Annotated in this window: 51 protein-coding genes and 1 pseudogene (1 of these 52 running past the window's edge); 20 read left to right on the plus strand and 32 right to left on the minus strand. The window is 55.7% G+C overall.

What is annotated here, in order from left to right; all coding sequences use genetic code 11:
- The 3 genes from ABY734_RS06510 to ABY734_RS06520 all read left to right on the plus strand — a co-directional run.
- On the plus strand, positions 1-274 hold a 274-nt coding region (locus tag ABY734_RS06510), incomplete at its 5' end, for a helix-turn-helix domain-containing protein (protein WP_372778201.1).
- A 76-nt stretch (positions 275-350) separates the two neighbouring features.
- The gene (locus ABY734_RS06515; protein ID WP_372778202.1) at positions 351-1,205 is read left to right on the plus strand and encodes a sterol desaturase family protein; all 855 of its coding nucleotides are present in this window, start codon (positions 351-353) and stop codon (positions 1,203-1,205) included.
- Positions 1,206-1,272: 67 nt separating this feature from the next.
- On the plus strand, positions 1,273-2,106 hold the full coding sequence (locus tag ABY734_RS06520; protein WP_372778203.1) for a cation transporter: 834 nt from the start codon (positions 1,273-1,275) through the stop codon (positions 2,104-2,106).
- A gap of 82 nt (positions 2,107-2,188) precedes the next feature.
- Here the strand turns inward: ABY734_RS06520 and ABY734_RS06525 are convergent, their stop codons facing one another.
- The 4 genes from ABY734_RS06525 to ABY734_RS06540 form a co-directional block, all read right to left on the minus strand.
- The gene (locus ABY734_RS06525) at positions 2,189-5,290 is read right to left on the minus strand and encodes an efflux RND transporter permease subunit (RefSeq protein ID WP_372778204.1); all 3,102 of its coding nucleotides are present in this window, start codon (positions 5,288-5,290) and stop codon (positions 2,189-2,191) included.
- A gap of 11 nt (positions 5,291-5,301) precedes the next feature.
- The gene (locus ABY734_RS06530) at positions 5,302-6,291 is read right to left on the minus strand and encodes an efflux RND transporter periplasmic adaptor subunit (protein WP_372778205.1); all 990 of its coding nucleotides are present in this window, start codon (positions 6,289-6,291) and stop codon (positions 5,302-5,304) included.
- Positions 6,281-7,492 (minus strand): TolC family protein, encoded by a 1,212-nt coding sequence (locus ABY734_RS06535; RefSeq protein ID WP_372778206.1) that lies wholly within the window; start codon positions 7,490-7,492, stop codon positions 6,281-6,283. Before ABY734_RS06535 ends, ABY734_RS06530 begins: the two co-directional genes overlap by 11 nt.
- A gap of 99 nt (positions 7,493-7,591) precedes the next feature.
- The gene (locus ABY734_RS06540; RefSeq protein WP_372778207.1) at positions 7,592-7,930 is read right to left on the minus strand and encodes a hypothetical protein; all 339 of its coding nucleotides are present in this window, start codon (positions 7,928-7,930) and stop codon (positions 7,592-7,594) included.
- Positions 7,931-8,093: 163 nt separating this feature from the next.
- On the opposite strand from ABY734_RS06540, the gene merC reads away from it, so the two are divergent.
- Both merC and ABY734_RS06550 read left to right on the plus strand, forming a co-directional pair.
- A complete protein-coding gene (gene merC, locus ABY734_RS06545) occupies positions 8,094-8,477 on the plus strand; it encodes an organomercurial transporter MerC (protein WP_372764703.1) in 384 nt (127 codons plus the stop codon).
- Positions 8,465-8,674: a GDCCVxC domain-containing (seleno)protein gene (locus ABY734_RS06550; RefSeq protein WP_372778208.1), complete on the plus strand. Its 210-nt coding sequence runs from the start codon at positions 8,465-8,467 to the stop codon at positions 8,672-8,674. The genes merC and ABY734_RS06550 overlap by 13 nt, the downstream gene beginning before the upstream one ends.
- Here the strand turns inward: ABY734_RS06550 and ABY734_RS06555 are convergent.
- From ABY734_RS06555 to ABY734_RS06570, 4 genes are read right to left on the minus strand one after another with little or no spacing between them, the layout of a single operon-like run.
- Complete coding sequence (locus ABY734_RS06555; protein WP_372778209.1) at positions 8,650-10,740, minus strand: TniQ family protein; 2,091 nt, start codon at positions 10,738-10,740, stop codon at positions 8,650-8,652. The two genes, ABY734_RS06550 and ABY734_RS06555, sit on opposite strands and share 25 nt — an antisense overlap.
- Positions 10,737-11,711, minus strand: coding sequence for a TniB family NTP-binding protein (locus ABY734_RS06560; protein WP_372778210.1), 975 nt, complete (start codon positions 11,709-11,711; stop codon positions 10,737-10,739). The genes ABY734_RS06555 and ABY734_RS06560 overlap by 4 nt, the downstream gene beginning before the upstream one ends.
- A gap of 9 nt (positions 11,712-11,720) precedes the next feature.
- The gene (locus tag ABY734_RS06565) at positions 11,721-13,673 is read right to left on the minus strand and encodes a DDE-type integrase/transposase/recombinase (RefSeq protein ID WP_372778211.1); all 1,953 of its coding nucleotides are present in this window, start codon (positions 13,671-13,673) and stop codon (positions 11,721-11,723) included.
- Positions 13,666-14,514, minus strand: a complete 849-nt coding sequence (locus ABY734_RS06570; protein ID WP_372778212.1) for a hypothetical protein — start codon at positions 14,512-14,514, stop codon at positions 13,666-13,668. Before ABY734_RS06570 ends, ABY734_RS06565 begins: the two co-directional genes overlap by 8 nt.
- 1,016 nt (positions 14,515-15,530) lie before the next feature.
- Here ABY734_RS06570 and ABY734_RS06575 point away from each other — a divergent pair.
- Entirely contained in the window at positions 15,531-16,058 is a 528-nt protein-coding gene (locus ABY734_RS06575; protein ID WP_372778213.1) for a hypothetical protein, read from the plus strand.
- Positions 16,059-16,344: 286 nt separating this feature from the next.
- Here ABY734_RS06575 and ABY734_RS06580 read toward each other — a convergent pair whose 3' ends face one another.
- From ABY734_RS06580 to ABY734_RS06590, 3 genes are all read right to left on the minus strand, one after another.
- The gene (locus ABY734_RS06580; RefSeq protein WP_372778214.1) at positions 16,345-16,596 is read right to left on the minus strand and encodes a hypothetical protein; all 252 of its coding nucleotides are present in this window, start codon (positions 16,594-16,596) and stop codon (positions 16,345-16,347) included.
- A 92-nt stretch (positions 16,597-16,688) separates the two neighbouring features.
- Positions 16,689-17,501 carry a hypothetical protein gene (locus ABY734_RS06585; protein ID WP_372778215.1) on the minus strand — a complete coding sequence of 271 codons (813 nt, stop codon included), beginning with the start codon at positions 17,499-17,501 and terminating at the stop codon, positions 16,689-16,691.
- Between the two features lie 156 nt (positions 17,502-17,657).
- The gene (locus ABY734_RS06590) at positions 17,658-18,527 is read right to left on the minus strand and encodes a hypothetical protein (protein ID WP_372778216.1); all 870 of its coding nucleotides are present in this window, start codon (positions 18,525-18,527) and stop codon (positions 17,658-17,660) included.
- Positions 18,528-19,658: 1,131 nt separating this feature from the next.
- On the opposite strand from ABY734_RS06590, the gene ABY734_RS06595 reads away from it, so the two are divergent.
- A complete protein-coding gene (locus tag ABY734_RS06595) occupies positions 19,659-20,906 on the plus strand; it encodes an IS256 family transposase (RefSeq protein ID WP_372778217.1) in 1,248 nt (415 codons plus the stop codon).
- Between the two features lie 92 nt (positions 20,907-20,998).
- Here ABY734_RS06595 and ABY734_RS06600 read toward each other — a convergent pair whose 3' ends face one another.
- From ABY734_RS06600 to ABY734_RS06635, 8 genes and pseudogenes are all read right to left on the minus strand, one after another.
- On the minus strand, positions 20,999-22,357 hold the full coding sequence (locus ABY734_RS06600) for a hypothetical protein (protein ID WP_372778354.1): 1,359 nt from the start codon (positions 22,355-22,357) through the stop codon (positions 20,999-21,001).
- A 216-nt stretch (positions 22,358-22,573) separates the two neighbouring features.
- Positions 22,574-22,642: pseudogene (locus tag ABY734_RS06605) on the minus strand (SEC-C metal-binding domain-containing protein); the annotation flags it as partial.
- A 152-nt stretch (positions 22,643-22,794) separates the two neighbouring features.
- Complete coding sequence (locus ABY734_RS06610; protein WP_372778218.1) at positions 22,795-24,126, minus strand: ribonucleotide-diphosphate reductase subunit beta; 1,332 nt, start codon at positions 24,124-24,126, stop codon at positions 22,795-22,797.
- Between the two features lie 158 nt (positions 24,127-24,284).
- On the minus strand, positions 24,285-27,149 hold the full coding sequence (locus ABY734_RS06615; protein WP_372778219.1) for a ribonucleoside-diphosphate reductase subunit alpha: 2,865 nt from the start codon (positions 27,147-27,149) through the stop codon (positions 24,285-24,287).
- A gap of 425 nt (positions 27,150-27,574) precedes the next feature.
- Complete coding sequence (locus ABY734_RS06620) at positions 27,575-28,639, minus strand: ABC transporter ATP-binding protein (protein WP_372778220.1); 1,065 nt, start codon at positions 28,637-28,639, stop codon at positions 27,575-27,577.
- 139 nt (positions 28,640-28,778) lie between these two features.
- Complete coding sequence (gene argF / locus ABY734_RS06625; protein WP_372778221.1) at positions 28,779-29,693, minus strand: ornithine carbamoyltransferase; 915 nt, start codon at positions 29,691-29,693, stop codon at positions 28,779-28,781.
- A gap of 28 nt (positions 29,694-29,721) precedes the next feature.
- Positions 29,722-30,933: an aspartate aminotransferase family protein gene (locus ABY734_RS06630; protein WP_372778222.1), complete on the minus strand. Its 1,212-nt coding sequence runs from the start codon at positions 30,931-30,933 to the stop codon at positions 29,722-29,724.
- Between the two features lie 165 nt (positions 30,934-31,098).
- Positions 31,099-33,219 (minus strand): AsmA family protein, encoded by a 2,121-nt coding sequence (locus tag ABY734_RS06635; RefSeq protein ID WP_372778223.1) that lies wholly within the window; start codon positions 33,217-33,219, stop codon positions 31,099-31,101.
- A 177-nt stretch (positions 33,220-33,396) separates the two neighbouring features.
- On the opposite strand from ABY734_RS06635, the gene ABY734_RS06640 reads away from it, so the two are divergent.
- Entirely contained in the window at positions 33,397-34,914 is a 1,518-nt protein-coding gene (locus ABY734_RS06640; RefSeq protein ID WP_372778224.1) for a flavin-containing monooxygenase, read from the plus strand.
- A gap of 31 nt (positions 34,915-34,945) precedes the next feature.
- On the opposite strand, the gene ABY734_RS06645 is transcribed toward ABY734_RS06640, so the two are convergent.
- The 4 genes from ABY734_RS06645 to groES all read right to left on the minus strand — a co-directional run bounded on the left by ABY734_RS06645 (position 34,946) and on the right by groES (position 40,328).
- Complete coding sequence (locus tag ABY734_RS06645) at positions 34,946-36,517, minus strand: DUF3369 domain-containing protein (protein ID WP_372778225.1); 1,572 nt, start codon at positions 36,515-36,517, stop codon at positions 34,946-34,948.
- Positions 36,510-38,162 (minus strand): PAS domain S-box protein, encoded by a 1,653-nt coding sequence (locus ABY734_RS06650; protein WP_372778226.1) that lies wholly within the window; start codon positions 38,160-38,162, stop codon positions 36,510-36,512. Before ABY734_RS06650 ends, ABY734_RS06645 begins: the two co-directional genes overlap by 8 nt.
- Before the next feature lie 223 nt (positions 38,163-38,385).
- Complete coding sequence (gene groL, locus ABY734_RS06655; protein WP_372778227.1) at positions 38,386-40,017, minus strand: chaperonin GroEL; 1,632 nt, start codon at positions 40,015-40,017, stop codon at positions 38,386-38,388.
- Complete coding sequence (gene groES / locus ABY734_RS06660) at positions 40,014-40,328, minus strand: co-chaperone GroES (RefSeq protein WP_372778228.1); 315 nt, start codon at positions 40,326-40,328, stop codon at positions 40,014-40,016. The genes groL and groES overlap by 4 nt, the downstream gene beginning before the upstream one ends.
- 303 nt (positions 40,329-40,631) lie before the next feature.
- Between groES and ABY734_RS06665 the strand changes: the two genes are divergently transcribed.
- Positions 40,632-41,225 (plus strand): hypothetical protein, encoded by a 594-nt coding sequence (locus ABY734_RS06665; protein WP_372778229.1) that lies wholly within the window; start codon positions 40,632-40,634, stop codon positions 41,223-41,225.
- 33 nt (positions 41,226-41,258) lie between these two features.
- Here ABY734_RS06665 and ABY734_RS06670 read toward each other — a convergent pair whose 3' ends face one another.
- Positions 41,259-41,927 (minus strand): fumarylacetoacetate hydrolase family protein, encoded by a 669-nt coding sequence (locus ABY734_RS06670; RefSeq protein WP_372778230.1) that lies wholly within the window; start codon positions 41,925-41,927, stop codon positions 41,259-41,261.
- 17 nt (positions 41,928-41,944) lie between these two features.
- On the minus strand, positions 41,945-43,447 hold the full coding sequence (locus ABY734_RS06675; RefSeq protein ID WP_372778231.1) for an amidase: 1,503 nt from the start codon (positions 43,445-43,447) through the stop codon (positions 41,945-41,947).
- A gap of 181 nt (positions 43,448-43,628) precedes the next feature.
- Here ABY734_RS06675 and ABY734_RS06680 point away from each other — a divergent pair, with 181 nt between their 5' ends.
- The gene (locus tag ABY734_RS06680) at positions 43,629-43,997 is read left to right on the plus strand and encodes a PH domain-containing protein (protein WP_372778232.1); all 369 of its coding nucleotides are present in this window, start codon (positions 43,629-43,631) and stop codon (positions 43,995-43,997) included.
- Positions 43,994-44,296 (plus strand): hypothetical protein, encoded by a 303-nt coding sequence (locus ABY734_RS06685; RefSeq protein ID WP_372778233.1) that lies wholly within the window; start codon positions 43,994-43,996, stop codon positions 44,294-44,296. The genes ABY734_RS06680 and ABY734_RS06685 overlap by 4 nt, the downstream gene beginning before the upstream one ends.
- 20 nt (positions 44,297-44,316) lie before the next feature.
- Here ABY734_RS06685 and ABY734_RS06690 read toward each other — a convergent pair whose 3' ends face one another.
- A complete protein-coding gene (locus tag ABY734_RS06690) occupies positions 44,317-45,033 on the minus strand; it encodes a YdiY family protein (protein ID WP_372778234.1) in 717 nt (238 codons plus the stop codon).
- 96 nt (positions 45,034-45,129) lie between these two features.
- Complete coding sequence (locus ABY734_RS06695) at positions 45,130-45,945, minus strand: mechanosensitive ion channel family protein (protein ID WP_372778235.1); 816 nt, start codon at positions 45,943-45,945, stop codon at positions 45,130-45,132.
- Positions 45,946-46,129: 184 nt separating this feature from the next.
- On the opposite strand from ABY734_RS06695, the gene ABY734_RS06700 reads away from it, so the two are divergent.
- From ABY734_RS06700 to ABY734_RS06715, 4 genes are all read left to right on the plus strand, one after another.
- Positions 46,130-47,902, plus strand: a complete 1,773-nt coding sequence (locus tag ABY734_RS06700) for a PQQ-binding-like beta-propeller repeat protein (protein ID WP_372778236.1) — start codon at positions 46,130-46,132, stop codon at positions 47,900-47,902.
- A 30-nt stretch (positions 47,903-47,932) separates the two neighbouring features.
- Entirely contained in the window at positions 47,933-48,985 is a 1,053-nt protein-coding gene (locus tag ABY734_RS06705; RefSeq protein WP_372778237.1) for an AraC family transcriptional regulator ligand-binding domain-containing protein, read from the plus strand.
- A gap of 83 nt (positions 48,986-49,068) precedes the next feature.
- On the plus strand, positions 49,069-49,338 hold the full coding sequence (locus ABY734_RS06710) for a DUF4404 family protein (protein WP_372778238.1): 270 nt from the start codon (positions 49,069-49,071) through the stop codon (positions 49,336-49,338).
- Between the two features lie 14 nt (positions 49,339-49,352).
- Entirely contained in the window at positions 49,353-49,859 is a 507-nt protein-coding gene (locus ABY734_RS06715; protein WP_372778239.1) for an O-acetyl-ADP-ribose deacetylase, read from the plus strand.
- Between the two features lie 17 nt (positions 49,860-49,876).
- Here ABY734_RS06715 and ABY734_RS06720 read toward each other — a convergent pair whose 3' ends face one another.
- The 3 genes from ABY734_RS06720 to ABY734_RS06730 all read right to left on the minus strand — a co-directional run bounded on the left by ABY734_RS06720 (position 49,877) and on the right by ABY734_RS06730 (position 52,027).
- The gene (locus ABY734_RS06720; protein WP_372778240.1) at positions 49,877-51,022 is read right to left on the minus strand and encodes a TonB family protein; all 1,146 of its coding nucleotides are present in this window, start codon (positions 51,020-51,022) and stop codon (positions 49,877-49,879) included.
- Between the two features lie 289 nt (positions 51,023-51,311).
- Positions 51,312-51,581, minus strand: a complete 270-nt coding sequence (locus ABY734_RS06725) for an acylphosphatase (protein ID WP_372778241.1) — start codon at positions 51,579-51,581, stop codon at positions 51,312-51,314.
- Entirely contained in the window at positions 51,578-52,027 is a 450-nt protein-coding gene (locus ABY734_RS06730) for a TlpA family protein disulfide reductase (protein WP_372778242.1), read from the minus strand. The genes ABY734_RS06725 and ABY734_RS06730 overlap by 4 nt, the downstream gene beginning before the upstream one ends.
- A 98-nt stretch (positions 52,028-52,125) precedes the next feature.
- Between ABY734_RS06730 and arsC the strand changes: the two genes are divergently transcribed.
- The 4 genes from arsC to sppA are packed head-to-tail and all read left to right on the plus strand — an operon-like array spanning position 52,126 to position 55,276.
- On the plus strand, positions 52,126-52,476 hold the full coding sequence (gene arsC / locus ABY734_RS06735; RefSeq protein ID WP_372778243.1) for an arsenate reductase (glutaredoxin): 351 nt from the start codon (positions 52,126-52,128) through the stop codon (positions 52,474-52,476).
- Complete coding sequence (wrbA, locus tag ABY734_RS06740) at positions 52,473-53,069, plus strand: NAD(P)H:quinone oxidoreductase (protein ID WP_372778244.1); 597 nt, start codon at positions 52,473-52,475, stop codon at positions 53,067-53,069. The genes arsC and wrbA overlap by 4 nt, the downstream gene beginning before the upstream one ends.
- Entirely contained in the window at positions 53,059-53,490 is a 432-nt protein-coding gene (locus tag ABY734_RS06745) for a DUF2069 domain-containing protein (RefSeq protein ID WP_372778245.1), read from the plus strand. Before wrbA ends, ABY734_RS06745 begins: the two co-directional genes overlap by 11 nt.
- On the plus strand, positions 53,483-55,276 hold the full coding sequence (gene sppA / locus ABY734_RS06750; protein WP_372778246.1) for a signal peptide peptidase SppA: 1,794 nt from the start codon (positions 53,483-53,485) through the stop codon (positions 55,274-55,276). The genes ABY734_RS06745 and sppA overlap by 8 nt, the downstream gene beginning before the upstream one ends.
- Positions 55,277-55,312: 36 nt before the next feature.
- Here sppA and glpE read toward each other — a convergent pair whose 3' ends face one another.
- Complete coding sequence (gene glpE / locus ABY734_RS06755) at positions 55,313-55,624, minus strand: thiosulfate sulfurtransferase GlpE (RefSeq protein ID WP_372778247.1); 312 nt, start codon at positions 55,622-55,624, stop codon at positions 55,313-55,315.
- 78 nt (positions 55,625-55,702) lie between these two features.
- Between glpE and ABY734_RS06760 the strand changes: the two genes are divergently transcribed.
- On the plus strand, positions 55,703-56,110 hold the full coding sequence (locus ABY734_RS06760) for a diacylglycerol kinase family protein (protein ID WP_372778248.1): 408 nt from the start codon (positions 55,703-55,705) through the stop codon (positions 56,108-56,110).
- Here ABY734_RS06760 and ABY734_RS06765 read toward each other — a convergent pair.
- Positions 56,107-57,671, minus strand: the end of a protein-coding gene (locus ABY734_RS06765; protein ID WP_372778249.1) for an efflux RND transporter permease subunit. It continues 1,573 nt past the right edge of the window; 1,565 of the gene's 3,138 nt are visible here — the last part of the coding sequence; its start codon lies beyond the right edge, outside the window; the stop codon is at positions 56,107-56,109. The genes ABY734_RS06760 and ABY734_RS06765 overlap by 4 nt on opposite strands.

Below are 57,671 nucleotides of genomic sequence, written 5' to 3' on the forward strand. Positions count from 1 at the left end.
CAGTCGCGATCAGCTAGCCGCGCGTGTAAATCTGTCTCCTAGCCGTTTTTCTCATTGGTTTACCGAGCAAACGGGCTTGCCCCTTCGCAGCTACCGCAAATGGCTGCGGCTGATCTTGGCACTCCAGACAGCCGTGGTAACTGGTAATCTTAGTCTTGCTGCCAGTCAGGCCGGTTTTGCCGATCAGGCGCATTTTTCCAGAGCGGTAGGTGACGCCTTTGGCATTACCGCCTCGCAGATAGTGAGTCTCATTAAGAGTAATTCACCTGAATAGATAGCTCTTTCGTTCAATACCCTTGGAGCGCCTTCATTGCATACTGGGTGTAATACTACCCTGAATGGAGGACGCTATGGTAAGGCCCATCATCCGTTGGACGAGTTACCCCCTGATTTTTCTGGGCTGCGCGCTGCTGCAATATCAGATTATCGCGCATGATATGCCGCACTGGCCGCTGGCCATTATTGTGTCTGCGGCAGGGATCACTCTGGTCGCTCTGCTTGAAAGAATCCAGCCTTATGAGCGAACTTGGAACGACGACCACAACGACACACGAGTTGATATCCTACACGCCGCATTTAGCCTCGCTCTTATTTTTACCGTCGTAGAAGTGGTGACCATCATTCGGGCTTGGCTACCGAGTACGGCGCTAGCCGGAACGACGTACTGGCCTGACTCCAGCCCGTTGTGGCTGCAACTCCTGCTTGCCGGTGCGATGATCGATTTTGGGTTGTGGTTTATGCACTGGCTCAGCCACAAAAATCATTTTCTCTGGCGCCTTCATGCGCTGCATCATAGTTCAGAGCGGTTGTACTGGTTGAACGGTGAGCGCCGCCACCCCTTAAGCGCTTTGTTACTAGCCAGCCCAGGCCTGATGGTGGTGGTAATACTTGGAGCCCCGGCCGATGTAATTGGTTGTTGGTTTGCCATAATCGCCGTTCATCTGGCCTTCCAGCATGCCAACCTAGATTACTCCGTGGGTATTTTTCGAAATCTGCTGGGTGTTGCCGAGATTCACCGCTGGCATCACAAACGGGAGTATGAAGATGCACAAGTGAATTTCGGGGAGTTTTGGGCGATCTGGGATCACCTGTTCAGAACCTATCGGTACGAACCTGGGCAACTTCAACCGGGCCAGGTTGGAATGAAAGAAACTATGCCGCTGCGATATCTTCAGCAAATTAAATGGCCTTTCAGCTCGGAGTAACGTTTGACCTTGTAGTAAGGTCTAAGCTTTATCTTGAAGCTTTTTAGCAGACACAGGAATCTGCAGAATGACTAATGCCCAACTCATCCCCGTCCGCCAGACGTTCGCCGTGCGCAAAATGGACTGCGCAGCCGAAAAGCAATTGGTCAAAAGTGCTCTGGAAGACAAGCCCGGCATTATTTCGCTGGAATTTGATATGGGGCTTCGCCAGGTCGAAGTTGTTCATACTGCCAAGCCTGGTGATATTGATGCGGCGTTACAAGGGCTGAAGCTGGATTCAGAGCAGGTAGCGCTGACGGATTACCAGGGAGATGCTGATGTTTTAGCTGGCACTCAACAAACTCGTGATGCTGATGAAGCCAAGACCCTTCGGGCGCTTCTCGCAATAAACTTCGTTATGTTTGGCGTAGAAATTGTCGCCGGCATCTGGGCCCAATCAGCGGGCTTGATCGCGGATTCTTTGGACATGCTCGCTGACGCCAGTGTATACGGCGTGGCCTTGTATGCAGTGGGGCGAAGCGCGTCACTCAAGCTGACGGCAGCGCGCGCTACTGGCTGGCTGCAACTGGCTCTGGGTGTTGGTGTCCTGATCGAAGTGATACGACGCTTTGCGTATGGCAGCGAACCGCAATCACTATTCATGATTGGCATTGGTCTGATGGCATTGGCGGCCAATATTCTTTGCCTGTATCTCCTGGCCAGCAAAAAAGATAGCGGGGTACATATGACCGCTACCTGGATTTGCTCATCCAACGATGTGATCGCCAATGCGGGTGTTATCCTGGCGGGGATACTTGTCATGCTCACACACTCCCCATACCCCGATCTGGTGATTGGCTTGATCATTACGGCGGTTGTGTTGAATGGTTCCCGCCGGATACTGTCGCTCAAAGCGGGGTAACACGTTCGCGCTTAAAGCGAAGGATTGTGAATCAACATGATTATGACTGGCAGCTTTGGTGCTGCCAGTCATATCCGATAGGCTAGTCGGTTTGATCCCGCCGGTGCACCCAGCGATAAAGTACCGGCAATACAAATAAGGTCAACAAGGTCGACGAGATAATGCCGCCGATCACCACTGTTGCCAGTGGGCGTTGAACCTCGGCTCCGGTACCGGTATTCAAGGCCATCGGCACGAACCCCAGACTGGCAACCAGGGCGGTCATCAATACCGGGCGCAGCCGAATTAGCGCACCTTCAACGATGGCCTCACGCAAATCACCCGTCTCGTGCCAAAGGTCACGAATAAAGGCCAGCATCACCAAACCATTCAAGACTGCAACTCCCGAGAGCGCAATAAAGCCAACGCCTGCCGAAATTGACAGGGGGAGATCGCGTAGCCACAAGGCCAATACGCCACCGGTCAGGGCCAAGGGAACACCGGTAAAGATGATCAGTGAATCCCTCAATGACCCGAAGGCCATCACCAATAGCCCGATAATAATGGCCAGTGTGACGGGCACCACGAGTGCCAGCCGCTGGCTGGCGGATTGCAGTTGCTCAAAGGTGCCGCCGTAATCCAGCCAGTAGCCACTGGGCAAATCCACTTTGTCGGCAATCTGACGCGCAACCTGATCGACAAAGCTGCCCAGATCCCGGTCTCGCACGTTGGCGGTAACGACCACGCGACGCTTGCCGTTTTCCCGGCTGATTTGAGCTGGCGCCGGTTTAAGCTGTAGTTCTGCGACTTCCGCCAGCGGCACATAGTTGCCATCGGGTAGGGGAACCGGCAGAAACCCGAGGCTGTCGATGTCGCGCCGTATGTCCTCCGGCAATCTCAACGCGAGGGTAAAACGGCGATCGCCTTCGTAAATCAGCCCAACATCTTCACCGCCGATGCCCGCCGCAATCAGGGCTTGCAAGTCATCAACCGTCAAACCGTAGCGGGCCAGTGCAATGCGCTTGGGAATAATCGACAACATGGGTAAACCGCTGACCTGTTCCACACGTGCGTCGGCGGCGCCCTCGACTTGCTGAACCACCGCCAAAATGTCTTCGGCGGTTTGTTCGAGCTGATCGAGGTCATCACCAAATACCTTGATGCCCAGATCCGCCCTCACTCCGGAAATCAACTCGTTAAACCGCATTTGAATCGGTTGAGTAAACTCGTAGTTGTTGCCGGGCAAAGCTTCAAGTGCTTCTTCCATGGCATTTACCAACGCTGCCTTGGAACGGTTTGGATCAGGCCATTGGTCGCGAGGTTTCAGCATCACAAAGTTGTCGGCCACATTGGGTGGCATGGGATCGGTGGCCACTTCCGGGGTGCCGATTTTGGCGAATACCTTGTCGACCTCGGGAAAGTCTTTCAGACGCTCTTCGAGTATTTCCTGCAGCTTGATGGATTGCTCCAGCCCGGTGCCCGGTATCCGCAAGGCATGTAAGGCGATGTCGCCCTCGTCGAGTTGTGGTACAAACTCTGAGCCCAGAGTGGTTGCCAGCCACAGGCAAAACGCCACCAACAGCGTTGCGCACGTGACAACCAGACTAGGCAAGGCCAGCGCTTTTTCCAGCAGTGGGCGATACAGGTTTTTGCCCGAGCGGATGATCCGGCTTTCCTGCTTTTGGATCGGGCCCTTCATAAACACTGCAACCGCTGCGGGAACCAGCGTGAGCGAGATGATCATGGCTGCCAGTAAGGCCATCACTACAGTGGCGGCCATTGGGTGGAACATTTTTCCTTCCACCCCGCTGAGGGTAAAGATTGGGATGTAAACGACGGTGATGATGGCCACGCCGAACAGGCTGGGGCGGATCACTTCACGCGTCGCGTCATACACCACCTCCAGACGCTCGCGTAATGCCAGAGTCTGACCAGTATGACTCAATCGCCGAATACAGTTCTCAACGATAATCACCGCACCGTCGACAATCAGTCCGAAATCCAGCGCGCCCAAACTCATCAGGTTGGCTGAAATACCGGTGCGTACCATCCCTGTAATGGTCGCCATCATGGAAAGCGGTAGGACCGCAGCGGTAATCAAGGCTGCACGGATATTGCCGAGCAGCAGAAACAGCACCACGATGACCAGCAACGCGCCTTCCAGCAGGTTTTTCTGCACGGTGACGATGGTTTTATCCACAAGAGTCGTGCGGTCGTAAACGGTTTCTACCTTGATGCCGTCCGGTAAAGAGGCTTTGACGCTTTCCAGCTTGGCCGCAAGATCCCGGGCCACCGTGCGCGAGTTTGCACCGGTCAACATCATGGCGGTGCCCAACACCGTTTCTTTACCATCGCGGGTGGCTGCACCGGTACGCAGCTCCTTCCCTATGGCAACCTCAGCCACGTCTTTGACCATAACGGGAACTGAGCCGTAGCGACCGACAACCACGCGCTCTATGTCGGTAATCGTCTGAAGCTGCCCCGGCGAGCGCACCAGTATCTGCTCGCCATTGCGCTCAATATAGCCAGCACCACGGTTATTATTGTTGGCCTGCAATGCACGGGCGATATCCTTCAAGGTGATGCCGTGCTCCAGCAACTTCATTGGATTCGGCGTTACATGGTATTGCTTATCGAAGCCGCCAATGGTGTTGATCTCCACCACACCGCGAACCTGAGCCATCTGCGGTTTAATAATCCAGTCCTGAATTTCCCGCAGTGCGGTCGCATCCCACGGTTCGCCGTTGGGCTGCAGGCTGTCTTCGTCCGCCTGTACCGTATAACTGAATATTTCACCCAGGCCGGTAGCAATTGGGCCCATCTTCGGTTCAAGGCCCGAGGGTAAGGCGCTTTTGATTGCGGCCAGTCGCTCGTCAATCAGGTTGCGGGCGTGGTAGATGTCGGTGCCTTCCTCAAACACTACGGTAACCTGCGACAGCCCATAGCGGGACAGCGAGCGGGTGTAATCCAATTGCGGTAAACCATAGAGCGCTGTTTCAACCGGAAAAGTGATCCGCTGTTCGGCCTCTAGGGGTGAGTACCCCGGCGCTTCGGTATTAATCTGCACCTGCACATTGGTAATGTCCGGTACGGCGTCAATGGGAAGCCGCTGATAACTCCAGATGCCCATCCCGGTCAGAACCAAAATGAGACTCAGCATCAGAAAGCGCCTCTCGATGGAGAGGCGCACAATTGAATCAATCATGTTTCTCTCCTTCAGTGTTCGTGAGACGCGCCGGATTTTTCGATATCGGCCTTAATCAGATAGCTGCTTTCGACGACGTAGTGCACACCCACATCCAGCCCTGCCAACACCTCCGTATGGCGGCCATCGGTGCGACCGGTTTTTACAACGCGCGCGTGGTATTCATCGCCTTGTTGAACAAAAACAACTGTGTTGCCCTCAAGCTGCTGTAGCGCGCGGTTTTCCACAACCAGCGAAACTTTAATGGTTTCTGCATCGATTTCACCACTCACCAGATCGCCCGGAGCCATATCCCCCTCAGGATTGCCGAGCAGTACTCGGGCCAGGATATAAGGTTCGCCCTGGCCTGCGGGGGCTAGGGATTCCAGGGTGCTGTCGTGACGGTGACCGTTGTGTACAACGTGCACCGCCAGTCCCGGCTTTACTTCAAAACGTTGGGCGGAAAATACCTGCAAGGTCGCCCACAGTTGCCGGGTATCCACCACGGTAAACAAGGGGGCGCTGCCACTGATCTCACCGACACTGGTCTGACGGGACTGTATGACACCCGCGATAGGTGCGCGGATCGCGTAATCTTTCAAGCTGTCGTTGGATTCAATGATGGCCAGCACCTCTCCCTTGCTAACCTGCTGGCCAACACCAGCGCTGACGGATTTCACCAGACCGGCAAAGCGGGCTCGGACTTCAATGCGTTGATCCGGTGGCAATTCGAGGCGACCGTAGACCTTGAGATGACGCTCTATGGTGCCAGGGCCAGCGATGCCAGTGCGAATACCATTGCGGCTAGCCATGGCTTTCGAAATGGTGGTCGATGGCGTTCCCTCATCGTGTTCATGCTCAGCATCGTCGTGATTCACGGACTCCGAATGGTCTGAAGCACCATTGTCATGATCCGCACCAGCAAGGGCTTGTTGTGCCGGTAAGGTCAGAAAAGTAGCTAGCAAAAAGTAGCGTAATGTCGTCGTGATTTTCATGATGTCTCTTCCGAATTCATTGGTCATGGCGGCTCTCCTCGCTAAGTGGAGTCCCTGTGATCTGCTCGATCAAGGCCTGATGGTGGAGGGCACTGGTTGCCTCGCTGATCAGCCGCCGCTGTGCATCCAGCAGTTCATTCTGAACAGCTAACCAGTCGGTAAAGCGATAGCGCCCTTGTTCATAGGCCCGGCGTGTATGGGCTTGCGCCGACTCCAATGCCGGTATGACGTCTGCCTGAAGGGAGCGGGTTGCCAATTGGCTCTGCTGACAGGTCTTCCAGGCTCGATAAAGGCCTCTGCGCAATGCGAGACGTGCGTCCTGCTGGCGGTGGGCTTGGCTTTCGAGCTGCGCTCTCGCCGCTTTTTCTTCGCCGCGATTGCGCCCACCGGAAAATAGAGGAATGTCCATGCTGGCGATCATGCCCGAGTCACCGCTGAACTGATCGCGCCGCACGCCCAGGCGCCAACCAACATTGGCGCTGGATTGACTGCGTACCAGTGCCAGCTCGGCCTCAGCCATTCTCTGTTCGGACGCCAGTATCGCGATGCCGGGTGAGGACTCCACGCGACGCCATAGGGTAAGAAAGTTTTCCGGAGCCGGAAGAGCAAAGAGATTCCCGCTGACGCCTTCAAAGTGAGCTTCGTCTGAGCCCCATAAAGTTGCCAATGCGAGCTTTTCAGCGTTGTACTCGGCCTTAAGCGCCTCAAGATTCAATTTGACCTGAGCCTGTTGGGCCTTCGCCCTAAATCGGTCGGCATCCGGCGCCGCGCCGTTACGGGCAAGCCGTGAGGCAACAGACAAAGATTCGTTAGCAAGCTGCAAGGCCCGCTCTTCGACTTCAATTTTCTGCTGCAAACTGAGAACCGTGACAAAGCTCTGGGTTACCGCAGCGATCAAATCCAGAGCAGCGATCTCACGTTCTAGCGCAATTTGCGCGTAGCGAGTGTCAGCCAATGCCGTGCGGGCCGAGCGTTTACCACCAAGCTCGATAACCGAACCTATAGAGAGCAAGTATTCTGCCTTGTCCGTTCCGGAGAACTCGCCACTACCTGCGAGATTTTCCGCTTCAATGCCCAGTGTGTAACCGGGTCTCAGATTGGCCGATTCTCGTTGTGCTTCAGCGGCTTTCTGTCGTAAAGGGAAAACCTGTAGCTGAGGGTTGTCGTCAAGCGCGCGAGTGATTGATTCCTGTAGTGTCAGCTGCGCCTGAGCTGCAGGCGCAGCCAAGCACAGCACCAGCGCAAGCCACCGCCTGCACGGGAGATACATGATAGTCATGGGTTAATCCTGTTGTGTTAACGCAAAAAGTTCTGGTTCTAACAGGATTTACAGGATGGGTGGTCTGAATGGCGTGGTTTGATGAGCTTCCGTTAGCCAGGCGAGATAGTTCATGGCTTTCGTGCCTCGGCCAGTCTGCTCAACGAGGGTGCTAGAGGGGGGTAAGAAAGATGTTTGATGAAAATGACAATGACAGCAGTGAACACAGCTTTCTGCATCATTGTTGTGTTGTTCTTTATCACTCGCATCCGCGGTGTGACCATCATGGCGTAATTCTTCACTAGCTGCAGTGTCGCCATTAATGCCGTGTTCATCCAGCATTGCCCACACGGATTGCGAAGCAATCAACGTGACTAGCATATAGATCAGGCAAATACGGCTTTTCATGTCGAATAAGTGTGGCTAGCGAAGATAAGTAAGAGTATACGATACAACCGATTGGATAAAGTTCCTGCCTCACAGGAGGAAGTGGAGGAAAATGGATGGCCACGCTTGACACTGGAGTATACCCGAGGGTTTAGGCTGTCACGAATTCTGAGGGATTTGGAATATGAAATCGACAGGATTGGCAGGCAGTGTGGGTGTCGTAGTGAGTGCGATCGGATGCGCAGGGTGTTTTCCTGCGCTTGGTTCGCTTGGTGCCGCGATCGGGCTGGGTTTTTTGTCGAGCTTTGAAGGGGTTTTTATCAACACGCTGTTGCCCCTATTTGCGGTTATTGCTCTTTTCGCTGGCCTTGCGGGATGGTATCAACACCGCGTCCATATTAGAGGCATCCTTTCTGTGCTGGGGCCTACACTCGTTTTGCTTGTATTGTATCCACTATGGCAGTACGAATGGAGCACATGGGTATTTTACGGTGGTGTCTTGTCGATGGTTGTTATTTCCGTTCTTGATATTGTTCAACCAGCTCGCACAAAATCATGTCGCCGATAGTTTTGACTTCAGAGCTGACTTGCCCAGAATGCGGTTTTAAGAAAACTGAGCACATGCCTTTAGAATTCTGTCAATGGTTTTATGATTGCCCTGGCTGTCATCGACTGCTCAAGCCTTTAGCAGGTGATTGCTGCGTTTTTTGCTCATATGGATCTGAGAGATGCCCTCCCGTTCAGCGGGGAGGAATGTGTTGTTGATAGCGGCGAAACTTTTCAATTTCAGTTCGTAAATATAAGTGCGGCGTTCCGACAAAATTTCTGTCAGTCGGAGGGATGGCGTCGAGCACTCCCATCTTGCGCCAGTTATTGATATCAAATCTTTTGCAGCCCAGGAATTCGGCCGCTGTATCCGCGCACCAGTAGTCTCGGCTATGAGATAAAAAGCGCTGCGCGTCGTTCGGCGTGACAAAATTGGTCTTATTGATTGTAATCACCGCGTCTCTGATAAGCAGCCGAATGCGGCGCAATAGCTTTTGTCGGGAAAGCCCTGTCGATCTGACTAACTCATCAATCGGTACGAGCGAATCAATAAAGGCTTTGGCTTTCTCTGCGCTGTCTCTTTTGAAATATCGGGTCGCCTTGGACGAAGATGTTTCCGGTACGCCTTCTACTAGAGGAGTTACCCGCGTCAGATATTTTAGTTTTTGGTTGGACACCTGGAGAAGTGACGTTACATCTTTCGCAGTCATCCAGCGCCTTTTATCCGGCCGTGGAGCGTCAGCTCCTTTCCGGCCTACGCCCCTATATTCGCGTTCTGCGATAGCTAGCTGTGCCTTCGTCAGGCCCTTGATGCTTTTGGTTGCGAAGATATACAAAGTGGTGCCGTCGATGTCTGGCCCAGAGATAGGGTTGATGCCCAAGTATTCCAGCTTTCTCTTTAATGGCTTAGCTGACGTGGATAATTGCTTTGCGAGTTGCCCACAAGTGACATAGTTTTTCATGAAATGGTCTACGCTACTTCTTTCATAGAGGTAGCGGTTCCAGCGGTCAGGTTGAGCTTTGGCGCGTAACAATCCGGCTTGACGTGCAGAGGTCACAGCAACACCGTAAAGATGCAGGTAGGCTTCGGTCTCGCGTTGGGTCAGATATCCAGTAGGGATACTGTCGCGTGTCGACAAATCGAATTCAATCTTGACATCGGGCAGCCCTGACTCCTGGATGGCCGTAACTGCCTTATAGTTACCGTCAATAATGCCTGAAACAAAGTGTGAATAAGGTTTTTTGGTGGCGGCCTGTAGCTCGCGGAGAGTTCGGTGGTTGCCTTGGGGCTGGATTGCACTGTCGCCCACGAAATGAGCATAAAACGTCAGTAGTGATGCAAGCTCGACTCCTTTTCCATCCACTTGCTGTGAGTGGAGGTTTTTCGTCCAAAGGTCTGATGTAACCCGTGTGGTCGTTTGAAGAGCGTACATTAGCTCAGTACGAGTCAGATAGTAGCTTTGGGGTAGGTATGCAGCCTTCAGTCTGGGCTGTTTTTGCGCGACTCTGGCAATAAAATCATCTTCGCTGATACCAAAGTCCGAAAGTAAGTCGCTAATAGGGGCGATCACGGCTCTAATGTTGAGTGAAGGATGCCCTTGGACGAATCTGCCCATGAATACGGATAGTGATTGCGTGTTGCCGTCATGCAACTCCAGCGCGATTTCTGCTGCGCTGTCTGAGCTCAGTTGGTAGCGGGTGGATAGGACTTTCTTGGCTAACATTAGATTATCGATTGCCTTTTCGCCGCGGCTTTGGACAAGCTCATCGACTTTCTTCGCAAATCGGAGCGAGTTCTGGGATGCTTTAATTCTGCTATCTAGGGGTTTGAAGCATTTGCAATGGGTTAGTGAGGGCCGTGACCAAGAGATAGGCTTTGTGCAATGCGGACAGTGAGTTAAGAGCTTTAGGCCATGTTTTGCACACGTATCGACCGTTTTGAGATCGTGAGTGACAGGCAAATGGCCTTCTTGAGCGCAGTCCGGGCATACCGACACGTGTCTAGTAGACATCCAGTCTCGATGACATCGGCTGTTTGATTTTGCCAGAACGTAGGGCTCCAACTGCCAGTCCGATAGGTCAGCAATTTGAGACAAAATCGTGGTGTCACCGCGCCAGAATTTTCGCATCAACTGGCAAAGTTCTCCGTCGTTCAGGCCGAACGCGCTGAGTGCGGTAGTGGGTTTCTCAAAGACCGCACCCGAGAACCTGAGCAGGATGCTTCCTGGACTTTCTCCGGGGAATGCTTTCGGCCGAAAAATCGCTTGTGAGATATGCTTGCTCATTCTTCGTCGTCCATGAACTCATATTCATCCATGAGCGCGTCAATTTCCTTTTGGGACAGTTTCGTCCACGCATCCTTGGCCGGAGAGACTAGCGGGAATGGTGGGCGGTATCGCTTCATGGTGTTTTGCATGTCGTCTAATGAGATTAAATCTCTGGCTGTGCCAAGCTTTGCTTGGTCGACAATATATTGAGCTAGGAAATCGAACACGCAGCCAATGCGACCTTCGGTAACCAGGAACAAGCGCTGCGTAAAGCTCAGTAGATCGATGGACGGATCCAGGCGCCGTCCGGTAATTTCCTGGAGCTTTTCGAGCATGCCCACGGCTGTCCAGTAAAACTCCGTCTGAGCGTCGATGGGAGCGCCCATTTGCCTGAGCGTATACTCTTCTTTTACGCGACGATTGAGATCTCCTGAGGAGTAGACGAAATCCTTGTAGTCATGAGGGCCCATCAGGACGACGGGGATTTTGATCGCATCAGCTAAGCTGCGGACAAAAGAAACGACTGATTTGACGCCGACTCGATTCGAGTTATTCAGGAATTCATGCGCTTCATCAATTCCAAATAATAGTGTTCCACATTCCCTTAATAGGGTAATCGCCTTGTTCTTCAAATAGTCGAGGTTGTTGGAGCTTGTGGTGGTTACGCCCGCTTTTCTGCACATGGCGTCAACCACTTTTCGGTTGGTAATGCTTTCCACCGCATCAATGACAAAAATCGGGATCTGCTTGCTCTCCCCGCGTGCGGTTGCAGCGTCATGTTCCGGATAGCGTTTCTCAAGATCACGAAACAGTGTGGACTTGCCGAGGCCATACTCGCCAAAGATTGTAACGATGTAGCCTGTGCTGATCGTCGGTGATAGTTCAACCAAGTGATCAAGTACTGCTTCAATCTGTGAAAAACAGGGGTGCATGACGCGAGAAGCTTCAAGCTTCTCGCGCATGTCTAATGTGATTTTAGCCTTTGACACAGAGCCTCCTTATCGAGCAGCGAAACCAGATGAATAACGTTTTTCTCGTCTGCGAACAGGTTGCGGTGGGGCTTGCGTCCGAGCGTCACTGACCTCGGCGCGGAATCCCGGTTGATCCCGGAAGTCACCGCGCTTGCGACGCCCCTTGTCAACCTCTTCCATCATGAGATCAGCATCGGATCGCAACTGTCGATAGAATTGCGCAAGCAGGTTACGTGCACCGGCTTTGTCTTGAGTCTCTTCGTGCCACGATTTTCGCCACTCACGGATAGATTCATGCACTTCAAGAGACAAACCCTCTTGATACGCCTTGTTACGTGCATAGACCGGGAATTTCTTCTTGGTATTATTGGGCGCAGCGATGTAAGCAGTGCCCAGATTTGCTGGGTCGATGAAGAGCACAGCTTTACGATTACTATTCTCAAGTTCTTTCGCAAGGCTTACATTGTTGGGCGCTTTCCACGAGAGGCAAACCGCATTCACGATGCCATCGTTAATCTCACGCTCAACTTTGATCAAGCCAAGCGATTTTGCGTAGGCCTTGGTGATGGTAGCCGGCTGGCGCAATGGGTCTTCGGTTGCAATGGCCCATTTTTGGTCAGGAGTCATTCCCAGGAGCCCTGAATGAGGGAGCTGATGATAGATCGCGATAAATTCCTGGAGTCGTAGTCTCAGAGTATCAAGCGTATACACTGGGAACTTCTCAGCAGCGTAGGGGCGATTTTGCCCAAGTTTGCCAAAGCTGGTTCCACCCATGTTGTGAATCAATCTGTTCTCCATTGAACGAAAATTGGATTCGACATGGGGTTGATCGTTGGGGTATCCGGGCGCGCCGAAACGCACGTCAAAGTTCAGCTCGGACGCTAGTTCCATGATTGTTGAATTTCGGTTCTCCGGGCCATTGTCGCAATGCAGCGAAATGGGGATAACGCGTTTCTCTGACGCATGTTCAGTTGACGACATTAAAACTGTATTCACAGTCGCTACGGAGCTTGGGGGTGAGAGCGAGAGATACCAGCCCGTGATGACGCGCGTATAGACATCAATTAGTACAGTGAGCCAGGGGCGGATACCGGTATTTACGCCATCAACTTTCACGAAGACGTTGAGTTTTGTAGAGTCGAGTTCCATGACCCCACCGACGACTTCCGGAACTTCAATCTTTCCGCCGTGCGATGAGTCTTTTCGGTGTTGCGTAGGACTTTGTCGAGCTTTACTTGACTGGTATGCGTCATACTCCTTGGCCGCTTTAACCCATGTTGTGTAGTGCGGCATGATTCGATCTACTTGCTCCGGTGTGCGATCTGGATGCAGCTCTTGGCAACTAAGCCGTAGTTCTTCATAGCTAGAGAGGTAGCTGGCGTTTGCCCGTGAGTCATGGATGTCGCGGATCGTCTTCTCCATCGCGGCGAGGTACATGGGTTTAAGACGTTTTTTGCGTGGATTCTTGCGATGATCAATCACTAGCAATTTTGATTTGTGTGATAAAGGGTTGTTGTTCAGCTCTCGTTGCCATGCTTTAGCGGTCGCATACGTTGGGAGCTTGGGTGCGCTTACACCTTGTTTGTGTGCCATGCGAGCGTAGTGATCTGTCAGCTCGCCCAGAATCTCCATTTGCTGATTCCTTGATGTGCCGGAAACAATGGTGTTCAGCTCGCGGGCCACGGCTTTGCGATATCGGTAATCGAATCGCTCTTGTTCGCTCGCGTCACCAAGGCGAAGTTCGATGTTTTGCTCTGACATAGGCGTGCTCGGAAAAGCAACTTCCTTCGCAAGTAGCATATTCAGGAGCATCTTCGGGCTAATATGGACAACGTCGTTTCCGTCAATCTCCATGAGCCGAATTTGGGTTTGCAAGCCTGTTGGCACTCGGTCTACTGCGTAGATTCGACCGTTGCGCCACCGGACGCGGTCGCCCTTGCTCAAATTTTCGATGATTGATGAGAAATTAGAGTCAGTCATGGGGTTTCTCCTTTGAGATAACAAAATCGCTCCCGAACGGAGCAGAGTGATCCGCAAAAAATTGTCGTGAGTACAAGCCATAGGCTGCGCCACATCGAATTGTTTGCGGAGGTAGATGAGAGAGAAATTCTCCTAGTGGGGCCGTGCCGCCGGCGCGGATCAATGCTTCATTGACTTGCCTTGCAGCCTTCTTGAGTAGCCTCTGGTCTTGACCGAGGCAGGCGTAGATCTCGCGCACGTTGGTGCACATGGGCTCAGCGCAGATCGTGATTTCGGTTGGTGTTTGTAGTTCGAAACCGAAGTCGTTGAAGGCTTGTTTGCGTGCTTCAATAAGCGGTCGATAGTCTGAGCTAACGAGCGCGCAGGACTCCTTTACGTCGACAGCGAAGGGTTTTCCGTACAGCGGATAGCACGCGAAATCCATCGTGAAGGTACCGAGACCCAGATAGCCTTCGAAGTCGACGACGAAGGGTTGGGCCAGTGTTAGGCGGAGTTCTGGGTTCAGCTCGCACTGCTTTAGGAACAGCGGTTCCAATCCCCCTTCTGTGATCATTTGTGGATTGAGCGACTCGCCCTTCATGTCCCGGATCCTGAGAGACGAAACGGCCGTTGCTTTCGAGCGTGCGTATCGCGTTTTGGGTTTTCTGACTTGGGGCGTTTTGATTGCTTCTTGGAATGCCCGCTTTAACTGACTGATGGGATAAATTGCACGTTCAATACCGCGTACGGAGACAAACTTGCGCGTGGCAATTTGTTTCCCGTTGGGCTTCGAGGTTGCCCGCTTTTTACGAGCAGGTTTTTCTTGGGCACGAGCCTGCCCGCGTGATGGCAATAAAGGCATCAGCAGCGTCCTTACACATTTCTTGGCAGCAGGACGCGGCTAAATCAGGGCGCCCCGACTATGTCGTTTTTTGTATGTCGCAAGTCATATTCGTAGGCTCATGCGGATGCCCCTATATTCAAATTGGATGAAAAAGATAGCCAGCAAATGACGAATCCGTCAAATCGTAAAAAATACATAAACTATTGATTAATAAACGCTAAACTAGATTTTCTTAGTGTGGATTGCTCCCAAGGAAAATAATTTTTCCCTTGGAATTGTTAATCCATAAATATGATTTTTGGGGGGAGGAAAGGAGAGTGCCGCGTCGAGAGCGGGGCCGATGATTTTGTGGTGGCTTTAGATCGATAGATGCTGGTCGTGGAGTGAAAGCGAGGCAGGTCAGTGCAGGCTCTTACCCACGGAAAGGCGTGCGCGTATGTATGTGAGCGCGGCTGTGCGGATGAGCAGGTTCTTGCAAGTAAGTGGGCGGCATTGTTATGGCCGGCTTTTGCGCGGGCATGGGATAGCCGAATGTGCGTAAGAATTTTCGCAGGTCTATTTTTGCAGGGGTTTTGGAGATAGATCAGCAAAAGCTCGTCTGCCTGCGCAGAGGCTGCTGGCAGTTTGGTTTGGCTTGTGGCTGCTTGGCCAGAAAGGAGTGAAACACAACTATGCATGAGTGCTGTCCTGATTTCGTGAAGTCAGCTTTAAACGCTGCCACGAGAAATCGAAGCAGCCGCTCAGAGTTTTATTTGCATGATTTGTGTTTCTTTAATAATCGAAATAATAAAGTCGCCGGAGCGACATGGTTGCAAACTATAGCGATACCTTGATTAAATGTCAATAACATGATGGCTTTTGGTCGCAATCCACTTGTTAATAAACCATAAATCTATTATTGGCCCTGATCATGCAGGTCAGCGTAAGAGGTATGAAGTGTGAGAATTACCAAAAAAGTGGGCGAGATTGCGTCGATCCAGGCCGGGAACCGCATGCGAGGTACTATCCCACACGTACCCGGATCCGGGGTTTTTATGATTCAGCCCAAAGATATCGATGAGTATGGCCGCGTTAACTGGTGGCAGGTCACTGAAACTGAGCTGACAGGACGGGCCGAACCGCGATGGTTGGAGCCTGGGGATGTGATCTTTCGTATGAACGGAAAAGCTAACCTGGCAACTTATATCGATCGCGTTGAGGTGCCGGGCTTGGTGGTCTGCAGCCACCAATTTTTCCATCTGAAGTTATTAGTTGATGATGTCGCTCCTGAGTATTTGGCGTGGTTTATAAATACCCCGGAATGCCAAGAGGCAATTGCTAGGCGAAAGCAGCAGGCGGGCATAGGCCCCGTTGTGAATAAAGGCATGCTAAGCGATCTGGATCTGGTTTTAATTGATAAAAGCATTCAGTGTCAGGTGGTAGATATGTGGCACGAATATCTGGCTGAGAGGCGACTGCTAGAGAATAAAATTGCCTGTCTCGAAAGTGCTTATAGAGTCAAGCTGCGTGAACATCCGTATTTTAGTGGGGCCGCAGGCGGGGCTCAAAATACGTCGCGGTAAGTGGCCATTGTTAAATGGGCTCACTCTCCGAATGCACCGCATTCTGGACATGCACAATTTGAGGCATGACTCCCACCAAATCGGCCGCATTCAGGACAATGACAATTGGAGGCATGTTTGCCACCGAAGCGACCGCAATGGGGGCAGCAGCAATTAGACGCGTGATTGCCGCCAAAACGCCCGCAGACCGGACAGCTACAGCTGGAGAAATGTTTTCCGTTCATTTTCATTTGTGCTTCGTTAGTCATTTTCTGTTTCCATGCACCAAGGTATGTGAATTCAATTATCAGCTATTCGCCTTGTCTGGAAATTTGTTCCATAGTGTCAACTTGCCAAAGAAAATGTAGTTCGCTGCGGCGATCAGAATATAGCCCAACGCGACGCCACCAAAGTTGTATAAAAGAAACTCCGTCCACCTAGAAACACCGCCTGTAATCATCACCAATAAAAGCAGGATTGCGTATCCCGTGGGGATTAATGTCAAGACATTGAAAAGCCTCTTAAATATATTCATCATACGTTTCGCATCGCCTGACATTTAACGACACATGTTAAAGTGTACGTGACGTAATTGCTGATTTTGCGGCAAAGAAAGTGAGTGGCGGGTCTAGCGTCACCAGCAACGTGTTGTTATGTGAGCATTTCAATTCCGAGGTCTTTGGTTGTGAATACCGAGTAGCCTGCGGAGATGTCGCTACGGTCAATCATAGCCTTCAAGCGATTCATATCCACATTCGAAAGGCTCTTGTCGCCTTCAACTACGACAACGATATGAAGTTTTGCAATTTTCTTGGCAATGGCCGTGTACTCACGGGCCAAATGCTCAATTTTGGGAAAGACCGCAGCGAAGTTTCCGAATGTCCGAGGGCTGCTTAGGTATTTAACCTCAATGATCTTCTCACTCATAACGTCATCCACGATGCTCGGGATTAGTCCATCAAGCTCTATCTCTCTTCGCCCTGAGCGTACTCGAACATTCCTCTTTATCTTGGCCCCGAAGTAGTCCTCCATGCGATCAAGAGCTGCAGACTCGGCAGCCATTACGTTTTCTATGTGGCGTTTACTTTTAGCGATTTTGTCAGCCGTAAGATTTTTTTCTCTCGCAGGTTGCGCTTCACCGAGCTCTCGCTGATCTCTGGCCGCCTTTTCTTCCTGTTCATTGCGGCCAAGCTCCTCAATTTTGTATTTGAAGTAGTCGGAGTTACCCCTAGCGATAGCCGCAAGGTTTTGCAGGAACTCAACTTCGGTGACGGTTGTTGCAACAATGATTAGCGCCGCGAAATACACGGAAGGGTGGTCAGAAAAAAGCGCGAGAGCTGCTATGAGGAGTACTGCCCCCATCTTCGTTGAGTGCTCTCTAATATCTCCCTTGCGAGATAGGCGGAACGCATAAAGACTCGCAGCTGCGAAGGCGGTTCCAATGATGTCAACGAAATCTGTCATCGTGCCACCCGTTCCGAATTTGCGCTTAGCGCTGATCTTTCCCGCCAAAAGCAAACGTGTCGCTTTTTGGTATCGCTCATAGCTCACAACGCCTGTAGCTGCGGCAAACTAGGGGTACCGCGAGTGATTTGTCCGACAGCCTACACTTGTTTGAAGTCATATCTGATACGGTGCAGGGTCAAGGATGTACTCCAAAATTCCAGCGTGCTCGCCTTGGCAATGAATAGGGAGCGGGGCCAGCGAGGGGATGATGCCCAACTCTAGCTGGCCAACTTCCATCTCTGGCACGAAAGGTGAGAAGAATAGAACCCTTTCCCCAAACAAAGCCAATTCGCCGTTTACGATAGCTGGTTTGCGCTCCTTCATCATCTGAGAAAATCGTTCCGGTGCGCTAAAAGCGATTGAATAAGAGTTGATGAAATCCCATTCACGATATTCGACATCTGGCTCCAGCTCTGTCTTCAATGCAAGCCCACGCCGAAGGAACAATTCGCCGTTGTTTAAAGCGTCGCTATTTGGATGCCTTTCTTTCCATGCTTCCACATGCCGATAAAGCATCTGATCATTAACCGTGATAATTGCTGCGACGGCCTCTATTGGTATCAGTGGCTTGACGTCGACCGGCAGATCAGTTGCCTGTACTAAGTCCCCTGCTGAGGTCGAATCAGGCAAGAGGGTCTTCAAGTAATCAAGGATTGAGCGCTTTAGTCTGCGGGATCTCCCCTCCTGCCGCAACCGTTTACCGTCAAACCACTCATTTGCGATAACGTCGCAGAATTCATCGAAAACGGCTGCGCCTATGCGATCACGTAAATCCCGCGTGAACTCTTGCCTCATCGCGTCGCTGTTGTCGAAAAAATAGTTCAACGCATCAGCGTCGATTTCAGCACCATCAACAAGCTTAATTTTCTGGTTATTTACGGTTCTCGCGATAGGTGAGCCCTCAATATGTGCGGCCACAAGGAAGCGCTCCATGAATGCCGCGGATTTTTGGTACTGCGGGAGCAATGCGGTTTCGATGGCCACCTTCGTATCCATAGCTTCTAGCGCTCCGAACAGTCGCGTGGTTTTGGTATCGGATGATTTGGCTTGTTAGCACCTTTTATTCGGCACTAGAATTTGTGTTGGGGTAAACAATGTACGTACTTCGCTTGTCTGATATGTTGTCAATTACATGAAATTTAAACGGCACGTTTACTGGGCTACGCAATCGAACTACTGCGATATTCCACCACTCAGTCGAGTACTTTCCCGTATTATGATTTGCGATGCTGTTACTGCCAGTTCTGCGCTGAATCTCTTTGCCATCAAGATCGGAGACAACAAACTCCCAGTACTTTGTATTCGCTGACTCAATCGTGACAGATGAAACTTTTGCCACTACTTGACCGCCTGGAGGAAGAAGCTTCAATTCTCTACTTAGACGGTCAGGACTCCATAGTGCGTTTTTTGCTTTAGCGCTTAACTTAGATGCAAGGTAATCATAGCTTTCGTACTCTATATGTGACCAGGCGTCCGACTGTACTCTTTCAATCTGAGATCCATTGCTTATGTAGCTTCCAGCGTCAATCGTAGTGCAAGCATAAATAAGAACTACCAATGGATATAAAAGTAGATGTTTGTGCATCATTCCCCCATGAGCTATGAGCGTGGCTGCGCTAACGGTGAATTATGTAGACTTGGGCTTCATAACACTTTGGCCGTATAACATTCGAATTCTTGGAGGCTCTTTTCTTATTTTCATTTTATTTCAGCAAGTTGGATCTTGATCAGTGGTTACCTATTCCGACTAGGCGAGTCCGAATTGTGGCTATGGACTCCTTTTGCTGACACACTAACATATATTCGAATTCCATAAAATCAATGGCTTACGCCGGTTATTGGGATGTTGTAAAGACTCAGGCTGATGATCTTGGGGAAGAATAAGAAACAATGCGTCCATTGGGGGGGGGATATCAACGGTTCAGAGTTTCAAAGCGACCGGTATTAGTCAGGAGTACGTTATGCATTAGGGAGACCTGACTGCCCACTTTGCCTATGCAGTCGTCAAGCCCGAGTTATAACTGAATCTGGTGTTCAGGAGATTTGAAAAGAAGTGACGTATCTGGTTGATTTGTTGTCGCCAAACAAGTCAATCAACACAAGGAATACGCCACTATGAGCAAGGGTACCGTTGTTGCATTCGCAGGTCGAGATGAGATTGCCGATCCGCTGACTGAGTTGCTGCGCGAGGGCGCACGCGATCTGATCCAGAAGGCTGTTGAGGCGGAGCTGAGCCACTACTTAGAAGGGTTTCAAGGGCGGCGATTAGAGGATGGCCGTGCGGCCGTTGTGCGCAATGGCTACCACCCGGAGCGCAATGTTCAGACCGGCATTGGCCCTGTTACCGTGAAGGTGCCCAAGGTGCGAGCCAAAGATGGCAAGCCTGTGACATTCCGATCAGCCTTGGTGCCGCCGTACGTGCGTAAGACCCAGTCACTGGAAGCAGCGCTGCCCTGGCTGTACCTGAAGGGCGTATCCAGTGGCGAGATGGAAAAAGCACTGGAGGTGCTCGTTGGGCCGGATGCCAAAGGATTGTCAGCCAGCACGGTCTCGCGGCTGAAACGCCAATGGGGCGAGGAGTACAATGCCTGGCGCAAGTCTCGCCTGGATCGTGATCGCTGGGTTTATGTCTGGGCAGACGGCATCTACAGTGGCTTGCGCTCCGAAGACGCCAAGCTGTGTGCGCTGGTGATTATTGGCGTTAATGAGCGGGGCCAGAAGCATTTTCTCGCGATTGAGGACGGCGTGCGGGAATCGACGCAGAGCTGGCGCGAAGTGCTGCTGTCATTGAAAGCACGCGGAATGAATGCCCCGAAACTGGCGGTTGGTGATGGCGCGATGGGTTTCTGGGCAGCACTGGATGAAGTATATGGTGAAACCCGGCAGCAGCGCTGTTGGATGCATAAAACCGGCAATGTGCTGAACTATGCACCAAAGTCCGCGCAGCCGAAGATGAAACAGGCCTTGCACGATATCTGGCAGGCGGAAACGTGCAAGGATGCCGAGGCGGCTTTCGAGCAGTTTGAAAAGACGTACGAGCCGAAGTATCCAAAGGCGGTTCACTGTTTACAAAAAGACCGTGACGAGCTGATGGCGTTCTATGACTTCCCGGCACAGCACTGGCAGAGTTTGCGGACAACGAATCCGATCGAATCGACCTTTGGCACCATCCGCCACCGGACGAAGCGATCCAAAGGCTGCCTGAGTCGCGATGGCATGCTCCACATGATCTTCAAGCTGGGCCAGTGTGCGGAGAAGAACTGGCGCAAACAGCGCGGCTTTAATTACCTGGCGAAGGTCGTCCAGGGAATAAAATTCAGGGATGGTGAAGAGGTGACAACAGCCGATCAGGACGTTGCTTGATTAAATGGCTGAACACCAGATTTGACCATAGCTCGTCAAGCCCACGGGCCAGACATTGAAATTCAAAAGGGCCATGGCCTAAGAGTCATCAGCTAATAGTTTTGATATATGGTTTCTTTGTCTTTAATGACTGCATGGGCCCATCCCTCGCAGAGTTCAAGTACTATGTCCTCGCGATCTAACTGTCTTAATCTTTCAATGTCGGGATGATCTCTAGCGAGCTCAATTAGCTTTTCGTATGGGGTTTTGGAATAGCAATCAACGAACCATTCGTAGAGATCAAAAATGTCGTGGCATTCAGCATTCCGCTTTTGCGTTTCCCCGAAAAAGGCGTCGCCGTAGAGCCTGTAGTCCGCCATTTCAGCATCCGACAGTTCTGCCGTTAATATCATTCCTTTGCCTGTATCCCTCGCCGTGATTGCGACGTAAGCTTTGTTTTCGGTCTCGCTTACTGTTGCCGATGTCACAGTGCCGACTACACCATCTGGATTTTGCGCATCGCCAAAAAGATACGTCTCACCGACTCGTATGCGCTGGTTACTGCTGAAAGTTTCAGATGCTGGCCGGCCATCTAGTGTGTCCGGTATCCGCGGGTAGTCTTTTAAAGCCATCATGATATTGTGGCCGTCGATATGTTTTTGCTTCTGTCTGTACCACATTTTCAGTCTTACTGGCCCTGGCTTTGCAAAGTCAGGCAATCCGAGCCCGTACGCTAGTGCCTCTCCACTTGGAGATGTTGAGAGCAGTTCCCTGTGGTAGGACATGTTTGTGATAAACACATATGCTTTTTGTTCGGGATGTAGGTGGCGCTCTCTATCTTTTAGTCGGCGTGATGCTTGGTTGACCCAGCTTGGTTCTGCAATTCCCTCTGAGGAATAGGTGTTAAGGTCAATAAAGACGATTCTTTCATCAGGGGCTGGTTTTTTGAGAGCTTCACTCAAATGTTTGGAAAGTCGTGATGTTGGATCGCCTGAAGTAGAGCCGTCCTGTTTGGTTTTGCCGAGTATGCCTGGGACGCTCCTCATCTTTGCTTCAATCCAATATCTTTTTCCCGTTGCTTTAGACCGGGCGGCGAACTCACAGTGCTTAGTTGATCTGTCAGCTTCATCCTCAAGAACAAGTTCAAAGCCAGCTCTTATAAGGCAATTTGCTACAATTAACTCATAATAAGCGCCTTGGAACTGCTTGATATCCTTAAGACGGGCTACGAGGCGGGCCTGGAGTTCTACATTGTGTTCGAGGAGGTATAGATTGTAAGCGAGGCCTACGTAGCAATATATTGCGCCGGTCATCGGGCCGGTATAAACCTCCCCGGTTTTTTTCGATTGCGAAGCCTGTTGACGACAAATGAGGTCGTACCATTGGATTATTGGGTGGCGGACTTCAACTGGCTTTGATAATTCCGCATTGCCCCAGTCGCTACCTAAAGTCTCTTTGAGGTAGTCCAGCAAGAAGTCAGTGAATGTCTTCCAGTGTTTTGACCAGTGAGCCTTATTGCCGGCCGCGACTATCGTATAGTCACCTAGATTGGCCGAGATGATGGGGCGTCCATGTCCTTGTTGCGACACCCTGATAACTTCGTCAGATATATGGCGCTGATGCAAATTGGCGGCTTTGGCCGTGGCGCTACCTTGTTGGGCGTCATACCCTGAATTCTTAGTCGGGCTCCCGCAGCATTTCTTGTATTTAATGTCGCTACCGCAAGGGCATTTTGCATTTCTCGGGGTGTGTGACATGAAGCATCATTTGGCCGTGTGCCTTATCCTCGGATAAGTTTTCAAGATGGGCATGAGCGAATGCTAATTGCTGCCGCCCTCCCTGCCAGGGAGGGCGGTAATTTCACTACGGCTAAAATATCCCCTCAAAAGCTAATTGGGGCGTCTAAAATTTATTCCCAGCTAAGCGCACCGCCCGTCTGATACTCGATTACGCGCGTTTCAAAGAAGTTCTTCTCCTTACGCAAATCCATAATCTCGCTCATCCAGGGGAAGGGGTTTTGCGCGCCGGGGAATTGCTCTTTCAAGCCAATCTGTACCAAGCGGCGGTTGGCGATAAAGTGCAGGTACTGTTCCATCATGCCGGCGTTCATGCCCAGTACACCGCGCGGCATGGAGTCGCGGGCGTATTCGATTTCGAGCTGGGTGCCTTCCACGATCATCTGGGCCACTTCCTGCTGGAACTGAGGTGTCCACAGGTGGGGGTTTTCCAATTTGATCTGGTTGATCAGGTCGATGCCGAAGTTCAGGTGCATGGACTCGTCACGCAGAATGTACTGGAACTGCTCTGCAACGCCGGTCATCTTGTTGCGGCGGCCCATGGACAGGATCTGGGTGAAGCCGCAGTAGAAGAAGATGCCTTCAGTCACGCAGTAGAAGCCGATCAGGTTGCGCAGCAGCTCCTGATCTTTTTCCGGGGTGCCGGTCTGGAAGGTGGGGTCAGACAGCGAGCTGGTGTGCTTGAGGCTCCAGGCCGCCTTCTTGGCGATGGAGGGCAGCTCGCGGTACATGTTGAAGACTTCGCCTTCGTCCATGCCCAGAGACTCTACACAGTACTGGTAGGCGTGGGTGTGGATGGCCTCTTCAAAAGACTGACGCAGCAGGTACTGGCGGCACTCGGGGTTGGTGATGTGGCGGTATACGGCCAGCACCAGGTTGTTGGCAACCAGTGAGTCGGCGGTTGAGAAGTAACCCAGTGAGCGCATCACGATGCGGCGTTCGTCTTCGGTCAGGCCTTCGGGGTTTTTCCACATGGAAATATCCGCCGACATGTTCACTTCCTGCGGCATCCAGTGGTTGGCGCAGCCGTCCAGATATTTCTGCCAGGCCCAGTCGTATTTGAAGGGTACGAGCTGGTTTACATCGGCGCGGCAGTTGATGACGCGCTTGTCGTCCACTTCGATACGGGCGGCGCCCATTTCGAGTTCTTCGAGGCCGGTGGCAACGTCGAGTTCTGCCAGGGCGCGTTCGGCGCGGGCCTGAAGCGACTCGTCGGCAATGACTTCATCGCCGATGGCTTCGGCGGGGGCTGCTGCGGCAGGGGCGGTTGGTTCCGCCGCCGGCATTGCGGGCGTGTCCGCGTAGGTCGCGACAGGTTCCTGTACGGAGTCCTGATGAGCGGCCGATGCCGGCTCAGCCTTCGCAGCAGGCGGCGGAGGCGTTTGAGGTTTGGCCTTGATGGCGTCCAGTGCTTCGTCGGTGTTGTAATCGTCCCAGCTTAACATCGAATGTCCTTGGCTCTTTGCTGTGTTGGTTTGCTGCATGGATACCCACCTTTGTTGTTATGACAGTGAACGGGTACTGCGCGTTCCGGTTAAATTTTTTGGCGCTTGGCGCCTTCCCTCACCCCGGCCCTCTCCCAGAGGGAGAGGGGGTTAATTGCTTACTGACAGGCCTCGCAATCCGGGTCGTCCAGTGAGCAGGCGGCTGGTACCGGTGCGGCGGTTGGAGCCGCTGCCGGAGCCTGCGACGACACCTTGTTCATGGTGCCGCGATCTACGGTGGACTTCTCGGTGGTGGACGCTGCCAGGGCACGGAGGTAGTAGGTGGTTTTGAGACCACGGAACCAGGCCATGCGGTAGGTAATGTCCAGTTTCTTGCCCGAGGCGCCAGCGATGTAGAGGTTCAGGGACTGGGCCTGATCGATCCACTTCTGACGGCGCGAGGCGGCGTCGACCAGCCAGCGCGGCTCAACCTCAAAGGCGGTGGCGTACATGTCTTTCAGATCCTGCGGGATGCGATCGATCTTCTGTACCGAGCCTTCGTAGTATTTCAGGTCGTTGACCATCACGCTGTCCCACAGGCCGCGGGCTTTCAGGTCGCGTACCAAGTAGGGGTTCACCACGGTGAACTCACCGGACAGGTTCGATTTCACGTACAGGTTCTGATACGTGGGCTCGATCGACTGGGATACGCCAGTGATGTTGGCAATGGTCGCCGTGGGGGCGATCGCCATCACATTGGAGTTGCGCATGCCGTCCTGTGCGACTTTGTTGCGCAGGCTCTGCCAATCCAGCGTTTCGGTGCGATCCACTTCAATAAATTGGGCGCCGCGCTCGTCGATCAACTTGCTCAGGGAGTCGATCGGCAGAATGCCCTGGCTCCACAGTGAACCTTCGTAGCTTTCATAGCGGCCGCGCTCGGCTGCCAGATCGCTGGAGGCTTTGATGGCGTAGTAGCTCACCGCTTCCATGGAGCGGTCTGCAAAGTTCACCGCGCTGTCAGAGGCGTAGGCAATGTGCTGCTTATACAGCGCATCCTGGAAGCCCATGATGCCCAGCCCAACCGGGCGGTGCTTCATGTTGGAGTTCTTCGCCTGCGGTACCGAGTAGTAGTTAATGTCGATCACGTTGTCGAGCATGCGCACGGCGGTGTTGATCGTCTTCTCGAGCTTGGCGTGATCCAGGCTGTTTTCGTCCACGTGCTGGGCCAGGTTAACCGAGCCCAGGTTACATACCGCGATCTCTTCCTTGTTGGTGTTCAGGGTGATCTCGGTACACAGGTTGGACGAGTGAACCACACCGGCGTGCTGCTGCGGGCTGCGCAGGTTGCAGGGATCTTTAAAGGTGATCCACGGGTGGCCGGTTTCAAACAGCATGCTCAGCATCTTGCGCCACAGGTCGGCCGCTTTCACGGTTTTGTGGTGCTTCAGCTCGCCGCGCTCGGCCATGGCTTCGTATTCTTCGTAGCGCGTTTCAAAGGCCTGCCCGTAAAGATCGTGCAGGTCGGGGCAGTCGCTGGGCGAGAACAGGGTCCACTTGCCGTCGGTGAAGACGCGCTTCATGAACAGGTCAGGTACCCAGTTGGCGCTGTTCATGTCGTGGGTGCGGCGACGGTCGTCACCGGTGTTCTTGCGCAGCTCGAGGAATTCCTCGATATCCATGTGCCAGGTTTCCAGGTAGGCGCAGACCGCGCCCTTGCGCTTGCCGCCCTGGTTAACTGCTACGGCGGTGTCGTTAACCACTTTCAGGAAGGGTACAACACCCTGTGATTTGCCGTTGGTGCCTTTGATGTAGGAACCCAGTGCGCGCACCGGAGTCCAGTCGTTGCCGAGACCGCCGGCAAACTTGCTCAGCATGGCGTTGTCCTGAATGGCGCCGTAGATGCCGTGCAGGTCATCGGGCACAGTGGTCAGGTAGCAGCTGGACAGTTGCGGGCGCAGGGTGCCGGCATTGAACAGGGTCGGGGTGGAGCTCATGTAATCAAACGAGCTCAGCAGTTCATAGAACTCGATGGCGCGGGCGTTCTTGTCATCTTCGCGAACTGCCAGACCCATCGCCACGCGCATAAAGAACACCTGCGGCAGTTCGATGCGCACGTCGTTGCTGTGAATGAAGTAGCGGTCGTACAGGGTCTGCAAACCGAGGTAGTTAAACTGGTTGTCGTTCTCGGGCTTGATGGCCTGACCGAGGCGGGCCAGATCGTACTCGCGCAGCTCCGGTGAAATCAGTTCCAGCTCGATGCCTTTTTCGATGTAGGCGGCCAGCGCTTTCGGGTAGTACTCGACCATGTCGTGCTGGGTGGCGCTCTCGGCAATGCCGAGGAAGTTCAGGGCTTCGGCGCGCAGTTTGTCCAGCAGCAGACGGGCGGTTACGTAGCTGTAGTTGTGCTCTTTTTCGACCAGCGAGCGGGCGGCAATCACCAGCGAGGTATTCACCTCGTGTTGGGCCACGCCGTCGTACAGGCCTTTCAGTACTTCGTCCAGAACCGTTTTGCTGTCGACATCGGCCAGACCTTCGCAGGCTTCCTGCACGATGAATTCCAGGCGGCCCAGATCCAGCGGTGTCAGTGAGCCGTCTTCCAGGGTGACGCGAATGGAGGGGTGGGCCTTTTCAGCAGGCTGCGCCTTGGCCCGTTCTTCGGCGCGTTTGGCGCGATAGAGCACGTAGTCGCGGGCAACCTTGTGCTCGCCACTGCGCATCAGGGCCAGCTCGACCTGATCCTGCACATCTTCAATGTGGATGGTGCCGCCGGAGGGCATGCGACGCTTGAAGGTGGCGGTCACCTGATCGGTCAGCTTGGCCACGGTTTCGTGAATGCGGGTAGAGCCAGCGGCATTGCCACCTTCTACCGCCAGAAAGGCCTTGGTGATGGCGACCGAAATCTTGTCATCGGTATAGGGCACCACGGTGCCGTTGCGCTTGATAACGCGCAGCTGACCGGGGGCAGTGGCCTGAATTTCGGTTTTTGAGGGTGAGCTAGGGGCTTGTGTGGCGCTGCTTTGCTGGCTTTCTACGTGGGTTTGCATGGTCTCTCCGGACATTTGTGCCGTCTATATATGGTGTCTGGGCGTGTTGTTGACTACAGCATCTGGAATGCTCAATACACGGTGCCGCTTACCGCTGTATCCGATTTTATGCCTGCGTCGAATGTCGAAGAAATGTTACGTATCGTGCTCAATTTCGTTGCGAAATGACCAGATCTTGTTTTTTTAGCTTCGAGTTCGAGAGTGCGCGCCGGGGCGTCACCGCAGTCAAGGACACAAGATAGTGTTGTTTTGGGCTGTTCGCAAGCACTAAATGTTGGGGATTGCGTGTTGACAAGGTGTGGATAAGTTGAGGTATGGGTGGGCACTAACCCGAGGGTGCCCGGCATAGCCGCTTTTCAGTGAAACGGCGCTAACATTGCGCCGATTTTGGCCCTAAGACGATGTTTTCATAAGAGCAGCGAGTTTTATGCTTTGTGATGAATTTCTGCGTCATCCTGCTGGCGGAAGGCAATCAGATGCTCCACGTCGGCCTCGATGGCAATGCTGTCGCCGATTTGAAAATCCCGGTGGCTTGGCAGCAGGGCTTCCACCTTGCTGCCGGTGGGCAGGGCCAGCCGGTAGAGGGTGGCGCCGCCGTTGAAGACCTTCTTCTCGATGGTGGCTTCAATACCTTCGAAGTCGCTGAGCACAATGTCGTCCGGGCGCAGCAGGACCTCGACCGGGGAGTTTTCCGGCCAGGGATAGGCGCGGTTGCCGTGCAGGTCGCCCAGTTCGGTCTGGATGCTGTTGGGCCCGCTGACCACGCCGGGCAGAAAGCTGCCGCGACCGATAAACTCCGCCACCAGCCGGTTGGCCGGTTCGTGGTAGAGGTTGAAGGGGGTGTCCCACTGCTGCAGGGCGCCGTGGTAGAGCAGACCGATATGGTCGCTGAAGGCGAAGGCCTCTTCCTGGTCGTGGGTGACCAGAATGGCGCTGATGCCGTAGTCCTTGAGAATGTCCCGCACTTCCAGGCTCAGGCTCTTGCGCAGCTCGGCGTCGAGGTTGGAAAAGGGTTCGTCGAGCAGCAAGAGTTTTGGCGCCGGTGCCAGCGCCCGGGCCAGGGCAACACGCTGCTGCTGACCACCGGAGAGTTCATGGGGGTAGCGCTCTTCCACGCCATTGAGGCGCACCAGCTCCAGCAGTTGCTGCACAATGCGGTTTTGTTCGCCGTTGGTTTTTTTGCGCAGGCCAAAGCAGATGTTCTGTTTTACTGTGAGGTGGGGAAAGAGGGCGTAGTCCTGAAACACCATGCCCACCTGACGCAGTTCCGGGTCGAGCGAAAAGCCGGGCTGGCTGAGCAGGCTGTCGCCGAGCAGAATCTCGCCGCGCTTGACCGGTTGGAAGCCGGCGATGGCGCGCAGGGCCGTGGTTTTACCGCAGCCGCTGGGGCCGAGCAGGGTGCAGATATCGCCTTCATTCACATGAAAGCTGATGTCGTCGATAACCGGCTCGCCGTCGTAGTGGCATTGGATGTTTTTGACTTGGAGCATCGGGTTTCCGTAGCTTCTGGTTTTGGGTTCCCCTCACCCTGTCCCTCTCCCGGGGGGGCAGGGGACCCTCTATTGTGGCTCGGTAGGTTCAAACTCCCTCTCCCTTTGGGAGAGGGTTGGGGTGAGGGTCGGGCAGTCTTTAGCTCGCCGCTTCCAGCAGCAAAAACTCCATCAAAGCCTTCTGCGCATGCAGTCGGTTTTCTGCCTCATCCCAGATCACAGTGTCGGGGTTGTCCATCAAGCCGGCTGAGATCTCTTCACCGCGATGAGCGGGCAGGCAGTGCATGTACAGCGCATCGCTTTTGGCAACCGCCAGCAGCTCTTCATTGACTTGAAAACCGGCAAACTGGCGACGGCGCTGAGCTTTTTCCTTTTCCTGACCCATGGACGCCCAGACGTCGGTGACCAGCAGGTCGGCGTCGCGGGCGGCTTTGGAGGGCAGGGTGGTGATTCTGACGCGATCACCGGCTTGCTGCACCAGATCCTTGCGCGGTTCAAAGCCTCGCGGCACCGCGATGGCCAGCTCAAAATCAAACTGGATGGCGGCGTTGATGTAGCTCTGGCACATGTTGTTGCCGTCGCCGATCCAGGCCACTTTTTTGCCCTGGATACTGCCGCGATGCTCGACGTAGGTCTGGATGTCGGCCAGCAGCTGGCAGGGGTGGAAATCGTCGGTGAGGGCGTTGATTACCGGCACCGAGGAATGTTCAGCAAAGCGTTCGATAATGTCGTGGCCGAAGGTGCGCATCATGATGATGTCGACCATGGACGACATCACCCGGGCGCTGTCTTCGATCGGTTCGCCGCGCCCGAGCTGGGTGTGCTCGGGGGCGAGGAACATGGCGTGGCCGCCCATCTGGGCCATGCCGGCCTCGAAGGAGATGCGGGTGCGGGTGGAGGATTTCTCAAACAGCATACCGAGCACGTAGTTGTTAAAGCGGGGCACCGCAGTGCGCGCCTTGTGTTCGGCTTTCATTTCAATTGCGCGTTGTATCAACTGCTGCAATTCGCTGGGTGAGCAATCCATTAAGCTCAAAAAATGCCTGACGGCCATCGTTGCTTACTTCTATGTTGGTTGTAGCTCAGGCGGCGTTGCGCTGTGCGACCCAGTTTTCGATCAGGGGGCACAGGTTGTCGATCAGCTGCTGAACTTCCTGTTGGTTAATAATAAGCGGCGGCAGCAGGCGCACCACTTTGTCGGAGGTGACATTGATCAGCAGGCCGGCGTCCAGCCCCTGTTGTACCAGCTCGCCACAGGCGCCAGCCAGCTCGATGCCGATCATCAGACCCTGGCCGCGAATGGCGACCACGCCGCTGAGTTTGCCGAGACGTTCTTTCAGGCCGTCGAGCAGCTGCTGGCCGCGCTGGGCACTGTTGTCGATCAGTTTGTCGTTCTGCAGAGAGTCGACCACGGCCAGGCCGGCGGCACAGGCCAGCGGATTGCCGCCAAAGGTGGTGCCGTGGTTGCCGGGCTTGAACAGCTCGGCTGCCTCGCCGCGTGCCAGACAGGCGCCGATGGGAATGCCGCCGCCAAGACCTTTGGCGGTAACCACCACATCAGGCATCACACTGCTGTGCTGATAGGCGAAGTACTTGCCGGTTCTGCCGTTGCCGGTCTGGACTTCGTCGAGCATCAGCAGCCATTGGTTTTTGTCGCACAGCGCGCGCAGTTGCTCGAGGAAGCCCTCGGGCAGCAGGTTAATGCCGCCTTCGCCCTGAATGGGCTCCAGCAGTACGGCGCATACGTCGTGGTTGTTCTTGGCAATGTTTTCCAGTGCCTTGATGTCGCCAAAGGGCGCGCGGGTAAAGCCGTTCACCAGTGGCTCAAAACCGGCCTGCACCTTGCGGCTGCCCGAGGCGGTCAGGGTGGCCAGGGTGCGGCCGTGAAAGGCGCCTTCCATTACCACCACGGTGGGGCGGGTGATATCGCGCTTGTGACCGTAAAGGCGCGCCAGTTTCAGGGCGGCTTCGTTGCCTTCGGCGCCGGAGTTACAGAAAAAGACGTTGTCCATGCCGGACAGTGAACACAGGACGTCGGCCAGTGCCTGCTGGTTTTTCACGCCATACAGATTGGAGCTGTGCAGCAGCTCGCCGGCCTGCTCTTGAATGCGGCGCGTCAGTTTCGGGTGGGCGTGGCCCAGGGCATTGACCCCGATGCCGCTGATGGCATCCAGGTAGCGTTTGTCCTGCTCGTCCACGAGCCAGACTCCCTCGCCGTGAGAAAAACTCACCGGCAACCGATTGTAGGTCGACATCACCGTATTGGGCATGGCAATCCCCAGTTCCTTGATCATCCCAGATTGGAAAAAAGCGGCTAAAACGTAAAAGGGCAGCCAACGCTGCCCACCGAACGGATCATCATATAACCAATATCCTGGGCTGGCAATGCCCCGTCAGCCGGCGGCGCAATTCTCGCTGCGGCGCGGCTGACGGGGCTTTCGCAAGAGCTTGCTCAGGATTTATCGGCCAAACAGATTCTGCAGTTTATCCCGAGCCTTCTCTTTCAGCTTTTCCTTGCCGCGGTCAATCTCCTCGCTGGCCTTCTCTTTGGCTTCGGCTTTGGCCTTGTCGGCGATGACGTCGCGGAAGCGGGCCGTGTCGAATTTGCAGGGCAGGCCTTTTTCGCCAGTGAGTGAGCCCTTGCATTTGACCGGTATCACCACGTCTTTCAGCTTTTCATTCACCCGGCAGGACGGGTTCTCGTGAACGTCACCGAGAATGCGCAGGCCGGCGCGGTAATCCAAATCCATGCTGGCAACGTCGATGGCGCCCTTGCCTTCCAGTGCCATACCCTTGAGCTGGGCGGTGAGGGCGCTGTTATTGATCGCGTTGCCGTTGATCGTGACTGCGCCGCTCAGGTCTTCGAAATTAGTGACTTTAGGCCAGGTGCTGGTGTCGATGCTTTCCTTGTGCATCAGGGCGATGCCCTCGCAGGCGTAGGCGCTCATGCTGGTGCCTTCAAATTTACCCTGCTTGATAGCGAAGTTGGCCTGGCCTTTGGCGTTGTTGCGCAACGTTGAGACGCGGTTGCCTGTGGTATTGAGGTCGAGGTCGATATTGGCCAGCCCGGAAAACTGCTGCATCTCGGCCAGCTGGGTGAGCAGCGGCAGTGTCTTCACATCGGTGACCTTGGCCTGAACCTGCCAGCGCGGGTTTTGGCTGCGGGCGTCGATACTGGCGTTTGCTTTAAAGCTGCCTTCATATAACTGTCCGCTCAGCGGGTTGATCGTGACCAGCCCGTCGGTGGCGGTGGCTTTCAGTGCCAGCTGACGAATGGGGATGGCGTTGATAATCAGCTCGCCGATATTCACGCCGGTATCCAGCTGCAGGCTGCGCAGGGTGTCCAGTGGCAGCAGGTCGGTTTCCGGTGCTGCTTGGGTGTTGGCAGTCTGGGTTTTCTCGGCTGGAGCTTCTTCGGCTGGCGCGAGATAGCGGTCGGCATTTATCGCATCCAGATTGAGGCGGGCAAAGAGTGCGCCGCTATCAAGGGTGTAGCGTACTTCACCGCTGAGCTTGCTGTCGTCGAGTGTGGCTTTCAGCGGCTTGAGCTCTATCTGGCCGGGTGCGCCGCCGAGAGTGGTTTCCAGCGACAGTTTGCGCAGGGTGTTCGGGTCCTGCATGGGCGGCAGGCTCTGGCCCAGCTGAGTGAGCAATTCGCGCGGTGAGAATTCTGCAACCGAGAGCGTGCCGGCGAGCTGAGGTTGGCTGTCGAACTGGCTTATAACAAGGTCGGTGTTGAGCTGCGCTTTATTCAGCGCCAGTTTCAGTGCCGATAAGCTGATACGGCTGTTGTTCAGATCGGCGTCGATATTGCCATCGATGGCTATAGCGACGCTCTTCTGATTGGTGGCATCGCCCTGCAGGGTAATCTGGCTGCTGAGCTGGTCCAGCAAAATGCGCTTGAACTGTTCGCCGAGGGTGAGCCTGGCATTGAGCTTGGTTCGAATATCCAGCGCCGGCTCGGTGGTGGCCAGATGAAATTGCAGGTCGAGAGGAAAGGCCTGCTGGGGTTTGATGTTGGAGGCCTGCAGACCGAACTCGTCCAATGTCACTGCCTGGCCGGTGCTTTCATCGCGGTAGTGCACTCGGGTATTGCGAATATCCACTTCACTAATATTAAACAGCAGGGCACCGCTGTCTTGCTGGGCGGGCTCCTCTTTCGGGATCGCTTTCGGGCTTGGCTCGGCCTGCTCGGGCATGATTCGCTCCCAGTTGCCGTGGCCTTCTTTATCCAGAATCAGATTCAACTCCAGTCCGGCCAGTTCGAAACGATGCACCGACGGCTGCATCTGGATCAGTGACCGCAAACTGACCCGGGCGATGAGCTGCTCCAGTTCCAGAAAGGGTTCGTCGTCCAGCCGGGCTTTCACGGCGTTCAGTTCCAGCCCCAGCGGAATAAAGGACCAGCCGATATCACCGCCCAGCTGCAGATCCAGCCGGGTATGGGTTTCGGCGGCTTCTTCTATTTGAGGTTTGAAATCGTTGGGGTCGAACAGGAACAGGATGCCTGCAACAGCGACGCCGCCAAGAAGCACGAGGCCGGCAAGGGATATAAGCAGATAGCGCAGCGCAGCGGGCATGGAAAACCTCCGGATAAACAATGTCGGCCCAATATATCAAATGCCCGGCGGGGCGCAGAGAAGTGAATGTGGTTATATCCACATGTGAAAGCGAAAAATACTCCAAGTGGACGTATTGCCTGCATCTCCCGGGCTCTAGCATGGACACCATGACAGTACGCCAGTGAGGACAGCGTTATGAGTGGATCAGAAAAGCATCGCGACCTGCGGTTTGTGGTAATTGGCGCCGGTATGGCGGGCATTCTGAGTGGTATCAAGCTGCAGGAGGCCGGCCATCGCAATGTAACGATCTATGAAAAGGCAGATCGCATTGGTGGCACCTGGCGTGAAAATACCTACCCCGGCCTTACCTGCGATGTGCCCTCGCATTCCTATACATATTCTTTTGAGCCGAATCCGGACTGGAGTCGCTACCTGCCGCCCGGCGCCGAGATTCAGGACTATTTCGAACGCACCACTCGCAAGTACGGCGTCGACAAGCTGATTCGTTTCAACGAAGAAATTGTTTCCTGTGAATACCGTCACGGTCGCTGGCACATTGAAACGCGAAACGGTACGCGCGATGAAGCGGATGTGGTGATCGCGGCAACGGGCGTGCTGCACGTGCCGCGCTACCCGGATATCGACGGCATCGACGATTTCGAGGGCGCGATCTTCCACACCTCGCGCTGGGATCACAGCGTGCCGCTGGACGACCGCCGCATTGGCGTCATCGGCACCGGCTCAACCGGCGTGCAGATTGTGTCGGCGCTATCCACGCGAGTGAAAAAGCTGGTGCATTTTCAGCGCACGCCCCAGTGGATCATGCCGGTAGAGAATCCGGAATTCACCGAGGAGCAGAAGGAAGCCTTCCGCAACGACCCGGAGCTGCTCAAGTATATGCAGAATGAGCCGCAGTATCTGGCCAATGTAGAACGCTTCACCAATGCGATTGTGGAACCCGATTCCCCGGCGATGGAAGAGATCGAAACCATCGTGCGCGACTATCTGGAAAACAGTGTGCGCGATCCGGAGTTGCGCGAAAAACTGCGCCCGTCCTATCGGGCGGCCTGCAAACGGCTGATTTTCTCACCGGACTTCTACGAGGCAGTGCAGCGCCCTGCAGTTGAGGTCGAACTGGGGGGCATTGATCGCATCGAAGCCAAGGGCGTGCGGATGAAAGACGGGACTCTGCACGAGCTCGATGTGATTGCGCTGGCGACCGGTTTCAAGGCCGATCAGTTTATGCGGCCGATGAACGTGGTCGGGCGTCATGGTGTGGAATTGAATGAGGTGTGGGGGGATACGCCTAGGGCCTATCTGTCGATTTCGATTCCGGATTTTCCGAATCTGTTCATGCTGAACGGCCCCAACGGGCCGGTGGGCAACTTCTCGCTGATCGATATCGCCGAGCATCAATGGCACTACGTATCGCAATTGATTGCGCGGCTTGAGCGCGGTGAGTGCGCGGAAATCTGCGCTACCCATGAAGCGCTTGAACAGTTTGACAGGGACCGCATTGCGGCGGCGAAGAAAACCATCTTTGGTTCCGGTTGCCAGAGCTGGTATCTGGACGCCAGAGGCGTCCCGGCTACCTGGCCCTGGACCCAAGAGCGTTTCTATCAGGCGATGGCGGAGCCGGACTATACGGCCTATGAGCTGGTGACCCGGCCCGGCTCGTCAGTAGAGAGCCCGCGTCAGGAAGAGGTGCTGTAGGCGGTAGACGATAAAGCCGGCATAGCGCTATTCAAGCGGCTTGTGTCCCGATGTCGAGATACCAGCGGCGGTATATCTCCATGATCGGATCGAGATTGTTGAGAAAAACCTCGACCAGATGCGGGTCGAACTGTTTGCCGGCCTGATCGCGAATATAGTCGATGACTTCCTCCATGGGCCACGCGCTTTTATAGACGCGATCCGTACTGAGCGCATCGAAGACGTCAGCGATCGCGGTTATTCGCCCCAGCAGCGGAATATCCTCGCCTGCAAGCTGCTCGGGATAACCGGTGCCATCCCAGCGTTCGTGGTGGGTGGCGACTACGGTCGCGGCGCTGTTCAGTAACTCTCCGCTTTGCTTACCGATAATGGATATGCCGCGAATGACGTGGGTTTCCATTTCAGCGCGTTCTGCCGGCGTGAACTTGCCGGGTTTGTTGAGGATGTCGTCGGGAATGCCAATTTTTCCAATGTCATGCAGGGCTGCCGAGAGACCGAGTATCTCCTTGAATTTATCGTCAAACCCCAGCGCGTGGCCCATAACAGATGCGTATTCGGATACCCGTCGGACGTGGTTGCACAGCTCAATCGAACGCTCTTCAACCGCAGCACTGAGTAGCATGACCAGTTTGTGTTGGCTCTCCAGCACTTCCTGATGCAGCATTTGATTGTCGAAGGCAATGCCGACATTGCGACAAAAAAGTTCCACCAGTTGGCGATCGGCGACGGAGAATTCATTGTCGCTGCTCAGGTAGACAATTTGATGGTGGCCGTTAACGGTGGAGAAGCGCGCCGTGAAAAAGCCATCGCCAAAGTAAGGCCCTTCTACCTTCAAGGCATTGCGTATCCGTTGCACGACGTAGCCGGGCAGGACTTGCTCAATGGGTTGGTCTTCCTTTAGCTCTGCGTCGCCGGCGCCAACCGTAATGGTCAGGTCGTTAGGGGTCTCTGTGCTGCTTCTGGCCGCAAGAGCTTTCACCAGTAGTGCATCGTTGCCAGCATAGAGCAGTGCTTTGAGCTGCTCGAGCACGCCGCGGGCGAAAATCTTCATCGAGCGCGATTCAAAAATATTCGCCGACGCATCGATGATTTTCGTGAGGCCCTCTCGATTCTTTTTAAGTGCCATAAGCTCGCGGTAGTGGCCCAGGCTGGTATGCATCAGGGTGTGCATTTTCTTTGAGGTGAGTTCGGTCTTTTCCTTGTAGTCGTTTATGTCATAACGGGTGACGACTTCCATTTCGGGGGCCTGTCCCGGTTGCCCCGTGCGCAGAATAAGACGCACGTCACTGTTGCCGAGTTCCTCGCGAATTTTCTGGACCGCTTGCAGGCCAGCGTGCTCATCCTCCATCACTACATCCATCAGGACCATGGCGATATCAGGCTGCTGTCGCATGATCTCCACTGATTCCCTACCCGAGTAGGCGTGTATCATTTTGATTTCGCGGTTATGTACGCGCATGCCACCAAGGGTAAGCCGGGTGACACGGTGGACTTCCTCCTCATCGTCGACAACCAGGATTTTCCAGGGGGTGGATTCAGGTGGTGGACTCCCTGGTATATCGCCCTCACCAGCGAGAATCAGTTCATCATTGTCTTCAAACATCAATCTGTACCTTCTGCAATTGTTCTGGCGCTGATGCATCCATGTTCTCGCCGGGAAGTTTCGCCGGCAGTGTTATATAAAACACCGTGCCTGCTCCGGGGTTGCTCTCGACAGCTATTTTTCCGCACAGAATCTGGTTAACCAGGTTATAGACAATATGCAGGCCCAAGCCGCTACCACCCTGGTCAATGCGGGTAGTAAAAAAAGGTTCGAATATCTTGCCAAGGTCGCCTTCGGGGATACCTTTGCCATTGTCGCGGAAAGTGAGATAAGCCTCAGAGTTTTTCTTTGAGAGCGCGATTTCAATGACGCCGCGATCCGTTTCGCCGAATGCATGAACCAGACTGTTCATAATCAGGTTGATGATAACCTGTGAAAGCGAACCAGGAATGGTTTCGATATAGACCGCTTCGGTGCTTTTGATATAGACCCGATGCGGCGTCTTTTTTAGCCTTGGGCGCAGGCTGTGTAACAGCTCATTAAGGTACTCGCCCAGATTGATGGTGCGACGCTTGTCACTGGTTTGGTCTACGGCGACTTTCTTAAAGCTCTGGATCAAGTCGGCGGCGCGACGGATGTTGGTCAGCAAAATATCGGCCGATTCATCGCAGGCTTTCAGAAACCGCTCAAGATCCGATTTTCTGAGGTTGTCGGTATCCAGACCGTGCTTAACGTCGTGAACCTGTTCCTGTAAGTAAGAGGCGGCCGATACGCCGATGCCCAAGGGTGTATTCACTTCGTGGGCGATGCCTGCCACCAGCCCGCCAAGGGTGGCGAGCCGTTCGCTCTGCATGAGCTGATCCTGGGTTTCGCGCACTCTTTGCAGAGCCTGCTCAGTTTCTTCTACCTGATGTTGGAGTTTTTCCTCGGCTTTCTGGCGCTCGGTAATATCGCGAATAATACCGGTGTATTTGCGTTCGCCGGCGATGGTCATTTCACTGACGGCGAGTTCGATCGGAAAGGTGCTGCCGTCCTTGCGCTGTGCCACAACCACGCGTCCTATGCCGATAATCTTGCGCTCGCCGGTTTCGCGATAGTTCTGCAGGTAACCATCGTGCTGGCCGCGATAGGGTTCGGGCATCAGCATGTGGATATTCTGGCCCTGCAGTTCGTCAATGCGGTATCCCAGCAACTTTTCAGTCGCGGGGTTGGCGGTTTCGATGATGCCCGCGTCGTCGATAACAATCACGCTGTCGACCGCGGTTTCTACAATAGCCCTGATGCGGGCAGTCTGGTCCTGAAGCTCCGCCTGTTGCCGCTTGCGTTCACTGATATCGATAATCGATACGATGACGTAGACACCGTTATCGGTGGTGACCGGGTTCAGGCCGACTTCCAGTGGGATATTGGTGCCATCGCTGTGTTGGCCGTAGAGATCACGACCGGCCCCCATGGCTCGGGTGCCCGGGGATTTCATGAAAGCAGCCCGCATATTGGGATGATTGTCGCGCACGTTTTCCGGCAGCAGTATGTCGACCGATTTACCCAGTAAAAACCCCCTAGGGTAGCCAAAGAGTGTTTCGCTGCGCGCGTTGACGTAGGCAATGAGCCCGGTGTGGTCGACCATAAGCATAGCTTGGGGGGCGGCTTCCACCATCAGCCGGAAAACCTCGTCCTGCCGGGTGCGGGCGTGAAGCGATGTCACAGGCATTCGCTCAGACAATGAAATGGTCGCCTCCCTGATTCAGCGCAGCGGCGTGGCGCAAGAACGCCAATTTTGGTGAATGATTAACCTGCGACGAGAGGATTGTAATCCGTACAAGCTCGTATGGTATGCGCGATCGCTTGGCAGCCTAAGGCGGGAGGGTTACGGGGGGGAAGGCGCAGGGGATCTGCCCCTGCGCGCTGGATTGTGGGGAGCTTGATGGCTAGAAGTCAGCCATATCCGGCATTCCCCCAGACTTGGGTTTGTCCTCTGCTCGGTCGGCAATCATTGCTTCGGTAGTGAGGATCAGGCCGGCGATCGAGCCTGCGTTCTGCAGTGCTGTGCGGGTGACCTTGGTGGGGTCGATAATACCCTGCTCGATCATGTCGACATATTCGCCGTTCTGGGCGTTATAGCCCCAGGATACGCTGGCATTGCTGCGCACTTTGTCCAGTACGACGCTGCCGTCGACACCGGCGTTAGCCACGATCTGGCGGAAGGGCTCTTCCATTGCGCGCAGCGCAATCTTGATGCCGGTATCCTGATCGGCGTTGGCGCCTTTCAGCACATCCTTGCGCAGTTGGTCGGCCACACGAATCAGGCTGATACCGCCACCGGGAACGATGCCTTCTTCAACGGCTGCACGCGTGGCGTGGAAGGCGTCATCGACCAGATCCTTCTTCTCCTTCATTTCCACTTCGGTCGCTGCGCCGACCTTGATGACTGCAACACCACCGGCCAGTTTGGCGACGCGCTCCTGCAGTTTCTCCTTGTCGTAGTCGGAGGTGGATTTCTCAATCTCCGCACGAATCTGGGAAACTCGGGCTTCGATGTCGGTTTTCTTACCGGCACCATCAACGATGGTGGTGTTTTCCTTGTTGATCACCACGCGCTTGGCGCTGCCCATTTGGTCGAGATCGGCGGTGTCGAGACCGAGGCCCACTTCTTCAGAGATCACAGTCGCGCCGGTCAGTACGGCGATATCCTGCAGCATGGCCTTGCGGCGATCACCAAAGCCGGGCGCTTTGACGGCAGCAGTTTTCAGGATGCCGCGCAGGTTGTTGACCACCAGCGTCGCCAGCGCTTCGCCCTCGATGTCTTCGGCAATCAGCAGCAGCGGCCGTCCCGCTTTGGCAACAGCTTCCAGTACGGGCAGCAGGTCGCGAATGTTGCTGACTTTCTTGTCGACCAGCATGATGAAGGGGTTGTCGAGTTCAACCTGCATCTTTTCCTGGTTGTTGACGAAGTAGGGCGACAGGTAGCCGCGGTCGAACTGCATGCCTTCTACCACTTCCAGTTCGTTTTCCAGCGACTTGCCTTCCTCGACGGTAACTACGCCGTCGCGGCCCACTTTATCCATAGCCTCGGCCAGAATCTTGCCGATATCGGTGTTCCAGTTGGCCGACACGGTGGCAACCTGGCCAATGGCCTTGTTGTCGTCACAGGGCTTGGACATTTCCTCCAGCTTTTTGGTGGCGGCAATCACGGCGCTATCAATGCCGCGCTTCAGGTCCATCGGGTTCATGCCGGCGGCGATGGCCTTGTGGCCTTCACGGACCAGTGCCTGGGCCAGAACGGTGGCAGTAGTGGTGCCATCACCAGCCACATCGGCGGTTTTGGAGGCCACTTCTTTCACCATCTGAGCGCCCATGTTTTCGAACTTGTCCTTCAGTTCGATTTCCTTGGCGACGGACACGCCATCCTTGGTAACCCGGGGGGCACCAAAGCTCTTGTCGAGTACCACATTGCGGCCTTTCGGGCCGAGCGTCACCTTCACGGCGTCCGCCAGAATGTTTACCCCTGCCAACATACGCTCACGGGCGTCGTTGGAAAACTTGACGGTCTTGGCACTCATGCTGCTTTCTCCTTGATTTCACTTTGTTCAACAATGGCCAAAATTTCAGATTCTTTGATGATCAGGTAGTCTTCGCCATCAATCTTGACCTCTGAGCCTGCGTACTGACCGAACAATACCCGGTCGCCAGCTTTGACTGTCAGTGTGCGCAGTTCTCCGTTGTCCAGAAGAGCACCGTCACCCACAGCGACCACCTCACCCTGAGTGGACTTCTCCGCGGCCTTGTCCGGGATTACGATGCCACCTTTGGTTGTGTTTTCCGCCGCGAGGCGTTTGACAACCACCCGATCGTAGAGCGGTTTGATACTCATTGGGTCTTTCCTCCAATTCACGTCTCAAAACTATTGTTAGTTGTGAGAAAGCCGGCGGCAGGGGATAGGCCGCGCAGCTTTCATGCGCATTAATGGTAGTGTTTACGGCCATTTCAAGGCCGGTTGTTTAGATTATTTTTCTCTATTATTGCACTCCCTTATAAGTGGAAAGTTTTTGGCATGCTGCATATATTTTAGAGGTAGTGCCCGCAACGCTGTTTCGGTATGCCGCAATCGTTTTTTCGGGCGCGGCTCGCTAGATTCAGAAGGGTGCTGCCCAAGCATTGTTGAAGGAGGGTGCCGATGCCTTTATCTCAGCCGACCTTTGAACGGACTCTGGCCGACTACTTTCGCGAACGCCTGCAGGAGCTGGGCGCAGACCTCAACCCGACACCGCAGGAGGATACGCTCTGGTATATGGGCAATATGCTGGCCCGCTTTGGCGACAGCGATCAACTGTTCTGTTACGACGAGGGAGATTTAGGTATTCGGCCGCTGGCCATGCTGTACAAAGATGCACATGAAGCCAGCGATCATCGCGAGCGCTGTCTGCTACTGCGCCAGCTGGGCGATGTGGCCCTGTTTGTGGGGGCGCTGTTCCCGGAAAGTTATGCCCGCCGCGGCATAGTAAAAGACTACTTTGTGGGGATGGGCGGCGGCGCCTACGGCTATTTGTCGGAAAATGCGCGCCAGAACCGCCATGTTTTTTCTGAGTTGGCGTCAACCTTTACCCGCATGCTCGAGCTGGTTGCCCGGGCCTGCTCCAAGGAAACCCAGTTTGATTCCAACGACGTGCTCAACCTTTATCAGCGCTGGCGTCGCAATCGCGATCCGCGGCTGCAAGAGCAGCTGCGTGCGCTGGGTATCTGTGTTGTGGACGAGGACCGGGTGCACTGACTGCCGGGGCGACTGAGGCGCTAGCCGGGCAGACTAAGGCGCCACCCGTGTCGTGAACTCAAGCACCTGCCCCAGGCTCATGCTGAGCTGATCGCCGCCGGACAGCGAGCCGACGCCCTCGGGGGTGCCGGTCAGCACAATATCGCCGGGCTCCAGAGTGAAGTATTCGCTGATGGCGCAGAGCAGGCTGGGAATGGGAAACAGCATATCGCGGCTGTTGCCCTGCTGGCGCGGTGAGTCGTTAACACTGAGGGCGATGTCGATATTGTCCAGCGGCGGACACTGGCTGATGGGCACAAAGTGCGAGATGGCACAGGCGCCGTCAAAGCCCTTGGCTTTTTCCCAGGGGCGCCCGGCTTTCTTCAGTTCAGTCTGCAAATCCCGCAGGGTCAAATCCAGTGCCAGCCCGAGACCGCTGACGGCGCCGACCGCTTCGGCGGCAGAGCATTGGCTCAGGCGCCGGCCAATCAGCAGGGCAATTTCCAGTTCGTGATGCACCGCGCCGCGATTTTTCGGAATGCACAGCGGTGCGTGCAGATCCTGCAGAGCAGTGGCCGGTTTGATGAACAGCACCGGCTCAGTATCGGGCGCCTTGCTGTTCATTTCCTTGACGTGAAGGGCGTAGTTCAGCCCGGCGCACACCACCTTCTTGGTGGTTAACTCGATTGCCTCACCATCATTCCAGTGGTGTTGAAAGCTCATAGGGTTGTGCTCCGCAATCAGGGGTTGGCGAAAACCGGTGCGCGTTGTTGCCACCAGGGCGCAGCCTGTTCCAGTTGGCTGGCGAGGGAAAACAGCCGGTCGTCCTCGCCAAAGCGACCCGTGAACATCATGCCGACCGGCAGTCTATCATCGCTCCAGTGAAGGGGGAGTGACACCGAGGGGTTGCCGGTAATGTTGAACACCATCGTCGCGCTGACCCAATCAAAGGCCTGCTCCGCCAGCCGTCGCAGGGTGGCCGGATTGGCGCTGATTCGGCCCAGTGCGAAACGGCTGGCAATTGGCGCCAGCCATTTTTCCATCCCGCGGGATTTGAAGTAGCCGTGCTCCACCGGGGGGCCGCTCAGGGTCGGGGTAAGAAACACGTCGTAGTCTTGCATAAAGGTTTCAAACAAACGGCCCTGGGCGTACAGCCGACGATGAGCGGCGTCGAAGGTGGCTGCGGAAAAGCTGCGACCTAGCTGGGCCAGCATCCAGGTTTCCGGTTCCAGTTCGGCGTGTTTGAGTTTGCGGCCGAGGGTGGCCTCGGTCAGTTCGATCTCGCCGCCGACCGAGGTGGCGATGCGCAACAGGTAACCTTCGACCAGATGGAGCGTATTGAAGGCGGGGGTGGCTTCAACCAGTTCGTGGCCGAGTTCTTCCAGCAGGCTTACGGTTTTGTGCAGGCCTTTGAGCGCTTCCGGGTGCAGTTCGCCGTCGCGCATGAGTGGCTCAGCTGACCAGGCAATGCGCAATTTTTTTGGTGCTCGCTGGCAAGCGCTCAGCAGTGATTCGTTTAGCGGTGGTTCTGCATAGGGAGCGCCGAGATCAACGCCGCGAATGGCATCCAGCATGGCGGCGCTGTCGCGTACGCTGCGACTGACCACGCCGTCCTGTACCTGACCGTACCAGGGGTCGCCGTGAATCGGGCCGTGGGGCACTCGACCCCGGGTGGTTTTGAAGCCCACCAGACCGCCGCAGGCCGCGGGAATGCGCAGCGAGCCGCCGCCATCGCCGCCGCTGGCCATCGGCACAATACCGGCTGCCACCGCCGCGCCGGAGCCGCCGCTGGAACCGCCTGCCGTGCGCGCCAGGTCCCAGGGGTTGCGGGTAACGCCGTGCAGGGCGGGCTCGGTGGCGCCGACAATGGCAAATTCCGGGGTGTTGGTTTTGCCGAAGGTCACCACGCCGCTGGCCTTGAAGCGCTTGACCAGCTCGCAGTCGTAATCGGGGATGTAGTCTTTAAAGGCGCGGCTGCCGTTGGTCAGGGGCACACCTTTGTAGGCGGCGCAAAAGTCCTTCAATAAAAAGGGCACACCGTAAAAGGGGCCGCCCTTGGGTAGCGTGTCGAGGCTGGCAAAGGCCAGTTCGTCCATGCTGTGAATCACGGCATTGATCTGCGGGTTAACACTGTCGCGGCGGCGGATGGCCTCGCTCAGCAGTTCGTGGGGGCTCACCTCGCCGCGCTGGATCAGTTCGGCCAGGCCCAGTGCATCGTAGTCCGCGTATTCCTTGAAAGACATTGCAGATCCTTTAGTTTGTTATGATTTTTGAGTTGTCTCAGTGCAATATTGTCAGTGACAACTTTGGTGGTCATTATAGCCACATGAGTGAGTGCATCAGCAACGCCCTGAGTCTGCCGATTAGCACAAGCTGAGTAGTGCTTGTAAACTCTGTCTAACCCTAACGCCAAGGAGCTTTCGCGTGTCCCTAAGCTACAGTGAACATCCGGCGATGTTTCGAGCCCGTCCCTTCGCCTTTATTCTGTCTGTCATTCTGGTGCCGGTGGGCATTGGCATTATCATCCTGCTGACCTGGTACCTGAAGTGCAAGGCAACCAAGCTGGAGATCGGCAACGGTGAAATCACGCTTGAGCAGGGCTTATTGAGTAAGGACAGGACCGAGCTGGATATGTCCACCGTGCGCACGGTCAAGGTCTACCAATCCTTTATGAACCGCCTGTTCGGGGTGGGCGATGTGTCGGTGTTTACCGCCGGTGATGCGCCGGAAATTTTCGCCAAGGGGATGCCTCGCCCACAGGAATTCCGCGACATTATCAAGGGCGAGCAGTGAGCGATCTGGAGCAGAAAAGCGCGCTGCGCATGCTCAGCCTGATGGCTGTGCTGCTGCTTCTGCTCGGGGTGGCTGGAGTAATGGTGTGGCCGCTGGCCAGTGAGTTTGCCGCTACCCAGCTCGCGCCAGGGCTCGGCATGCGCGATGCGGCCGTGGTGTCGTTTTTTCTGACCGTGGTGACGCTGGTGGTGTTTGCCTTTGCCGCTGGTGACGGCCTGCTGGGGGAACTGCAGTTTATGCTGGCGGGCTTTTTCAGCTTTTTTATTGTGATGTGGCTGCTGATCGCCTGGATTTTCTAGCCCGCCAAAACGGTTCGATCTTAGAAGCTGTATACCAATGTTACGGTGGTTTGCTTGTCAGCGTGGACCTTGTTGGCCGGTACATCCGAGGTGTATTGCACGAGGTAGGCTATCTTCAGGCCGACACCGCCTGCGACCGTGGTCTTGATTGAGGTGGTGGATTTGGACACGGTATTTTCTTCACCGTGATCTACCGCCAGCTTCTGTTCGAAGGTTGCTGTCGGTGACAGCTCCCAGCGGAAGTTGGAAGCCATGCGCAGGATCGCGTCTTCTTCGACATCATCTCCGGCGTTATCAAGCAGCTCGGCGCGACGGTAACCGGGGCCGATCTCGGCGTCCCACAGCATGGTGTCGTTTTCAATGATGCGGCGACCGTAACCAAAGGCGATGGTGGCGCGGTACTTATAACCGCTGAAGCGGTCGTCTTCCCAGGACACGTAGTTGAACAGGTAGTTGTGCGGGCTGAAGGTATAGGACAGCCGGTTGGCTACGAAATAGCGCTCGGCCGAGCGCACGCCTGCACTCTCGGTGTTGAGGGTCTGGAATTCCGAGTTGTTTTTCCAGGCGTCTTTTTCCCAGATTAACGTTGCATTGGCGGATACGCTTTTGGCGTCGGTGTTGCCTTCACTGGCGACGAACCCCAGCTCTGCATCGCCGCTCCAGGGCGAGGAACCTTCCTGGGCTATGGTGGGGGCGCAGAAACAGGAAAGCAGCGCCAACAGGGTCAAGCGGGTCATGGTGTCTCCAAAATGGTGTTCATCATTGTAATCGGGTGCGGCTGGCAGACTTGCGCAGCGCGCGAAGCCTACCAGAAATCAGACGGCCTCGCAGCTTCAGGCGTCTTTGGGGAAGTGCACATCCATCTGCGGGAAGGGCACGCTCATGTCGGCTTCGTCCAGCGCGATCTTGATGGCTTCCAGCAGGGCGTCGTGGGTGCCCCAGTAGTCAGCGGCATTGACCCAGGGACGCACCACCAGGTTGACCGAAGAATCGGCGAGCTGGCGCACGGCGATCAGCGGCGCCGGTTCCGGCAAAATGCGATCTTCCTTTTCCAGAATCGATTTGATCAGGGCTTTGGCCGCCGGAATGTCGGCGCTGTAGGGGATGCCGATGGTGAGGTCGACGCGCCGGGTGGGCATGGCATTGTAGTTGGTAATGGGATTGGACATGACGCGCGAATTGGGAATCATGATGCGCTTGTTGTCCGGGGTCATCAGCATGGTGGAAAACAGGCTGATGGATTCGACGGTCCCGGCCGTGCCGCCTGCTTCTACATAGTCTCCGACCCGGCAGGGGCGAAAGGCGATCAGCAGCACACCGGCGGCAAAGTTGGACAGCGAGCCCTGCAGCGCCAAACCCACGGCGAGGCCGGCGGCGCCGAGCGCGGCGAGGATCGAGGTGGTCTGGATGCCGGCGTGACCAAGCGCGGGGATCAGGGCAACCGCGAGCAGGGTGCCAAACAGCAGTTTGCCGACAAAGTTGCTCACCGTTGGGTCAATATTGCGGGCATTCAGTGTACGTACCAGCAGGCCACTGACGATCTTTGCCACCCAGTAGCCGACGATCAGTATGCCGATCGCGGTCAGCAGGCGCGGGCCGAATTCCATAAGAAATTCCATGGCCTGTTGAATAAGCGCGTTTGTGTCCATGCAGTCCCCTTTAAAATCGAATATGCTTTTCACGCGTGGCAGGCGTTGTTTTTGTCGCCTGTTGCTCGGTATAACGGTAGAGCTATTGTATAGAGTGCCGAGTTCGACCGCCTGCCACAAGGGGCCACTACGGTGCTAACGCTCATCTGGATGATTATTTCACCTGAAAAAGGGAACTCTGTTTATGCGCGTGTTCGCATTACTGGCGCTCTGCGCAGGCTCGGCGTTGGCCCTGGGCTCACCTTCTCATCAATCTGCTGGCTATGCGGCAAGCAGTTGGGCCGGGCCGCACGGCGATGGCCGCAACTCGGCTCACGCGCCATTGCTGGTCACTACCCATCTGCAGCCCCAGTGGCTCGCGCTGAAGGGTGCGGCGTCCTGGGCGGCGCCGACCATCGCTGAGGATGGCACCCTCTATGTGACCAGCGGACGGGGCAAGGGCTTTTCCCACCTGCATGCACTGAGTCGCTCCGGTGAACTGCAGTGGGAATCTCCAGCTGCGCAGTCGCCGGATGCACTCGATGCCGAGGCTGTATTCAGTGCGCCGGTGATCGATGCCGAGGGTCACGTTTATGTGAGTGACAGCAATCAATTCTGGTCCTATACCGGCGATGGCAAGCTGCGCTGGATGGTGCGGCTGACGGATTACGGCATCAAACAGCCGCTGATCAGTAGCGTTATTCAAGGCGCCTATGTGGGCGGCGTGTCGGCCGAGGGTGTCGTGATCCTGTTTGAGCGGGCCAGTGGTGCGCTGGCATTCGCGCCTCTGCAATTGCCTGTGGCTGAGGTCAAGCCGGGGCGCCTGTTCCCCGAAGGCCTGTGGGGGAATGGCCTGCTGGAAGAGGCTGTCCGCCAGAAAGGCTGGGATCTGCTGCGTGGTCAGGGTTATCCCGTTGCCAACACCCCGGCGATTCATCCCCATCAACCGAGACTTTATGTGGCCGCAGGTGGTCTTGATGAGGACGGTACGCTCTTTGCCATCGATATCACCGCCGGCGGCTTGCAGGTAGGGTTTGCCGCCACGCTGCCGGTGCACAGTGGCAGCAGTCCGGCGCTGTCGGTGGATGGCAGCCGGGTTTACGTGTCAGGTCGCGATGGTGTGCTCTACGCGCTGGACAGCAACAGCGGCGGGCGACTCTGGCGGCATGAAACCGGCAGCCAGGGGGCCGCGCCCTCGGTGGGAGCGGACGACACGGTGTATGTGGCGGGTGGTGACCAATTGATAGCCATCGACGGACGCAACGGCCAGGTTCTGTGGCGCAACAATTACCGGGAGTGGGCGCGCGCCCACCAGCCGCGGCTCTGGCCGCGCTTTGGCTTGATTGGTAGTCGCGGCAAACCGGACGCCTACCTGGACTCAGGAGTGACCGTCAGCAACGGTCTGCTTTGGGCGACCTTGCTGGTCGGCTATGAGATCAACTTTCTGGTGCGGGAATTCGTACATCCGGCGCAGACTTACCTGGTCGCCCTCGACCCGTCAGATGGCACGGTGTTGGAAGCGTGGCGGGTTCCGGATACCAGCGGAGGTGTTGTCAGTGTCAGCCCGACCGGCGATGTTTATATGAACCTTCTGTCGCAGAGAGCATCCCTTGCCTACAGCGGCGGCTACCAGTGGCTGCTGCCAAAATCGGCGCGTCGTCCCAAACCGCGCGGCGGCATTTACGCCCTGTCGCCAGTGAGCTGGAGTGAGCAGTTGACGGCTGGTATTCAATGGCTGGCCACCCTGGCCGGCAATCGCAATGCGCTGTTTCTGGACGGTATCGACAGCCAGTTGTGGTCCAGCCGCAAGGTGCTAAAGCTTGCCGTGAAGCGTAAAGAACTGGATGAGAGTCTGGGGCGGCACGTGGATTCTCTGCTGCAAAGATCCGCCGCGGCCCTGACCCGCTGTCGCGCCGACAGTGGTGACTGCGAGGAGCTTTACAGCACCATCGAAAGCATGGCCCGGGCTCTACTGTAGTGTTCCCCGTCACCACGTATAATGCCACTCATGACTGCTGAACAATCAGACAATGCATTGGCTGGCGAGCGGGTTGCGGCGTCTTTCGTCAAGGCCGTACTGGTTCAGGCCCGCCACTTTGGCTGCGATGCCGCGCCGCTGATTTCAGCGGCCGGTCTCAGCGATAACCCGCTGGAAACCGAGTTGTCGGAACCGGTGACGGTAGAGCAGTACAGCCGACTTTGCCTGGCGCTGTTCCGTTCCATTGGCGATGAATCCGGCGGTTTCCTGCCTGGTGTCAACACGCCCCTCGGCGGCACCCGTATGTTGGCCTACAGCATGATTGGTTGTCGCAACCTGGAACAGGCCCTGCTCCGAGCCATGGACTTCAACGCAACCTGCCGCGAGCGTGGCAGAGAGAAGGCGGAACACGAACTGCAGCACAATGCCGCCCGCAAAACCGCGCGCCTGAGTTACCTGTCCGGGGTCGATGTGCAGCCGGGTATGCAGGTGAGCGTGCTCTATAGTCTGGCGATCTGGGTTCGGTTTTGCGCCTGGCTGATCGATCAGCCGATTGAATTGCTGCAGGCCGGCTGTGCGGATGAAGAACCTAGCCGTCGCCGCGGGCTCGATCATTTCTTTCATTGCCCGGTTCACTTCGGGGAGTCCAGCAACTGGGTGGAGTTTTCCGATTCGGTGCTGCGTGCGCCGATAGCCCGCAGCGAATCGGATCTGGAGCGTTTCCTCAAGCTGGCGCCCTACCATGTGGTGATCAAACCCATGGTGTCTGATGGCGGAATCGCCTCGCGGATCAAGCAATTGCTGGGCGACGATTTTCAGTGCGAACTGCCGACCTTTGACGAGCTGGCGAGTCAGTTGAACATGTCCGAGCGCACCCTGCGGCGACGACTCGACCGGGAGGGGACCTCCTACCAGCGGATCAAGGATCAGCTGCGCCGGGAGGCGGCCATCAGCTTTCTGCGCAATCCGGAGCTGACCGTTAGCGACGTCGCCGAGTTGCTGGGTTTTTCCGACCCCAGTGCCTTTCATCGCTCCTTTAAACGATGGACCGGGCGATCGCCGGGAGATTACCGACTGTCGTGATTTACGGCCCCGGAGTTGCTATGCTGCCGGGGATTGCGCCTCTGAACGATGTGTAGCGGTGGCGTATTTTTGGAGTAAGACTGATGGATAAGCGAAGAAGTATTCAAGAACAGCTGGAAGACCTGCAGCAACAGATTGATGATCTGGAAGTGGGTCACAGCCAGAAAGCCAATCTGATGGGGCTGGTGGAAGATATTGAGTTGGAGTTGAGCACTGGCTCCAGTGTCGATGCGGAACAGGCCGGGCTCCTCAACCGTCTGGAAGACATGGTGTCACAGTTTGAAACCGAGCATCCGACCATGGCTGGCATTCTCAACGATATCATGGTCAAACTGGCCAGCATTGGCGTCTGACCCCCTCCTGTTTTATGGCCCATCTTGATGTTGTGGTAGCGGACATCACCACCCTGGCGGTGGACGCTATCGTCAATGCGGCCAACAACTCCCTGCTTGGTGGCGGCGGTGTCGATGGTGCCATTCACCGGGCCGCTGGCCCTGAGTTGCTTGAAGCCTGCCGACCGCTTGGTGGCTGCGACACCGGCAAGGCCAAAATAACCCCCGGCTTTAATCTGCCTGCGCGCTATGTGATACACACGGTGGGACCGGTATGGCAGGGCGGTGATGACGGCGAACCGCAATTGCTGGCCAGCTGCTATCGCGAAAGTCTGCTGCTGGCTGAGGCTCACGCTTGCGCATCGGTGGCCTTTCCGGCGATCAGCTGCGGGGTGTACGGCTATCCCCTGGAGGCGGCCGTTGCGGTCGCCGTGGCCAGTGTGCGCGAGCAACTGCCGCAATGCCTTTCAATTGAGCGGGTGAGCTTTGTCTGTTTTGATGAAAAGGTGGCGCGCTGCTATGAAGCAGCACTGGGCGCCTGAGCGCCCAGGCTTTGTAATCAGCTGGAAATCTGGAAGGTAAAGGGCAGGGTAAATTCGATTTGCGCGCCGTCGATGCCTGAGGGGAGTTCCGGGAAGGGCGCAGTTTTTTCTACTGCCGAGATCGCTGCGTCATCCAGTGAAGAGTAACCAGAGCTCTGAATAACCTTGGAGGACAACAGCGAGCCTTTGCGGTCTATGATGACTTCCAGCAACACGGTGCCCTGCTGGTTCAACTTGAGTGCCCGTTTTGGATAACGCACGTGCTGGTAACTGGCGCGGACCATGGTGGTGCTGTACTCGTTAATCAGCTCCTTGGCGCGGGCGGCGGCCTTGGCCTTGGCTTCTGCTTCAGCCAGCGCGCGGGCAATGGCTTCTTTGCGGGCTTTTTCGGCCTCCAACTTGGCCAGGCGGGCTTTCTCGGCTTCAGCTTCCGCAGCTTCGCGACGGGCCTTTTCTGCAGCCAGACGTTCGGCCTCGGAAGGCTCGCTACTGGTGGCTGGGGTGGCTGGCTTGCTCTCGGGTTTTGGTTTCGCTGCCGGTGAGCGGCCTTTGCCCCAGCTCTTGGTCTCGGCGATACGGGTCTGAGTGGGGCCGGTGATTTCAAAGGTGGTCATCAGGCTGCTGCCGCGATCGCCGCCGGGCAGTGACAGAATGTCCTGTTTAAAGCCGGAAGACGGCGGTCGGGCGCCAATCCAGCAGGATAGCAGCAGATTGAAAAATTCCGGGTCAGAGCTTTTCAGCAGAGTCGTGCCGTTGAGCTTGATTTCTGTGCCCTCGTCCGGCAGCAGATCGATGGTGATGTGGTCACCCGCTTGCAGATCGTCTTTGAGCATGGTGGCAAAGGCGATGATATTGTCCTGCTGGGCTTTCTGAACGTCGGCGGGGTTGTTGATCAGAATGAGCTGGTTCCACTGCTGGGTAAAGCGGCGGTCGCTCCAGCTTTCTGTAATAACCCGCAGATCCATGCGTTTGGGGCCGGGCATAAAAAAGGCATCATCGGGCGTCGCGGCAGGCTGAGGCAGGTAGAGGCCACCGACATAATAGTCAGTGCGGAGCTGTTGATAGATCGCCAGGCCACGCAATGACATGCCGTCAAGCTCGGTTTGGGCGTAGGAAATCTGCGTCGCAAAAGCTAGCAGAATAGCTGCGATAAAACGGTTCATAGGCCTCTTAACATCCAGTGTCCGGGCAGAAATTATTGGAATTCTCTGGACCACTTTTCACAGCACGAACGGCTAACGATTGCACAAGGCTGTTGTTGTCGCGCTGATACCACCTGACACGTAACTTTATTATTGTTACCACTGTCCCTAATTTAACGATCTGGATTGAAAAGTCCAGTCATCAAGGTTATAGGAGTGTAACAGTGGTCTGCGCGATTGTGTAGATTGTTCACTGTTGCAGAGCGCTAAAAAAAACGCAAGTGGCTAATTTTCAAGCGTTTTAGCAAGGCTAACCGACTTCGAAGTCGCTTGTCGGCAGGGTGGTTGGCGTCGGCAGCGCTGCAGAGCGCTCTACTTGGGATAGTGCAGGGCCACGCAGAATATTGGCCCGGGCCTTCGCGATATTTTCGCTGTCGCCGACTAGCAGGATGTCGACACTACCGTTACTGCAGTTGCGCGCCCAACCGACAAGATTGTGCCGCAGGGCGACGCGGCGGGTAAAGGCGCGAAAGCCGACCCCCTGAACCCGGCCGAATACCGCAAAACGCAGTGCTTTCACTGGGCAGGCTCCTGAATGTGCTGCGTCAGCGCCGCTGCCGTCTGCGGCCCGAGCAGAATTTCTTTCAGCTTGCCGTCCGGGGCGATCACCAGGGTGGCCGGCAACGCGCTGGGGCGTGCAATGCCCAGTGCCGGATGTGGGTCGGCCAGCAAGACCGGGAAGCGGATGTCCAGCGCAGCCATATCCGCGGCGAGGACGTCGCCCTGCAGCCCATCGTAATTGACCCCCAGCACCTGAACCCGATCGGCGTGTTCACTTGCGAAATGATTCAGTTCGGGTATCTCTTCGCGGCAGGGTGCGCACCACTTTGCCCAGTAGTTGATGATTACCCAGCGGCCACTGGCGGCTCCGGGTGTGAAGTGAACCTCCCTGTCGGTGGTGGCAATCTGATTCTGCTCACACGCCATCAATACCGTTGTGAGGAGGAGAATAGTGAGTGTGCGCACAGTAATGGCCTCTGCGGGTGTCTGGAGCGCTGTGTATAATGCCTGCTTGTTTTTCACAGTCCAAGCGCTGTGACTGAATCACTGCACACGAGGTTTTCATGACGGTTACCATCTACCACAATCCGCGCTGTTCAAAGTCACGGCAAACGCTACAGCTGCTCCAGGAAAAGGGTGTTGAGCCAGAGCAGGTGCTGTATCTGGAGCAGCCTCCTTCGGCGAAGGAACTGCAAAGCCTGCTGGGCAAGCTGGGCATTTCCGCACGGGAGTTGCTGCGAACCGGAGAAGAGGCCTACAAAAGCCTGTCGCTTTCGGACAAGAGTCTGGCGGATGATGTGCTGATACAAGCCATGTGTGAGCACCCGAAATTGATCCAGCGCCCGATCGTGGTGAAAGGTGAGCGTGCCGTTCTGGGCCGCCCGCCGGAGAATGTGCTGGACCTGCTGGCATGACGCCCTACGTGCTGGTGCTTTATTACAGTCGCTACGGTGCTTGCCGGGCGATGGCGACCCATGTTGCGCGCGGCGTAGAACAGGCGGGTCTGGAAGCGCGGGTGCGCACGGTGCCGCCGGTCTCGGCCGACTGCGAAGCCACGGCTCCGGCCATTCCCGATGAGGGGCATCTGTACGCCAGCCAGGACGACCTGCGCGACTGCGCCGGCCTGGTGCTGGGCAGCCCGACCCGCTTTGGCAATATGGCGGCGCCGATGAAGTATTTTCTCGATGCCAGCTCGGCCCTGTGGCTGAGCGGTGACCTGATCGGCAAACCGGCTGCGGTGTTTACTTCCAGCAACAGTCTGCACGGTGGTCAGGAATCGACCCTGCTGACCATGATGCTGCCCTTGCTGCATCACGGTATGTTGCTGCTGGGCCTGCCTTACAGTCACCCCGAGCTGTCATCGACCGCCACGGGCGGTACGCCCTATGGTGCATCACACGTCAGCGGTTCCAACAACCGGGCGCCGGATGAGACAGAACTGCACTTGTGCCGGTCGCTGGGAGAGCGCGTGGCGAGTACTGCGAGGGCCTTGTCCGATGCGAAATAAAAATGCCTCTGGCGTGAATTCGGCAACATTGCAGGGCAGAGCGGATCTGGCCTGGCGCCTGCTGCTGATCTGCGTTGCAATGGAGCTCGTTGTACTGACGTTCACCACTTGGTGGCTGCATCAGGAGGGGCGTCAGCCCAGCCTGACCATCTGGCTGGTGCGCATTGTGCCGCTGCTGGTGTTTGTGCCCGGCATGCTCAAGCGCAACCTGCGCAGTCTGGCCTGGTTGTGTTTTGTGGTGTTGATGTATTTCATGATTGCGGTGACGGAGGCCATGTCGCCGCTGCGCTTGTGGATCAACTACGTGGAAGTGGTTCTGTCGGTGGCGATATTTCTCACCGCGATGATGACGATACGCTGGCAGGCCCAGGCTAAACGCCAGCAACTTGCGGAACAGGTAATTGGGGATACAGATGAGTGAACGCAAAGGGATTTTCTCGCGCATTGGCGGTTTTCTGGAAGGCCTGCGCCGTTTTCTGGTAAACACGGTTTTTCTGCTGTTTCTGGTGGTTTTGGGTTTTGCTCTGTTTGCCAAGGGGCCGACTCTGCCCGAGCGTTTTGCGCTGGAGCTGGATTTGCGCGGCCTGGTGGTTGACCAGCTCAGCCCCGCAGACCCGTTGTCGGAGTTGATTGAAGGCGGGGCCCTGGCAGAAACCCGGCTGCAGGACAGCATCGATGCGATTGATCGGGCCAGCAGTGATGAGCGGGTACAGTTGCTGCTCCTGTCGCTTGGCGAGCTCGAACATATCGGCATGAGCAAGACCTCGGAACTGGCCGCCGCCATTGCCCGCTTCAAGGCAAGCGGCAAACCGGTGCTGGCGATCAGCGACGCCTATGATCAGGACAGCTACCTGCTGGCCAGCAACGCCGACGAGATCTACCTCAATCCGATGGGTGGTGTGGTTATCGAAGGCTTCTCGGTCTACCGCAATTATTTCAAGGCCGCTCTCGACAAGTTGGCCATCGATTTTCACGTATTCCGTGTTGGCGAATTCAAGTCGGCCATGGAGCCCTTTGTGCGCGGGTCCATGTCAGAGGAAGCGCGCGACGCCAATCGGGCCTGGCTGGGTGATCTCTGGAGTGATTACCGCGAGCTGGTGACGGGCAACCGGGAACTGTCGCGTGAAGACTTTGAGCGCTACGTCAATCAGATCGACGCGGTGCTGGCTGAGCACCAAGGCAACTTTGCCGAGGCGGCGCGATCTTCGGCATTGGTTGATCAGGTGGTGACCCAGCAGCAGTGGTCGGGGATGATGCGCAGCCGGGTTGGCAGCGACGCTGACGGCAACTTCAATCGGGTGGGTTTTCGCGAGTACCTGAGCCTGAGCGATGCACCGCTGGAAACCACCACAGACTCGGTGGGCATTCTGGTGGCCCAGGGTGTTATTGCCGACGGTGAGATGGTCGACGGCATCGGCGGCGACAGTTTTTCCGAACTCGTGCGCCGGGCCCGGGATGACGACAGCATCAAATCGGTGGTGCTGCGCATCGACAGCGGTGGCGGCTCGGCCTTTGCGTCGGAGCAGATTCGTCAGGAGTTGATAGCCCTGAAGCAGAGCGGCAAGCCGCTGGTAGTGTCGATGGGCAGTGCGGCGGCTTCAGGCGGCTACTGGATTGCTGCCAACGCCGATGAAATCTGGGCGACGCCGGCTACCATTACCGGCTCTATTGGCATTTTTGGCGCCTTTCCAACCATTCAGCGTAGTCTGGAAAAAATCGGTGTGACCACCGATGGCGTCGGCACCACGGCGGTCGCCGGAGGTCTGCGCCCGGATCGCCCTCTGAACCCGGTGGTCAAACGCGCGCTGCAGTCGGGTATTGAGCACGGCTATCAGCAGTTTTTGGATATAGTGGCCGAGGGCCGCGATATGCTGCCGGAGCAGGTGGACAAGATTGCTCAGGGTCGGGTGTGGACCGGCAGTGATGCGCGCCAGCTCGGATTGGTGGATCAGCTGGGCGGGCTGGAAGACGCCGTGGCCTCGGCTGCGAGCCTGGCGGGGCTGAGCGACTATCGCAAGGTATGGGTTGAGCCGACCCTGCCACCCTTGCAGGCGCTGGTCAGTCACTTTCTGGAGCAGACGGGTTTGGGGTCGCGCATTGCCTTGCCGCACTGGTGGTCGCCGGTTGGCGAGTTGTACCGCCAGTTGCAGGCGATGACCGATCCCGCCGGCATGTATGCCTACTGTGTAGAGTGCTCAGCGCCTTGAGGTGCTGAAGCGGTATATATCCCCAAGAATTGGCGCTTAGCCGAGATGCTGGCGCCAGGCCTCAAAGCCCCCGTCGACGCTGTAGACTTCGCTAAATCCCTGTTCGGCGAAGTACTGGGCCGCACTCTGGCTGCTGTTGCCGTGATAGCAGTAAATGATCAGTGGTTGGTCGCGGCTGGCGTTGCGCATAAATTCTTCCACCGTATTGCCGTCCAGATGCGCAGCGCCTGGCACGTGCCCCATGGCAAAGGACTGGCCGTCGCGAATGTCTGCCAGCGTGCAGGTTTTTTCATGCAGCAGGGTTTGAGCGGTTTCGATAGAGATGCGTTGAAATGCTGGTGTGGTCATGGAAGTTCACTGCGGGGGTTTGCGAAGCCTATAGGGTAACCGCTATGCTCCCTCGGCGAAATCGAAAATGAGTAGCCTGTGTCTCACCCCTCACCTCAATCCAAGCCGCCAAGTCCGCCCCGTTTTTCCCTGCGCACCCGCCTGCGCAGTTTTATATACGCATATCAGGGCATGTCGACCCTGTTGCGCGAGCAGCACAATGCGCGGATTCATGTCCTGGCGCTACTGGGCACTTTGGTTCTCGGTCTTTGGCTGAAGCTCAGTATTCAGGAGTGGTCGCTGATTTTGCTTGCCAGTGCGCTGGTCATGGGCTTTGAGGCGCTTAATTCAGCCCTTGAATACCTCTGTGACCGGGTTGAGCCGGCGCGCGACCCGCTGATCGGCAAAGCCAAGGATGTGGCAGCAAGCGCAGTGCTGATTGCCGCGCTGGCTGCCGCTGCCATCGGCGCGCTGATCTTTCTGCCTAAATTGCTGGTGCTGTTTTAAGCCTGAGCAGGCTGCGCGGCTTCTTCCGGTGATTGCTCCGGGGCGCCGGTCAGATCCTGCAGGATCACATACAGGCAGGGAATCAGCACCAGCGTAATCACCGTCGCAAAGATAATCCCAAAGCCCAGTGATACTGCCATCGGTATCAGGAACTGGGCCTGCACGCTGGTTTCCAGCAGCATGGGCGCCAGCCCGAAAAAGGTGGTCAGTGAGGTCAGCATGATGGCGCGATAGCGCTGGGTGCCGGATTGCACCACCGCCTCGATCACCGGCGTGCCATTGGCAATGGCGCGATTGATAAAATCCACCATGATCAGGCTGTCATTCACCACCACGCCGGACAGGGCGATAATGCCGAAGAAGGACATCATGTCGATGGGCAGGCCCATAAACAGGTGGCCGATGATGGCGCCGATAATGCCAAAGGGGATGACCCCCATAATAATAATTGGCTGCAGGTAAGACTTGAGCGGAACCGCCAGCAGGGCGTAGATGCCGAACAGAGCCAGCGCAAAGCCGACAAACAGGCTGTTAAACACCTTGGCGGACTCTTCGGTCATGCCGTCGGCCTGATAGTCCAGCCCGGGATAGCGTTGTTTCAGCTGGGGCAGGTAGGTGGCGATCAGGTCGCTGGCAATGCTGTCGGGCTCGGCGTAGTTGCGATCGACCGCAGCGCCGACGGTCACAGCGCGCTCGCCATCAATACGGGTCAGCTTGCTGAAGCCGGGTTCGATGCTGGCATTGGCCAGTACCGAGAAAGGCACGAAATTGCCGTCGCCGGTTTGCAGGTAGAGATTCTCCAGATCCGATATGGCTTCGCGCTCTTCCTTGGGCAGGCGAGCCATGACTTTCACTTCGTCGTTACCGCGCTGCATGCGCTGGGCCTCTGCGCCGTAGAACGCGTGGCGCACCTGGGTGGCGATATCGGCAAGACTGATGCCGAGGGCTTCGGCCATGGGTTTGGTGCTGAGAACGATTTCGTCCTGCGATGCATCGGCGCTGTTGCGCACGTCATAGGCGCCGTCATAGGTTTCCAGATGGGCGGCAAAGTCTCGCGCGGCGGCTTTCAGTTGCTCCGGCGAATTGCTGATCAGCTTGAACTGCACATCCTGACCGCCGCCCATATCCTGCGCGGTGGATACAGAAATTACCCGGGCGCCCGGGATGGCGCCGATTTTTTCGCGCCAGCGCTTGGCCAACTCGTCGCTGCCCATGCTGCGCTGTTGGGCCTTGGTCAGTTCTGCCATGAAATTGACGAAACGACCGCCATAGGCATAGGCAAAGATGTGTTTGATCAATCCCTGTTCATTACCGGTCTGTTCGATGTAGTCGCCATTGACCGCGGTAATAGCGTCGTTGAAGGCACGATAACCGGCCAAAAGCTGAGCTTCAGTGGTGCCCTCCGCCATTTCCAATTTGGCTTGTATAAAGTCATTAGGCAGAGAGGGCATCATCACCAGTCTGACCAGACCGCCGGCAACGAGGCCGCCGGCCAGAATCATGGCGGCGACAAAAACCGAGGCGGTGATGTAGCGGTTTTTTATCGCGCGATTGAGAAAAG

Source organism: Litorivivens sp., assembly GCF_041624475.1.
Classification (GTDB): domain Bacteria; phylum Pseudomonadota; class Gammaproteobacteria; order Pseudomonadales; family Spongiibacteraceae; genus Litorivivens.

Bases quoted from the DNA above. Each gene is read 5' to 3' on its own strand.
- ABY734_RS06710 (WP_372778238.1), top strand. From the start codon at position 49,069: ATGGATAAGCGAAGAAGTATTCAAGAACAGCTGGAAGACCTGCAGCAA.
- ABY734_RS06705 (WP_372778237.1), top strand. From the start codon at position 47,933: ATGACTGCTGAACAATCAGACAATGCATTGGCTGGCGAGCGGGTTGCG.
- glpE (WP_372778247.1), bottom strand. From the start codon at position 55,624: ATGACCACACCAGCATTTCAACGCATCTCTATCGAAACCGCTCAAACC.
- ABY734_RS06665 (WP_372778229.1), top strand. From the start codon at position 40,632: ATGCCTTTATCTCAGCCGACCTTTGAACGGACTCTGGCCGACTACTTT.
- ABY734_RS06575 (WP_372778213.1), top strand. From the start codon at position 15,531: ATGATTCAGCCCAAAGATATCGATGAGTATGGCCGCGTTAACTGGTGG.
- ABY734_RS06645 (WP_372778225.1), bottom strand. From the start codon at position 36,517: ATGTTTGAAGACAATGATGAACTGATTCTCGCTGGTGAGGGCGATATA.
- ABY734_RS06620 (WP_372778220.1), bottom strand. From the start codon at position 28,639: ATGCTCCAAGTCAAAAACATCCAATGCCACTACGACGGCGAGCCGGTT.
- ABY734_RS06695 (WP_372778235.1), bottom strand. From the start codon at position 45,945: ATGGACACAAACGCGCTTATTCAACAGGCCATGGAATTTCTTATGGAA.
- ABY734_RS06700 (WP_372778236.1), top strand. From the start codon at position 46,130: ATGCGCGTGTTCGCATTACTGGCGCTCTGCGCAGGCTCGGCGTTGGCC.
- ABY734_RS06715 (WP_372778239.1), top strand. From the start codon at position 49,353: ATGGCCCATCTTGATGTTGTGGTAGCGGACATCACCACCCTGGCGGTG.
- ABY734_RS06670 (WP_372778230.1), bottom strand. From the start codon at position 41,927: ATGAGCTTTCAACACCACTGGAATGATGGTGAGGCAATCGAGTTAACC.
- ABY734_RS06745 (WP_372778245.1), top strand. From the start codon at position 53,059: ATGCGAAATAAAAATGCCTCTGGCGTGAATTCGGCAACATTGCAGGGC.
- ABY734_RS06550 (WP_372778208.1), top strand. From the start codon at position 8,465: ATGTCGCCGATAGTTTTGACTTCAGAGCTGACTTGCCCAGAATGCGGT.
- ABY734_RS06520 (WP_372778203.1), top strand. From the start codon at position 1,273: ATGACTAATGCCCAACTCATCCCCGTCCGCCAGACGTTCGCCGTGCGC.
- argF (WP_372778221.1), bottom strand. From the start codon at position 29,693: ATGGCCGTCAGGCATTTTTTGAGCTTAATGGATTGCTCACCCAGCGAA.
- ABY734_RS06515 (WP_372778202.1), top strand. From the start codon at position 351: ATGGTAAGGCCCATCATCCGTTGGACGAGTTACCCCCTGATTTTTCTG.
- ABY734_RS06530 (WP_372778205.1), bottom strand. From the start codon at position 6,291: ATGACCAATGAATTCGGAAGAGACATCATGAAAATCACGACGACATTA.
- ABY734_RS06540 (WP_372778207.1), bottom strand. From the start codon at position 7,930: ATGAAAAGCCGTATTTGCCTGATCTATATGCTAGTCACGTTGATTGCT.
- ABY734_RS06555 (WP_372778209.1), bottom strand. From the start codon at position 10,740: ATGAGCAAGCATATCTCACAAGCGATTTTTCGGCCGAAAGCATTCCCC.
- ABY734_RS06610 (WP_372778218.1), bottom strand. From the start codon at position 24,126: ATGTTAAGCTGGGACGATTACAACACCGACGAAGCACTGGACGCCATC.
- ABY734_RS06565 (WP_372778211.1), bottom strand. From the start codon at position 13,673: ATGACTGACTCTAATTTCTCATCAATCATCGAAAATTTGAGCAAGGGC.
- groES (WP_372778228.1), bottom strand. From the start codon at position 40,328: ATGAGTATCAAACCGCTCTACGATCGGGTGGTTGTCAAACGCCTCGCG.
- ABY734_RS06585 (WP_372778215.1), bottom strand. From the start codon at position 17,501: ATGACAGATTTCGTTGACATCATTGGAACCGCCTTCGCAGCTGCGAGT.
- ABY734_RS06635 (WP_372778223.1), bottom strand. From the start codon at position 33,219: ATGCCCGCTGCGCTGCGCTATCTGCTTATATCCCTTGCCGGCCTCGTG.
- wrbA (WP_372778244.1), top strand. From the start codon at position 52,473: ATGACGCCCTACGTGCTGGTGCTTTATTACAGTCGCTACGGTGCTTGC.
- ABY734_RS06675 (WP_372778231.1), bottom strand. From the start codon at position 43,447: ATGTCTTTCAAGGAATACGCGGACTACGATGCACTGGGCCTGGCCGAA.
- ABY734_RS06525 (WP_372778204.1), bottom strand. From the start codon at position 5,290: ATGATTGATTCAATTGTGCGCCTCTCCATCGAGAGGCGCTTTCTGATG.
- ABY734_RS06640 (WP_372778224.1), top strand. From the start codon at position 33,397: ATGAGTGGATCAGAAAAGCATCGCGACCTGCGGTTTGTGGTAATTGGC.
- ABY734_RS06720 (WP_372778240.1), bottom strand. From the start codon at position 51,022: ATGAACCGTTTTATCGCAGCTATTCTGCTAGCTTTTGCGACGCAGATT.
- ABY734_RS06595 (WP_372778217.1), top strand. From the start codon at position 19,659: ATGAGCAAGGGTACCGTTGTTGCATTCGCAGGTCGAGATGAGATTGCC.
- merC (WP_372764703.1), top strand. From the start codon at position 8,094: ATGAAATCGACAGGATTGGCAGGCAGTGTGGGTGTCGTAGTGAGTGCG.
- ABY734_RS06630 (WP_372778222.1), bottom strand. From the start codon at position 30,933: ATGATCAAGGAACTGGGGATTGCCATGCCCAATACGGTGATGTCGACC.
- sppA (WP_372778246.1), top strand. From the start codon at position 53,483: ATGAGTGAACGCAAAGGGATTTTCTCGCGCATTGGCGGTTTTCTGGAA.
- groL (WP_372778227.1), bottom strand. From the start codon at position 40,017: ATGAGTGCCAAGACCGTCAAGTTTTCCAACGACGCCCGTGAGCGTATG.
- ABY734_RS06570 (WP_372778212.1), bottom strand. From the start codon at position 14,514: ATGCCTTTATTGCCATCACGCGGGCAGGCTCGTGCCCAAGAAAAACCT.
- ABY734_RS06580 (WP_372778214.1), bottom strand. From the start codon at position 16,596: ATGTCAGGCGATGCGAAACGTATGATGAATATATTTAAGAGGCTTTTC.
- arsC (WP_372778243.1), top strand. From the start codon at position 52,126: ATGACGGTTACCATCTACCACAATCCGCGCTGTTCAAAGTCACGGCAA.
- ABY734_RS06690 (WP_372778234.1), bottom strand. From the start codon at position 45,033: ATGACCCGCTTGACCCTGTTGGCGCTGCTTTCCTGTTTCTGCGCCCCC.
- ABY734_RS06615 (WP_372778219.1), bottom strand. From the start codon at position 27,149: ATGCAAACCCACGTAGAAAGCCAGCAAAGCAGCGCCACACAAGCCCCT.